This is a genomic window from Pseudomonas sp. AC211 (assembly GCF_979258055.1).
Genome location: NZ_OZ409830.1, coordinates 4405672 through 4462500 on the forward strand (window position 1 = coordinate 4405672; position 56829 = coordinate 4462500).

The 56829-nt window shown below is 61.1% G+C and carries 42 protein-coding genes, 1 tRNA gene, 2 rRNA genes and 4 pseudogenes (2 of these 49 cut by a window edge); 24 read left to right on the plus strand and 25 right to left on the minus strand.

The window, feature by feature from the left end; translation table 11 throughout:
- Positions 1-254, minus strand: the beginning of a protein-coding gene (locus ACZZZP_RS20835) for an OFA family MFS transporter (RefSeq protein ID WP_463536820.1). It extends 1396 nt beyond the left edge of the window; only the first 254 of its 1650 coding nucleotides appear in the window; its start codon is at positions 252-254; its stop codon lies off the left edge, out of view.
- 177 nt (positions 255-431) lie between these two features.
- On the opposite strand from ACZZZP_RS20835, the gene ACZZZP_RS20840 reads away from it, so the two are divergent.
- The 6 genes and pseudogenes from ACZZZP_RS20840 to ACZZZP_RS20865 all read left to right on the plus strand — a co-directional run bounded on the left by ACZZZP_RS20840 (position 432) and on the right by ACZZZP_RS20865 (position 5865).
- Complete coding sequence (locus ACZZZP_RS20840; RefSeq protein ID WP_463383970.1) at positions 432-830, plus strand: acetyl-CoA sensor PanZ family protein; 399 nt, start codon at positions 432-434, stop codon at positions 828-830.
- A gap of 154 nt (positions 831-984) precedes the next feature.
- Positions 985-3208, plus strand: a pseudogene (locus ACZZZP_RS20845) (AsmA family protein).
- Positions 3205-4272: an A/G-specific adenine glycosylase gene (gene mutY / locus ACZZZP_RS20850; RefSeq protein ID WP_463536821.1), complete on the plus strand. Its 1068-nt coding sequence runs from the start codon at positions 3205-3207 to the stop codon at positions 4270-4272. Before ACZZZP_RS20845 ends, mutY begins: the two are co-directional and overlap by 4 nt.
- Positions 4269-4556 (plus strand): oxidative damage protection protein, encoded by a 288-nt coding sequence (locus ACZZZP_RS20855; protein ID WP_108096435.1) that lies wholly within the window; start codon positions 4269-4271, stop codon positions 4554-4556. Before mutY ends, ACZZZP_RS20855 begins: the two co-directional genes overlap by 4 nt.
- 77 nt (positions 4557-4633) lie before the next feature.
- Positions 4634-4709: transfer RNA gene (locus ACZZZP_RS20860), tRNA-Phe, on the plus strand.
- A 154-nt stretch (positions 4710-4863) separates the two neighbouring features.
- Entirely contained in the window at positions 4864-5865 is a 1002-nt protein-coding gene (locus tag ACZZZP_RS20865; RefSeq protein ID WP_463383971.1) for a Fic family protein, read from the plus strand.
- Positions 5866-5951: 86 nt separating this feature from the next.
- On the opposite strand, the gene ACZZZP_RS20870 is transcribed toward ACZZZP_RS20865, so the two are convergent.
- From ACZZZP_RS20870 to ACZZZP_RS20890, 5 genes and pseudogenes are all read right to left on the minus strand, one after another.
- Entirely contained in the window at positions 5952-6860 is a 909-nt protein-coding gene (locus tag ACZZZP_RS20870) for a restriction endonuclease (RefSeq protein ID WP_463383972.1), read from the minus strand.
- Between the two features lie 18 nt (positions 6861-6878).
- Positions 6879-8216 (minus strand): annotated as a pseudogene (locus tag ACZZZP_RS20875) (type I restriction enzyme subunit R domain-containing protein); the annotation flags it as partial.
- A gap of 263 nt (positions 8217-8479) precedes the next feature.
- A pseudogene (locus ACZZZP_RS20880) lies at positions 8480-10904 on the minus strand (TonB-dependent siderophore receptor).
- A gap of 121 nt (positions 10905-11025) precedes the next feature.
- On the minus strand, positions 11026-12024 hold the full coding sequence (locus ACZZZP_RS20885; RefSeq protein WP_463383974.1) for a FecR family protein: 999 nt from the start codon (positions 12022-12024) through the stop codon (positions 11026-11028).
- Positions 12021-12578, minus strand: a complete 558-nt coding sequence (locus ACZZZP_RS20890) for an RNA polymerase sigma factor (protein WP_463383975.1) — start codon at positions 12576-12578, stop codon at positions 12021-12023. The genes ACZZZP_RS20885 and ACZZZP_RS20890 overlap by 4 nt, the downstream gene beginning before the upstream one ends.
- Positions 12579-12704: 126 nt before the next feature.
- On the opposite strand from ACZZZP_RS20890, the gene ACZZZP_RS20895 reads away from it, so the two are divergent.
- Positions 12705-14033, plus strand: a complete 1329-nt coding sequence (locus ACZZZP_RS20895; protein ID WP_463536822.1) for a glycosyltransferase — start codon at positions 12705-12707, stop codon at positions 14031-14033.
- A 132-nt stretch (positions 14034-14165) separates the two neighbouring features.
- Here the strand turns inward: ACZZZP_RS20895 and ACZZZP_RS20900 are convergent, their stop codons facing one another.
- Positions 14166-15410 carry a CaiB/BaiF CoA transferase family protein gene (locus tag ACZZZP_RS20900; protein WP_463383977.1) on the minus strand — a complete coding sequence of 415 codons (1245 nt, stop codon included), beginning with the start codon at positions 15408-15410 and terminating at the stop codon, positions 14166-14168.
- A gap of 107 nt (positions 15411-15517) precedes the next feature.
- Complete coding sequence (locus ACZZZP_RS20905) at positions 15518-16699, minus strand: acyl-CoA dehydrogenase (RefSeq protein ID WP_463383978.1); 1182 nt, start codon at positions 16697-16699, stop codon at positions 15518-15520.
- Between the two features lie 185 nt (positions 16700-16884).
- On the opposite strand from ACZZZP_RS20905, the gene ACZZZP_RS20910 reads away from it, so the two are divergent.
- The 4 genes from ACZZZP_RS20910 (at position 16885) to ACZZZP_RS20925 (ending at position 21449) form a co-directional block, all read left to right on the plus strand.
- Positions 16885-17793 carry a LysR family transcriptional regulator gene (locus ACZZZP_RS20910; protein WP_463383979.1) on the plus strand — a complete coding sequence of 303 codons (909 nt, stop codon included), beginning with the start codon at positions 16885-16887 and terminating at the stop codon, positions 17791-17793.
- Positions 17794-18559: 766 nt separating this feature from the next.
- Positions 18560-19681, plus strand: coding sequence for a Re/Si-specific NAD(P)(+) transhydrogenase subunit alpha (locus ACZZZP_RS20915; protein ID WP_122449484.1), 1122 nt, complete (start codon positions 18560-18562; stop codon positions 19679-19681).
- Positions 19682-19692: 11 nt separating this feature from the next.
- Positions 19693-20013, plus strand: a complete 321-nt coding sequence (locus ACZZZP_RS20920; protein ID WP_108099125.1) for an NAD(P) transhydrogenase subunit alpha part 2 — start codon at positions 19693-19695, stop codon at positions 20011-20013.
- On the plus strand, positions 20013-21449 hold the full coding sequence (locus ACZZZP_RS20925) for an NAD(P)(+) transhydrogenase (Re/Si-specific) subunit beta (protein ID WP_463383980.1): 1437 nt from the start codon (positions 20013-20015) through the stop codon (positions 21447-21449). Before ACZZZP_RS20920 ends, ACZZZP_RS20925 begins: the two co-directional genes overlap by 1 nt.
- A 72-nt stretch (positions 21450-21521) precedes the next feature.
- On the opposite strand, the gene ACZZZP_RS20930 is transcribed toward ACZZZP_RS20925, so the two are convergent.
- Positions 21522-21761 (minus strand): hypothetical protein, encoded by a 240-nt coding sequence (locus ACZZZP_RS20930; protein ID WP_463383981.1) that lies wholly within the window; start codon positions 21759-21761, stop codon positions 21522-21524.
- A gap of 190 nt (positions 21762-21951) precedes the next feature.
- Between ACZZZP_RS20930 and ACZZZP_RS20935 the strand changes: the two genes are divergently transcribed.
- Together ACZZZP_RS20935 and ACZZZP_RS20940 are read left to right on the plus strand one after the other, a co-directional pair.
- Positions 21952-22518, plus strand: coding sequence for a LemA family protein (locus tag ACZZZP_RS20935; protein ID WP_463383982.1), 567 nt, complete (start codon positions 21952-21954; stop codon positions 22516-22518).
- Between the two features lie 77 nt (positions 22519-22595).
- Entirely contained in the window at positions 22596-24533 is a 1938-nt protein-coding gene (locus tag ACZZZP_RS20940) for a DUF2207 domain-containing protein (RefSeq protein WP_463536823.1), read from the plus strand.
- Between the two features lie 154 nt (positions 24534-24687).
- On the opposite strand, the gene ACZZZP_RS20945 is transcribed toward ACZZZP_RS20940, so the two are convergent.
- Entirely contained in the window at positions 24688-26628 is a 1941-nt protein-coding gene (locus ACZZZP_RS20945) for a methyl-accepting chemotaxis protein (protein WP_463383984.1), read from the minus strand.
- Between the two features lie 265 nt (positions 26629-26893).
- On the opposite strand from ACZZZP_RS20945, the gene aroQ reads away from it, so the two are divergent.
- From aroQ to ACZZZP_RS20970, 5 genes are all read left to right on the plus strand, one after another.
- Entirely contained in the window at positions 26894-27334 is a 441-nt protein-coding gene (gene aroQ / locus ACZZZP_RS20950) for a type II 3-dehydroquinate dehydratase (protein WP_463383985.1), read from the plus strand.
- Between the two features lie 2 nt (positions 27335-27336).
- A complete protein-coding gene (locus ACZZZP_RS20955) occupies positions 27337-28191 on the plus strand; it encodes a shikimate dehydrogenase (RefSeq protein WP_463383986.1) in 855 nt (284 codons plus the stop codon).
- A 63-nt stretch (positions 28192-28254) separates the two neighbouring features.
- Positions 28255-28779, plus strand: a complete 525-nt coding sequence (locus ACZZZP_RS20960; protein WP_463383987.1) for a TRAP transporter small permease — start codon at positions 28255-28257, stop codon at positions 28777-28779.
- Complete coding sequence (locus ACZZZP_RS20965) at positions 28779-30059, plus strand: TRAP transporter large permease subunit (RefSeq protein ID WP_463383988.1); 1281 nt, start codon at positions 28779-28781, stop codon at positions 30057-30059. The genes ACZZZP_RS20960 and ACZZZP_RS20965 overlap by 1 nt, the downstream gene beginning before the upstream one ends.
- 54 nt (positions 30060-30113) lie before the next feature.
- The gene (locus tag ACZZZP_RS20970; RefSeq protein ID WP_463383989.1) at positions 30114-31130 is read left to right on the plus strand and encodes a TRAP transporter substrate-binding protein; all 1017 of its coding nucleotides are present in this window, start codon (positions 30114-30116) and stop codon (positions 31128-31130) included.
- Between the two features lie 133 nt (positions 31131-31263).
- Here the strand turns inward: ACZZZP_RS20970 and ACZZZP_RS20975 are convergent, their stop codons facing one another.
- Positions 31264-31932: a TetR/AcrR family transcriptional regulator gene (locus tag ACZZZP_RS20975; RefSeq protein ID WP_122449474.1), complete on the minus strand. Its 669-nt coding sequence runs from the start codon at positions 31930-31932 to the stop codon at positions 31264-31266.
- 116 nt (positions 31933-32048) lie between these two features.
- Positions 32049-33980, minus strand: coding sequence for a 3-dehydroshikimate dehydratase QuiC (quiC, locus tag ACZZZP_RS20980; protein WP_463383990.1), 1932 nt, complete (start codon positions 33978-33980; stop codon positions 32049-32051).
- Positions 33981-34601: 621 nt separating this feature from the next.
- Here quiC and ACZZZP_RS20985 point away from each other — a divergent pair.
- Positions 34602-35860: pseudogene (locus ACZZZP_RS20985) on the plus strand (MFS transporter).
- Positions 35861-35912: 52 nt separating this feature from the next.
- Here ACZZZP_RS20985 and ACZZZP_RS20990 read toward each other — a convergent pair.
- A complete protein-coding gene (locus ACZZZP_RS20990; protein WP_122493372.1) occupies positions 35913-36794 on the minus strand; it encodes a DMT family transporter in 882 nt (293 codons plus the stop codon).
- A gap of 242 nt (positions 36795-37036) precedes the next feature.
- Here ACZZZP_RS20990 and ACZZZP_RS20995 point away from each other — a divergent pair, with 242 nt between their 5' ends.
- Together ACZZZP_RS20995 and ACZZZP_RS21000 are read left to right on the plus strand one after the other, a co-directional pair.
- A complete protein-coding gene (locus ACZZZP_RS20995; protein WP_463383992.1) occupies positions 37037-38305 on the plus strand; it encodes an OprD family porin in 1269 nt (422 codons plus the stop codon).
- A 203-nt stretch (positions 38306-38508) separates the two neighbouring features.
- The gene (locus tag ACZZZP_RS21000; RefSeq protein ID WP_463383993.1) at positions 38509-39339 is read left to right on the plus strand and encodes an aldo/keto reductase; all 831 of its coding nucleotides are present in this window, start codon (positions 38509-38511) and stop codon (positions 39337-39339) included.
- 275 nt (positions 39340-39614) lie between these two features.
- Here the strand turns inward: ACZZZP_RS21000 and pcaC are convergent, their stop codons facing one another.
- From pcaC to ACZZZP_RS21035, 7 genes are all read right to left on the minus strand, one after another.
- Positions 39615-40007 carry a 4-carboxymuconolactone decarboxylase gene (gene pcaC, locus ACZZZP_RS21005; protein ID WP_463383994.1) on the minus strand — a complete coding sequence of 131 codons (393 nt, stop codon included), beginning with the start codon at positions 40005-40007 and terminating at the stop codon, positions 39615-39617.
- 17 nt (positions 40008-40024) lie between these two features.
- Positions 40025-40813: a 3-oxoadipate enol-lactonase gene (pcaD, locus tag ACZZZP_RS21010; RefSeq protein WP_463383995.1), complete on the minus strand. Its 789-nt coding sequence runs from the start codon at positions 40811-40813 to the stop codon at positions 40025-40027.
- Positions 40814-40822: 9 nt separating this feature from the next.
- Positions 40823-42175, minus strand: a complete 1353-nt coding sequence (locus tag ACZZZP_RS21015) for a 3-carboxy-cis,cis-muconate cycloisomerase (RefSeq protein ID WP_463383996.1) — start codon at positions 42173-42175, stop codon at positions 40823-40825.
- A gap of 141 nt (positions 42176-42316) precedes the next feature.
- Positions 42317-43606, minus strand: coding sequence for an MFS family transporter (locus ACZZZP_RS21020; protein ID WP_122493378.1), 1290 nt, complete (start codon positions 43604-43606; stop codon positions 42317-42319).
- A 164-nt stretch (positions 43607-43770) separates the two neighbouring features.
- Positions 43771-44976, minus strand: coding sequence for a 3-oxoadipyl-CoA thiolase (gene pcaF, locus ACZZZP_RS21025; RefSeq protein WP_463383997.1), 1206 nt, complete (start codon positions 44974-44976; stop codon positions 43771-43773).
- Positions 44973-45755 carry a CoA-transferase subunit beta gene (locus ACZZZP_RS21030; RefSeq protein WP_463383998.1) on the minus strand — a complete coding sequence of 261 codons (783 nt, stop codon included), beginning with the start codon at positions 45753-45755 and terminating at the stop codon, positions 44973-44975. The genes pcaF and ACZZZP_RS21030 overlap by 4 nt, the downstream gene beginning before the upstream one ends.
- Complete coding sequence (locus ACZZZP_RS21035) at positions 45755-46618, minus strand: CoA transferase subunit A (RefSeq protein WP_463383999.1); 864 nt, start codon at positions 46616-46618, stop codon at positions 45755-45757. Before ACZZZP_RS21035 ends, ACZZZP_RS21030 begins: the two co-directional genes overlap by 1 nt.
- 261 nt (positions 46619-46879) lie before the next feature.
- On the opposite strand from ACZZZP_RS21035, the gene mksB reads away from it, so the two are divergent.
- From mksB to mksF, 3 genes are read left to right on the plus strand one after another with little or no spacing between them, the layout of a single operon-like run.
- The gene (gene mksB / locus ACZZZP_RS21040) at positions 46880-48121 is read left to right on the plus strand and encodes an Mks condensin complex protein MksB (RefSeq protein WP_463384000.1); all 1242 of its coding nucleotides are present in this window, start codon (positions 46880-46882) and stop codon (positions 48119-48121) included.
- 33 nt (positions 48122-48154) lie between these two features.
- Entirely contained in the window at positions 48155-48925 is a 771-nt protein-coding gene (gene mksE / locus ACZZZP_RS21045) for an Mks condensin complex protein MksE (protein ID WP_463384001.1), read from the plus strand.
- A complete protein-coding gene (gene mksF, locus ACZZZP_RS21050) occupies positions 48922-51744 on the plus strand; it encodes an Mks condensin complex protein MksF (RefSeq protein WP_463384002.1) in 2823 nt (940 codons plus the stop codon). The genes mksE and mksF overlap by 4 nt, the downstream gene beginning before the upstream one ends.
- A 271-nt stretch (positions 51745-52015) precedes the next feature.
- On the opposite strand, the gene ACZZZP_RS21055 is transcribed toward mksF, so the two are convergent.
- The 5 genes from ACZZZP_RS21055 to ACZZZP_RS21075 all read right to left on the minus strand — a co-directional run.
- Positions 52016-54316, minus strand: a complete 2301-nt coding sequence (locus ACZZZP_RS21055) for a PqiB family protein (protein WP_463384764.1) — start codon at positions 54314-54316, stop codon at positions 52016-52018.
- Positions 54309-54935, minus strand: a complete 627-nt coding sequence (locus ACZZZP_RS21060) for a paraquat-inducible protein A (protein ID WP_463384003.1) — start codon at positions 54933-54935, stop codon at positions 54309-54311. Before ACZZZP_RS21060 ends, ACZZZP_RS21055 begins: the two co-directional genes overlap by 8 nt.
- Entirely contained in the window at positions 54922-55581 is a 660-nt protein-coding gene (locus tag ACZZZP_RS21065) for a paraquat-inducible protein A (RefSeq protein WP_463384004.1), read from the minus strand. The genes ACZZZP_RS21060 and ACZZZP_RS21065 overlap by 14 nt, the downstream gene beginning before the upstream one ends.
- A gap of 293 nt (positions 55582-55874) precedes the next feature.
- A 5S ribosomal RNA gene (gene rrf, locus ACZZZP_RS21070) occupies positions 55875-55990 on the minus strand.
- A 142-nt stretch (positions 55991-56132) separates the two neighbouring features.
- Positions 56133-56829, minus strand: a 23S ribosomal RNA gene (locus tag ACZZZP_RS21075); it runs 2193 nt beyond the window's last position.

Sequence of the window (56829 nt, forward strand, 5' to 3'; positions counted from 1 at the left end):
GAAATCGGCCAGTCGCAATCGCTGGCGAACACTTGTTGGAGGAAGCCCAGATCGGCGCCACACGCCACTGGCGCGGTAATGCCAATGGCCTTGGACAGCGGCAGCCAGAATACGGAGAAGCCGTACGCCATGCCGATACACAGGTGAATAGCCAGAGCCGCAGGCGGCACTAGCCAACGGTTGAAGCCAGGAGCAGCGATGATGCGCTCCTTGGACAGAAACGCAGACTTAGCTCGCGCCGCTGGCCACTGCAAGGGCGTCAGTCATTTCGAGGATCTCTCTATGTTTTTTAGTATGGGCAGATAGGTGAAGCGGTAGAACGCAAGAGGATATCGCCTACAGACGTACGACGACTAGGTTTGCGCGTACCATTTGTTGAACAACGCACATTTGACCCACATCAATCTTTCCCGCGAGGCTCTAGCCCAGGCATGCCGGTACTTGTAGAAGAAATAAATGAACCCTCAAGTCAGGATTTAACCGACCTGAACAAGGTGTATCAGGACGCACCCGACTGGCTGCTGGCGCCATTCGCCAGCCGCGAGCAGCTCATCGAAACTGCCCTCAGCCGGCGACAACTAATCGCCGGGCGCTTCAACGACCGACTGTTGGGCGCGGCCCTGCTGGAAAAAGGCGAAAACGCCTGGCGCTTGTCGCACCTGTGCGTGCGTGCCGTCACCCGCAAGCGTGGGGTGGCGCGGCGTTTGTTGGCTGAAGTGCAACGCTTGGCAGACGCAGCGGGCAAAACGCTGCACCTGGCCGCACCCCGCGACCACCTGGAAAGCCAAGCGTTGGCCGCCAAAACCGGCCTGGTTCTGCACCCGCTGTAACGCCCCGCCACCAGCCCGGGCACAGCAGCGGAACCACCGCCGCGCGTGCCCATCCAATCCTCCAGCCACTGCCACCGCTGGTCGGCGTTATACTCCGGCATCGTTTTTCCCGTCTTCGCGCTGCTTTTCAGCGCTCACCAACAAGGAATCGTCCATGAAATCGTTTGGCAAAATCCTGGGTTTGTTCTTCCTCGGAGTCTTGCTGATCCTCGTGGCGCTGGGCTTCGCCCTCACCCACCTGTTCGATCCCAACGACTACAAAGACGAAATCCGTCAGATCGCCCGCGACAAGGCCAACCTCGAGCTGACCCTTAACGGCGACATCGGCTGGAGCCTGTTCCCCTGGCTAGGCCTGGAACTGCACGACGCCACCCTCGCCAGCGCAACCACGCCGAATCAGCCATTTGCCGACCTGCGCATGATCGGCCTGTCGGTGCGCGTACTGCCGCTGCTGCGCCGCGAAGTGCAAATGAGCGACATCAAAGTCGACGGCCTCAACCTGACTCTCGCCCGCGACGAACAAGGCCGTGGCAACTGGCAAGACATCGGCCGTCCGGCGAAACCGGCCGCACCCGCCGACGCGGGCCAAGCGTCGCAAACAACGCCGCCAGCCAATGAAGGCACGCCAGACACCAAGCCGTCGCAACCGATGAAACTGGACATCGACAGCCTGACCCTGGCCAACACCCGCATCGACTACAAAGACGCCAAGACTGGCCGCCAATTCAGCGCCGAAGGCATCGAACTCACCACCGGCGCTATCCGCGAAGGCGCGAACATTCCGCTGAAACTCACCGCCTTCCTCGGCACCAACCAACCGGTACTGCGCGCCAAAACCGAACTGGCCGGCGAACTGCGTTTCGACCGCGCCCTCAAGCGCTACCAGTTCGAAGACCTGAAACTCTCAGGCGAAGCGTCGGGCGAGCCGTTGAACGGCAAAACCGTCACCTTTGCCGCCCAAGGCCAACTGCTGCTCGACCAAGGCGCCCAAGTCGCCGAATGGAACGGCCTGAAATTCTCGGCCAACCAACTGCGCGCCCTCGGCGAGCTGAACGTACGCGAGCTGGACAAAGAGCCGCAACTCACCGGCGGCCTGTCCATTGCCGAATTCAACCTGCGTGAATTCCTCGACGGCATCGGCCACCCGGCGCCAGCAAGCGCGGATGCCAACGCCCTGAGCAAAGTCGAGCTGGTCGCGCGCCTGCAAGGCAATGCCAACAGCCTGGCCTTCAACGAGCTAAAAATGAAAGTCGACGAAAGCGCCTTCACCGGCAGCCTGGCCGTCACCGACATCGCCAAGCAGGCCCTGAGCGTTCAGCTCAAAGGCGACAAGCTCAACCTCGACAACTACCTGCCAGCGAAAAAGAAAGAAGACGAGCCGCGCAGCAACCGCCAGAACGAAGTCAGTGGCACCCTCGCCAGCGCTGGCCGCGACGGCAACAGCGACCTGCCCAACCCGCCGAGCCAGCAAGCCTGGAGCGAAGAGCCGGTGCTGCCCATCGACCAACTGCGCAAAGTGACCGCCGACCTCAACGTGGCCCTGGGCCTGCTCACCGTCGACAAGCTGCCAATCGAAAACGCCAGCATCAAAGCCAACGCCAAAGACGGCCTGCTGACCGTGGAAAACGTGCGCGGCGATCTCTACAACGGCAACTTCAACGCCACCGCCAGCCTCGATGTGCGCCCGGCTGTGCCGCTGCTGAAAGTGCAAAAACGCATCACCCGCGTGCCGGTGGAAAAACTCCTCGCCACGCAAAAGAAAACCGCCCGTGCGCGGCCTGCTCGACCTCAACGCCGACTTCAGCACCAGCGGCAACAGCGAAAAAACCTGGATCGAAGCCCTCAACGGCAACGCCAGCTTTGCCCTTAGCGATGGTGCGCTGATCGACGCCAACCTCGAACAGCAACTGTGCAAAGGCATCGCCACCCTCAACCGCAAGTCCTTGAGCAGCGAGCCACGCAGCAAAGACACCCCGTTCGAGCAACTGGACGGCACCCTCAGCGTGCGCAACGGCGTGGCCAACAACCCCGACCTGAAAGTGCGCATTCCGGGTCTGCGCGTAAACGGCAACGGCGACATCGACCTGCGCGTGCTGGGCATGGACTACCGCGTGGGCATCATCATCGATGGCGACAAGAGCGACATGCCCGACCCGGCCTGCGAAGTGAACAAACGCTACGTCGACGTCGAGTGGCCACTGCGCTGCCGTGGTCCGCTGGAACTGGGCGCCAAAGCGTGCCGCCTGGACAAAGACGGCATGGGCAAAGTCGCCGCCAAACTGGCCGGCGACAAACTCAATGAAAAACTCGAAGAGAAGCTCGGCGACAAAGTCAGCCCGGAACTCAAAGATGCACTCAAGGGCCTGTTCAAACGATGAACCCCGAGCAATTCAGTAACGCGGTACTCGACTGGTACGACCGCCACGGCCGCAAAGACCTGCCCTGGCAGCACAACATCAGCCCGTACCGCGTATGGGTGTCGGAAATCATGCTGCAGCAAACCCAGGTGAGCACCGTGCTGGGCTACTTCGACCGCTTTATGGCCGCCCTGCCGACCGTAAAAGCCCTGGCCGAAGCCCCCGAAGACGAAGTGCTGCACCTGTGGACCGGCCTGGGCTACTACACCCGCGCCCGCAACCTGCAAAAGACCGCGCAAATCGTCATGACCGAGCATGGCGGTGAGTTTCCCCGCAGCGTCGAACAACTCACCGAACTGCCCGGCATCGGCCGCTCGACCGCAGGCGCAATTGCCAGCCTATCCATGGGCGTGCGCGCGCCGATTCTCGATGGCAACGTCAAACGCGTACTGGCCCGCTACGTCGCCCAAGAGGGCTACCCCGGCGAGCCAAAAGTGGCCAAACAACTGTGGGACGTCGCCGAACGCTTCACCCCGCATGAGCGCGTCAACAACTACACCCAAGCGATGATGGACCTGGGCGCCACACTCTGCACCCGCAGCAAACCCAGCTGCCTGCTGTGCCCGCTACAAAGCGGCTGCCAAGCGCACATGCTCGGCCTGGAAATTCGCTACCCCATCGCCAAGCCGCGCAAAACCCTGCCGCAGAAACACACCCTGATGCCAATACTCGCCAACCGCGACGGCGACATTCTGCTCTACCGTCGCCCCTCCACCGGCCTGTGGGGCGGCCTTTGGAGCCTGCCCGAACTGAGCGAGCCCGCCGCCCTGGAAACCTTCGCCCTCCAACGCGGCCTGACCCTCGGCAGCCGCCGCGAACTGGCCGGCATCACCCACACCTTCAGCCACTTCCAACTGGCCATCGAACCGTGGCTGATCCACGTCGAGAGCAATACCCCCAGCGTGGCCGAGGCCGACTGGCTCTGGTATAACCTCGCCACCCCGCCCCGCCTGGGGCTTGCCGCGCCAGTAAAAAAACTACTGAAACGCGCCGCAGACGAATTGAACGCTGGAGAACCGACATGACCCGCACCGTACATTGCCGCAAACACAAACAAGACCTGCCGGGTCTGCCCCGCCCGCCGTACCCCGGCGCCAAAGGCGAAGACATCTACAACAACGTCTCCCAGCAAGCCTGGGACGAATGGCAAAAACACCAGACCCTGCTCATCAACGAGCGCCGCCTGAACATGATGAATGCCGAAGACCGCAAATTCCTCCAAGCCGAGATGGACAAATTCCTCTCCGGCGAGGAATACGCCCAAGCCGAAGGCTACGTCGCGCCTAGCGATTCCGAGAAAAAATCGTAAGCGCCCGGATTAATTAAATATTTTTAAAAAAGCGTGTTGACAGAGGTGCTTCAAATCCGTCTAATAGCGCCCCGTTGGCCCAGGTAGCTCAGTCGGTAGAGCAGGGGATTGAAAATCCCCGTGTCGGCGGTTCGATTCCGTCCCTGGGCACCATCTTCAAGTTTCCAAACGCTGTGAAAGGCAGATTGGAAACGACAAAAAACCCGCCTAGTGCGGGTTTTTTATTGGGCGGGATTTGGTGTGCCCGCGCCTTCTTCTTGATGCTATGTTTCCTGCCGGAAGCTGTCTCTCAAGGATCTCCTGCTACATGGCCTCTTACGCCCCGCCAGTTACCCTTACGCCAACGATGCTAGCGCTGGTCGCTGACATCAGCGAGCAGGTAGGACGCCTCAGCGCCATGCACGAAAGGCAGCTGACGCCGCAACTTCGCCGAGGCAATCGCATACGGACCATCCAGGCCTCGCTGGCTATCGAAAACAACACACTCAGCGTCGAGCAAGTTACCGCTGTGCTCGAAGGCAAACGCGTTCTGGGCCTGCCGCGAGAGATCCAGGAAGTGCGCAACGCCTTCGCCACCTACGAAGCGATGACAGACTGGCTCGCTGACTCCCGCGAGCACCTATTAAAAGCGCATGCACTGCTGATGCATGGCCTTATCGACGACGCCGGTCACTTGCGCCAAGGCGGCGTAGGCATCTATCGCGGCGACCGCTTACTCCACATGGCCCCACCCGCGAGCCGCGTTGGCGAGTTGATCGACCAACTGCTCGGGTGGCTGGGAAAAACGGATCTGCACCCGCTAATCGCAAGCTGTGTTTTCCACTACGAATTTGAATTCGTCCATCCCTTCGCCGATGGCAACGGGAGGATGGGGCGACTGTGGCAGACGCTAGTACTCAGCCAATGGCGGCCAGTGCTTGCCTACCTGCCTGTCGAGACGGTTATCCGTGATCAGCAAGACGCGTACTACTCAGCGTTGTCTGCCTCAGACCAAGCTGCAGAAGCGACGTTGTTTGTTGAATTTATGCTGGGAGCCATCAAAAAGGCACTGACCCAAACCGAGCCCACCGACCCAGTAAGCGAACCAGTAACCGACCCAGTACGACGCCTACTCGATTTGCTAAAAGAGCACGGCGCGCTCAAGCCTGTGGAGCTGAGAGTGCACTTGGGCCTCACCCACAGACAAACTTTCAGGAGTAACTACCTGGATCCCGCCCTGGCTGCAGGCCTGGTTGAAATGACGAATCCTTCGTCACCCAATAGTCCAACTCAGCGGTATCAACTAACGGCTCGCGGGCGAGCGATTTGAAGGTCTACACATTAGATCCGCGCTTTTAAGCGCATGAAAAGACGATGGCGCAGCGGGCCGTGTCGCCCTTACAGCAGGTCCGCCAATTACTCTTCCGAAAAGTAATCGCTGTCGATCTGCTTCACTTCGTAGACCTCTTTAACGCTCACGCCCAGATTGTTTTCGATCATCAGGCGGGCGAGCTCGATTCCGTCGATTAACACGACTTTGATATCCAGCCCCAATGCCGCTTCACGCGCCCCGGTTGAAAAGTCCGAAGTAGTGATGAAAACGCCCTTGCGCGCCCGCTGACGAGTTAGGGCACCGATGAATTTATCGATCTCTGGACGATGCACCGTGATGTTCCAGCGCTTGGCCTGCAGATAAATTACATCCAGCCCTAACTTATCCTCCTTGATGATTCCGTCGATGCCGTCGTCGTTCGTTGCTCGGGTCGCCTTGCCGGCTTCTTTGCGGGAACCGCCATAGCCCATGGCGATCATCAGGTCGACGACCAACTGCTCAAAGAACGTCGGCGTGCCTGCTTTCACCTGCACCAGTAGGTCATCCGCCAGCGTTCTCACAAGCGCTTGATGAGCATCCGCTAGCTGTTCATCGGGCGTGGCGTCGGCCGAGTCACGTACCAGCGGAGTCGGCACTTCAACGCTCTGAGATTTCGCAGCATGAAACTCTAGAAACTCGGGAAACTGTTTTAACCAGGAAATCGTGATGCGCTCAGGGCCGTTGGCAAGAGCCTCCACTCCGCGAGTCGTAATCTGTGTCATGCCTTTGGAAGGGATCGTGAGCAACCCAGCTTTATGCAGATAGGTTCGAGCCCAGCCGATTCGATTGTTGATAAAGGTTTGCCCTGACGGAACGCGCTCTTTTCGTTCTGCCTCGGTGAGCGAAAACACCGTTGCAATGTGCTCGCGCAACTCGCTAAGCGGCTGCGGCAGCCCGCTCTGAAGACTGGCCAGAAGCGGCCTCATCACACTTTGGAAATCTGGAATCGCCATCGTCACTCCTTAACGTGCTCAGGCGCCGCGCTGCGCATTCTCGTTTATGCCGGCTGCGGCCTTGAGCATCTTCAAAATCACTAACGCAAAAGCCCTGCTTTTGGTTTCGTTATCCAACACTTCCAGCGACATTTTTTCGTGATCGGTCATGGCATCTAGCACGGTGTCGATAACCCGCTTGGGGAATAGGCCATGCATAACTTGGTCAACGGAGTGGTTGTTTACTTGCGCCATCACATCTTCCTGACGGCTGATGCGTTGCGCGATGTCGGTAAGGAATTGCAGCTGGTCGTCGTCGCTTACTTCGGCACCGAAGATATCGTTCAACGCTTCGATAACTTCCGATAGACGCTTTTTCTCGGGGTCATGAGGCTTTCCGCTGCCGACATCGCTGCCGGGCTCCAGCTTGTACTCACCGTGATCTTCGTTTAAACGAAGCTGATGCTCCGCGCGTTTGCTCAAGCGGTAATGGGTTAACTGCAGCTCGCCAACATCAACCTCCGGCTCCTGCAGACGGTCCACCCGAAGCAGCGGATGTAAATGCTTGGCGTATACGCACAATTGCTCCAACTCTCGATCTTCGTAAGGAACAATCTGCGAAAGAAATTCGTATAAGCGCACAAAGCTCTGCAGGTTTTTCTTGAACAGGTCCAGCTGATCCACCTGCTCACCTGCCTCCTTGAGTGCGTGCTCCGCCTTTTTAAGCCCCGCGCTGTCGCCGTTAGCTTCGGCAGTGCGTTTGTAATCCAATGCGTGTAGCCGCGCTTCCTGGCTGAACGCGTAACGCTTGGCAAAGCGCTCTTTGGCTGGCTGGCAGTAATAACTCAGCTTGCTGGCAGCCGCTTTGGGGTCGAAGAATGCCATGGCAAACGCCTCGACTTCCTGCCAGTGATAAATGCCCTCAGCATCCAATTTCTTTTGCAGGTCGTAGATGATCTGCGGGTCGGTGACATCGGCCAGCTCAGCCTTCGTGTAATACGGCAGGAAGGCGTCAAGGATGTCTTGCGGCTCGTTGAAGAAGTCGAGAATGAAGGTTTGCTTGGCCGGGAACGTTCGGTTGAGCCTCGACAGGGTCTGCACGCAATCCACGCCTTGCAGCTTCTTGTCCACGTACATAGCGCACAGCTTGGGCTGATCGAAGCCGGTCTGGTACTTGTTGGCCGCAATCATCACGTTGAAATCCTGCGTGTCGAAAGCGTCCGCCAAGTCGCGGCCGTTGAGGCCGGCGTTAAGCAGGCTACTGCTTTCCGTCACCTCCTCGGGAATCACCTGGTCCGGCAACACGCTTCCGGAGAACGCCACCAGCGGGTGCACATCTCCATAGCCCATCTGCTGCACATACGCTTTTACCGCCAATTAAATAAATTCCGGGCGTTATCAGACGCACTTCAGGCGATCATCGTAAAGCAGCGCTCGCTGCGACGAAACGAATAACAGCCTACCGCTCTCAAGTATCCGTGGTCAGCTTCTCGCGCCCGCTACAGGTTTTCGTGGGTGCCGAAGCCCAAACCTCACAACGCACGCCATAAGGTGCAAAGCGCTGCCTCGTTAACCAGAAGCGTCGCACTCACCTTAGCGCCATGTCTCTAAGTGCCACACCCCGAACGACGCCTCCCCCTTCAAAACTCCACCGTCCCCGCCACCTCAACCTGCCTCGCATCCCCAATCGAAATCAAAAACGCATTGGTCGACGACGAGTAGTAGGTCTTATCAAACATGTTCTTCACGTTGAGTTGCAGCTTCACGTTTTTGCCGCCGAGTTTGGTGTCGTAGCTGGCGAAGGCGTCGGCGACGGTGTAGTCGGGGAGTGTGAAGGTGTTTTCGGCGTCGCCGGCGCGTTCGCCTACGTAGCGGGCGCCGGTGCCGAGGCGTAGGCGGTCGCCGCCGAGGATTTGGCCAAGGTCGTAGACGGCGAATAACGAGCCGGTGTGGCGGGCCACGTTGGCCAGGTCGTTGCCTTGCAATGCCGGGTCTTTGGTGACCCAGGCGTCGAGGTAGGCGTAGGTGCCGATCAGGCTGAGTTGGTCGGTGAGCTGGCCGGTGATGTCCAGTTCCAGGCCGCGTGAGGTGACGGCGCCGGCGGCGCTGGCGAAGGTGTCGGTGGCGCCAGAGGGCGTTCGGTAGGTCTGCGTGACCATGACGTTTTCTTTGTCGATGGTGAACAGCGCGAGCGTGCCGGTCAGGCGGCCGGGCATGTCGAGTTTGGCGCCCACTTCCCAGGCTTTGCCTTCTTCAGGGTCCAGGCCGTTGATGCTGGCGGTGCCGCTCAGGGCGGCGATGGTGGAGTTGGGTTTGAAGGATTCGCTGTAGCCGCCGTACAGGGAAAATTCGTCGTTCCATTGGTACACGACGCCCACGCGCGGCAGCCATTTCTGACCGTTGATGTCGGTGTTTTTTACGAACGGTCGGCCCTTGCCGGCGAGTTGGTCGTAGAGCTGGTAGCGCGCGCCGCCGAGCGAGAATCCATTGGTCGTTGAGGTGGATGGAGTCTTGCAGGAACGCGGACTGGCTGTAGACCTTGTCGGTCTGGTCGCTGTCGCTGGCCGACACGGTGGTGGGTTCGGGCACCTGGCCGTACACCGGGTTCTGGGTGTCGAAGCGCACGGTGGTGGTTTGGCGCAGCAGGTCGGAGCGGAAGATTTTTCGATATTCGTGGTCGACACCGGTGAGTACTTCGTGGCGCAGGCCGCCCAGTTCCACGTCGCCGGAAAGGTCGAGGGTGCCGAAGTGTTCGGTGCTGACGGCGCCGCGTGTGCCGTCCAGGCGCCGCACCAGGCGTGTCGAACTGCCGGCTGCATAGCCGGTCACGCGCGCTTGGTAGTCGTCGTAGCGGTCGCGGTTGTAGCTGTAGGCGAAGTGCGTTTTCCAGTCGTCGTTCAGGCGGTGTTCCACGTCGAAAATCGCCAGGTCGGAGCGGCCTTCGGTTTTGTTGTAGGGCTCGTCCAGGCGCTGTTTGCGCGAGACGTCCAGCGGTTTGGTGCTGCCTTTGGCGAGGATGGTGCCGCGGTCGAACGGGGTGACGTAGTCGCGGTGTTCCCACGACAGGTTCACGGTGGTGTCGTCGCCAAACCAGGCGAGCGACGGGGCGATGGTTTTCTCGCGGCTGTTGCCGAAGTTGCGCCAGTAGTCGGCGTCGTCGTAGTCGGCGACCAGGCGGTAGGCCAGGTTGGTGTCGCCAATGGCGCCGGTGCTGTCGAGCTGGCCGCCGCTGCCGTTTTTGCCGTCGCCGTAGGTGGAGCTGCGCGCGGTGATGGCGTTGTACGCCTGCAGTTGCGGTTTTTTGCTGACGAGGTTGATCACGCCGCCCGGGTCGAGAATGCCGTAGAGCATCGAGGCCGGGCCTTTGAGTACTTCCACGCGCTCGACGTTGGCGGTGAAGTTGCGGCCCTGCACGGTGCGCATGCCGTCGCGCAGAATCGAGCCGTCGCGGTTGTCGCCGAAGCCGCGTTTCATCACGGCGTCCATGGTGCTGCCGAGCGTGTTGGCCTGGGTGATGCCGCTGACGTTGATCAATGCGTCGTCGAGGTTGCGCGGTTGCTGGTCTTGCAGCACCTGGCGCGGCACCACGGCGATGGCTTGCGGAATTTCCAGTAGCGGCGCTTCGCTGCGCATGATTTTGCTGCTGGGCGGCGGTTGGTAGCTGGTCGCTTGCTGCGAGCTGGCGTCGATGTTGACGGCGTCTAGGTTCATGGCGCCGTCGCTGCTGCGCACCCGCTGCAGGGTGATGGTGCGCGCGTCGCTGTGGCGGAAGGTGTAGCCGGAACCTTGCAGCAGTTGGCTCAGTGCCTGCTCGGCGCTGAGTTGGCCATTCACGGCGGGCGCTTGCATGCTGTAGGGCGCGTCGTCGCTGTAGACCAGGCTCAAGCCGGTGACGCGGCTGAAGGCGCTCAGGGCTTGCGGCAAGGGCTGGGCGCTGATGGCGAAGCTGTAGCGCGTTTGCGTGGCGGCGGGTGGCGCGTCGGCTGCCTGCACCAGCACAGGCGCGCTGGCTGCCAGAAGCAGGGAAAGACCGAGGCCGTGTTTGCCTACCGTTACGTACGTCATGAGCACCTAATCCGTGAAAGTGACCCGACACCGGGCTTGCTGCGATCAATTCGCAATTACATGCACTACACGGATGCCGACGGGGATTACCTCACCCGTCGGCTGAAATTATTTTTCCCTCTTACCGGAACAGCGTCAGCCCCAGCACAGTTTGACGCTGGAAGCCGACCACGCTGGCGAGCGAGTCGAGCACTTTTTCCGGGTCTTGGCTGGGGAAGCTGCCGCTGATGCGTTGCTGCCCGAGCGCCGGGTTGAGCAGCACGATGCGGTTGGGGCTGTAACGCTGCACGTGGTCGAGCACGTCGCTGAGCGGGGTTTGGTAGTAGGTCAGCCAGCCCTGGCGCCAGGCCAGGTTGGCGTCGCTGTCGACGCCGTGTACGTCGCCGGCCTGCCCGTGCTGGTAGCTCACTTGCTGATTGGCGCTGAGCACTTGGGCGGTGTCGCCGGGGTGCGCGGTAACGCCGACACGGCCGGACTGCACCGTCACCTGGGCGCCCTGCTCTTGCAGGCGCACTTCGAATTGCGTGCCGAGCACCTGCGCTTCGCCATCGGCCGCGCTGACGACGAAGGGCTGGCCGGTGTGGCTGACATGGAAATACGCCGCGCCACGCAGCAGCTCGATACGCCGTTGCTGGTCGGTAAAACGCACCTGCACGGCGCTGTCGGCGTCCAGCAAAACCACGGTCTGATCGGCCAGGGTGATTTGCCGCAATTGCCCCGGCGCCGAAACGTAGTCGGCACGCACCGAGTCCAGCCACCGTTGCGGTTGCCAGCCCAGCAGGCCGAGCATCAGCAACACGCTGGCGGCGGTGGCCAGCGAGCCCAACCACCAACGGCTTGCCCGGGCACGCGGCGGTGCGTCCATGGCGCGCAAGTAGTGCGCCAGCGCCGCCGCTTCTTCGGCGGCTATGCGCTGCGCCGGTTGCTCGGTGGCGGCCCATAGCGCTTGCACATTGGCGTAGGCCTGCACGTGGGCGGGCTCGGCGTAAAGCCACCGGTCAAAGGCGGCACGCTCGGCTGCACTGGGTTGCGCAAGCAGGCGCTGGTGCCAGCTCAGGGCTACTTGATCGGGGGATGGCGCGTCGTCGGCAACAACGCGCAGCGGGTGTGAACGGCTCATGGGGCGGGCGACTCCAGGCTCGCCTTGCAGGCGTCGAGGGCGCGCATCATATGTTTTTCCACGGCACTCTGGGACACCTGCATGGCTTTGGCGATTTCGCCATAGGTGCGCCCGTGCACGCGGTTAAGCAGGAAAATATGCCGCGTGCGCTCAGGCAAGGCACGCAACGCGAGGTCGACCTGGCGCAGGTCGTAGCTGGCGTCCAGGGCGGTTTCCGGCGGGCTGGGTTCGGCCAGTTGCTCGGCCAGCAGGCCGGTTTCGTTGCGGGTGCGCGAGGTTTCGCTGCGCAGGTGGTCGATGGCCATGTTGCGCGCCGAGCGCAGCAGGTAGGTGCTGAGTTCCTCCACCTGAACGTGCGGACGCCGCCAAAAGCGCAAGAACAAGTCCTGCACCAGGTCGGCCGCCGTGGCGCGGCAACCGACGCGGCGGCTGACCAATGCTTCCATCCGCGAGCGTTCGGACAAAAACACCCTTAGAAAATCCGCACGCAGCGCCGGCTCAGCCGTATGCGGCGCAGCAGGGTGCGGATCATGCTGGGAAATGGGGTCGGCCATGCGGGCGGGAATATCGCGCGATCAGAATAATGTGCAAATGATAATGCCTTGCATTAAAGCCCGATAGTGGGGCCGGTCGGATACCATCGCCAGGGCCAATAGAGCGCCCCGTTGCGATGCCGCATAATGGCCGCCGTTTTCGCCCGCCCAGGAATCGCACCGTGCCCTGCCCGCCGTCCCCCCAAACATTTGTTGGTCATCGGTTACGTGTGGCCGGAGCCCCGTTCCTCGGCAGCCGGCGGGCACATGATGCAGCTGCTCGAGCTGTTCGTTGAGCGTGGCTGGCACGTCACCTTTGCCAGCCCGGCCAACGAGGGCGAGCACAAAGCCGATTTGCAGGCGCTGGGCATTGCCGAGCAAGTGATCGAACTCAACAGCGAAAGCTTCGATGTGTTTGTGCGCGCTTTGAATCCGCAAGTGGTGATGTTCGACCGCTTCATGATGGAAGAACAGTTCGGCTGGCGGGTGGAACAACAGTGCCCGCAGGCGTTACGCGTGCTCGAAACGTCGGACTTGCAGTCACTGCGCGATGCGCGCCAACAACTGTTAAAAGCGCATCTCGCTGCCGGAAACGGTGACGCGTGCGACGCGCTGTTCACCCTGAATGCCGACGACATTTATCGGCACATGGCAGCCAGCGATACCGCGCAACGGGAGATTGCCGCGTTGTATCGCTGCGACCTCAACCTGATGATTTCCGATGCCGAAATCGCCCTGCTGTGCGAGCAGTTCCAGCTGCCCGCCGTGCTGTTGGTGCATTGCCCGTTGCTGCTGGATGCAACACCGCGCCGGGTGCTGCCGTTCACTGAGCGGGCGCATTTCATCAGCATCGGCAACTTTCGCCATGCGCCGAACTGGGACGCCGTGCTCTGGTTGAAACAGAGCATCTGGCCGCTGATTCGCCAGCAATTGCCGCAGGCCCAGCTGCGTGTTTACGGCTCGTACACACCGCCCAAGGCCACCGCCTTGCACAACCCGGCGCAGGGTTTCCACGTGATGAATTGGGCGCCGGATGCGTTGGCCGTGATGGAAGCGGCGCGTGTGTGCGTGGCGCCACTTCGTTTCGGCGCCGGCATCAAAGGCAAAATCGCCGACGCCATGCTCTGCGGTACGCCGAACGTCACCACGCCGATTGGCGCGGAAGGCATGCACGGCGAGTGGCCATGGCCGGGTGAAATCACCACCAGCGCCGCCACCTTTGCCGATGCGGCGGTGCGTCTGTACCGCGACGAAACACACTGGCAGCAAGCGCAGGACCACGGCTGGACGCTGCTTGCCGCGCGCTATGAGCGCGACCGTTTTGGCGAGTTGCTGATGCAGCGCATCGAAGCGTGTCAGGCTAATTTGCCCGAGCACCGTTTGCGCAATTTCACCGGCGCGATGCTGCGCCACCATCAGCACAAGAGCACCAAGTACATGGCGCAGTGGATTGAAGCGAAAAACCGCCGCGACTAACCGTTAGCGAGCGGGTGTTCAGGCGATGCGTTCGCGCCAGCGCCGCTCTTGCGGGCTTTCCTGCTGCAGACTCGGCAGGTCCGCCCAGCGCAACTCGCCGAGACCTAGCAAACGCAGATCGCGCAGGACGTTTCAGACCACGCTGGCTTTGCGCAACGCGTCGATGTCTGCGCTATTCAAGCCCAGCAACCGCTGCAACACCGCCTCGGTGTGCTCGCCCAGCAATGGCGGCGCCTGACGATATTCCACGGGTGTTTCGGACAAGCGAATCGGGCTGGCCACTTGCGGCAGCGTGCCGCCCAGGCTGTGCGGCACTTCCACGCGCAACCCGCGCGCCAGCACCTGCGGGTCGGCGAACACCTGAGCCAGATCGTTGATCGGGCCGCAGGGCACGCCGGCCTGCTCCAGGGCGCTTACCCATTCGGCCGTGGTTTTGAAAACGGTGGCCTGGCGGATCAATGGAATCAGCACCGCGCGGTTAGCGACGCGTTGTTTGTTGTTGGTGAAGCGCGGGTCGTCGGCCCATTCGGCATGGCCCGCCACCTCACAGAATTTGCGGAACTGGCCATCGTTGCCGACGGTGAGAATGAAGTCGCCATCGGCCGTGGGGAAATCCTGATACGGCACGATATTGGGGTGGGCATTGCCCAAACGTTTCGGCGCGTTGCCCGTGGTGAGGTAGTTCATCGCCTGGTTCGCCAGGCAGGCGACCTGAACGTCGAGCAAGGCCATGTCGATATGCTGGCCGAGGCCGCTGCCGCTGCTTTCTCTGTCAACGCTGTCGCGGTGGGCGAGTGCGGCGAGCACTGCCACGGTGGAATACAAGCCCGTGAGGATGTCAGTCAGCGCCACGCCGACTTTCACCGGCCCGCCGCCCGCTTCGTCATCCGGCTTGCCGGTCAGGCTCATCAGGCCGCCGAGGCCCTGAATCATAAAGTCGTAGCCGGCGCGTTTGGCGTAAGGACCGTTCTGGCCGAAACCGGTGATGGAGCAATAAATCAGTCGCGGGTTGATGGCTTTTAGCGACGCGTAATCCAGGCCATAGGCGGCCAGGCCGCCGACCTTGAAGTTCTCCAGCAGAATGTCCGACTGCGCCGCCAACTCACGCACCAGGCGCTGGCCCTCAGGCTGGGTGAAGTCCACCGTCACCGACTGTTTGTTGCGGTTGGCCGACAGGTAATAGGCGGCCTCGCTGGTGTTCTCACCCGCTGCGTCTTTCAAAAATGGCGGGCCCCATTGGCGGGTGTCGTCGCCCACACCGGGGCGCTCGATTTTGATCACCTCGGCGCCAAGGTCCGCCAAAATCTGCCCGGCCCACGGGCCAGCCAGTACGCGGGATAAATCCAGAACACGCAGATGAGACAGAGCGCCGGGCATGGGAATCTCGCAGCAGGATATTAAGTACCGTAGGAGCGGCTTTAGCCGCGATGCTCTTGAAGATCACAAGCATCGCGGCTGAAGCCGCTCCTACAGGTTTACGGCAATCAGAAGAAGGCTTGGATACCGGTCTGCGCGCGGCCGAGGATCAGGGCGTGCACGTCGTGCGTGCCTTCGTAGGTGTTCACCACTTCCAGATTCACCAGATGCCGCGCCACGCCGAACTCGTCGGAGATGCCGTTGCCGCCCAACATGTCGCGCGCCAGGCGGGCGATATCCAGGGCTTTGCCGCAGCTGTTGCGCTTCATGATCGAGGTGATTTCCACCGCCGCAGTGCCTTCGTCTTTCATGCGGCCCAGGCGCAGGCAGCCTTGCAAGGCCATGGTGATTTCGGTCTGCATGTCGGCGAGTTTTTTCTGAATCAGCTGATTGGCTGCCAATGGCCGGCCGAATTGTTTGCGGTCCAGCGTGTACTGGCGGGCGGTGTGCCAGCAGAACTCGGCGGCACCCAGCGCACCCCAGCTGATGCCATAGCGGGCGGAGTTCAAACAGGTAAACGGGCCTTTCAAGCCGCGCACATCGGGGAAGGCGTTTTCTTCCGGGCAGAACACGTTGTCCATCACGATTTCGCCAGTGATCGAAGCACGCAGGCCGACCTTGCCGTGAATCGCCGGGGTGCTCAGCCCTTGCCAGCCTTTCTCCAGCACGAAGCCGCGAATCGCGCCCTCGTCGTCCTTTGCCCAGACCACAAACACGTCGGCGATCGGGCTGTTGGTGATCCACATTTTCGCGCCGCTGATGCGGTAGCCGCCGTCGACTTTCTTGGCGCGGGTAATCATCGAACCCGGGTCGGAACCGTGGTCCGGCTCGGTCAAACCGAAGCAGCCAATCCATTCGCCGCTGGCCAGCTTTGGCAGGTATTTCTGCTTGGTGGCTTCGTTGCCGAACTCGTTGATCGGCACCATCACCAGCGACGACTGCACGCTCATCATCGAGCGGTAGCCGGAATCCACACGCTCAACCTCACGGGCGATCAGACCGTAGCTCACGTAATTCAAACCGCTGCCACCGTACTGCTCGGGGATGGTGGCGCCGAGCAGGCCGACGTCGCCCATTTCACGGAAGATTTTCGGATCGGTCTGCTCATGGCGGAACGCTTCGATAACGCGCGGCGCCAACTTCTGCTGAGCGAACTGCTGGGCGCTGTCGCGCACCATTCGCTCCTCTTCCGTCAGTTGCTGGTCGAGCATCAGCGGGTCTTCCCAGTTGAAGCGAGCGTTGGCAGCCATGTGCGAAATCCTCAAGAGTTGGGTGCGGTCCAGCGCGAGGCTGGCGATGGGTTAACTCTAGACAGCCGGGCGCACATGGCGCAAACGAGGTTTTTGCACAGACCTGTGCTAATTTATCACTCCGAACAGGCAATAACGGCTTTTTCAACCGTTTCATCGTGCACATAACGCATACGAGCCCGCCAATGCGCCGCAAAATTCCCAGCACCGCCGCCCTCGTCGCCTTCGACGCCGCCGCTCGTCATCAGAGCTTTACCAAAGCAGCGGAAGAACTCTCGCTGACGCAAAGCGCCATCTGCCGACAGATCGCCAGCCTCGAGGACTTCCTCGGCATCGCCCTCTTCCGCCGCTCCCGACGCGGCGTTCAGCTCACCGAAGCAGGGCTCAGCTACGGCCGCCGAGTCGCCGCGCAGCTGGATGCTGTGGAACGCGACACCCTGTCGGTAATGGGCCAGCACGGCACCAACAGCCTGGAACTGGCCATCGTGCCGACCTTCGGCACGCAATGGCTGCTGCCGCGCCTGAAACATTTCCAGGCCTTGCACCCGGAAGTGACCGTGAACCTCACCAATCGCACGCGCCCATTCCTGTTTGCCGACACCGAATTCGACGCCGCCGTGTACTTCGGCGATGCGGTGTGGTCCGGCACCGAAGCGCATTTTCTGATGCCGGAAAATTCCCTTCCCGTGTGCAGCCCGGCCCTGTTGCCGAGCGACGGCACGCTCACCGCCGAGCGCATCGCCACCTTGCCGCTGCTGCAACAAACCACCCGGCCATACGCCTGGCGCCACTGGTTCGGCTCCCTTGGCATGAGCGTGCCGCGCGACATGACTGGGCCGCGTTATGAACTGTTTTCGATGCTGGCGCAGGCGGCGCAGCACGAAATGGGCATCGCGCTGATACCGCCGTTTTTGATTCAACGGGAGCTGGCTGAAGGCAGCTTGGTGGTGGCGATGCAGCACGCCTGCGTGAGTGATAAGGCGTATCACCTGATGATTCCTGAACGCAAAACCGAGACGGCTGCGTTACGGGCGTTTAGGGATTGGTTGGTGGGGCAGGCGAAGGAATATCGGGAGGCGAGTTCGGGCGTTTAGCCGGCCACCCCTGCGTTGGGCAGCAGCGCAGGGATTTCAAAATCTCGCAGCTAAAGCTGCTCCCACACGAAATGGGGCAGTTCGAACCCACCGCACTACCAAAACCTCTTATTGGCTACGATTCAGCCAGGTAATTAACCCGGTAATAAAGCCAAAAATCAGCCGTTTTGGCCCTCCAACCTTCACGTAGCGATAAAAAAAGTCGAAAAAGCGACATAAGCCTGATAAAAAGCATGCGCGACGTTGCGTGGGAAATTGGCGGCAGACCAATAACTGCGTGGCTTTCAGCGATTTATGCAGTAAACCGTAAACATTTGCTGACCCCGTAGTCAACAAACCCAATAGCTACAGTTTTGCCGCCGCTTACCCGCCGACAAAACAGATAATTACGATAATAAACAGATAGTTAGGAATACAAAGCAAGCTACGTAACGGATTCGCCATTAACCCGTCTTGACCTGATGAACGGTTATTCACGTCAGGGATGCCAATGCCGCCGCAAACGGCCTGGCGACAAGCTGCAAGCCGCATTACCCGCTGCTTTCGGCGAGATAGACGGAATGATGGGTCACGACGTGACTTGTAGTTATCTCCAGGGTGGCCTTCAGAACTCCTTGATGGCCTTACGGTTCACCTGCAAAATGCCGCGCCCCGCTACCGCAAGGCTGCCCGAAGAGGTGCCAAGTAGGGATTGTGCTGATCCACCCCAGTGCGCCACCCGCAGTGCTCTGGTTTTTTTGAAAAACGATCACGCAGGAGATTTGAAGTGCACATTGGTGTTCCTCTCGAGACCTTTACTGGCGAAACGCGGGTTGCCGCAACGCCGGAAACCATTAAAAAGCTGATCGCCCAAGGCCATCAGGTGACTGTACAAAGCGGTGCCGGCGTTAGCGCCAGCGTGCCCGACAGTGCCTATCAAGCCGTTGGCGCCAGCATTGGCGACGCCGCCGCAGCCCTGGGCGCCGACCTGGTGCTCAAGGTCGTGGCACCCAATGCCGCCGAGCTGGCTCAGCTCAAGTCCGGCGCGGTGCTGGTCGGCATGCTCAATCCCTTCAACAGCGAAAACATCGCGCAGATGGCTGAACGCGGCGTCACCGCTTTCGCCCTCGAAGCCGCGCCGCGCACTTCCCGCGCGCAAAGCCTCGACGTGCTGAGTTCGCAAGCCAACATTGCCGGCTACAAGGCGGTGTTGCTCGCGGCTCATCACTACCCGCGTTTTATGCCGATGCTGATGACCGCTGCCGGTACCGTGAAGGCCGCTCGCGTGCTGATTCTCGGCGCCGGCGTTGCAGGCTTGCAGGCCATCGCTACGGCCAAGCGCCTGGGTGCGGTGATCGAGGCCTCGGACGTGCGTCCGGCGGTGAAGGAGCAAATTGAGTCGCTCGGCGCCAAGTTCGTTGACGTGCCGTACGAAACCGACGAAGAGCGCGAATGCGCCGAAGGCGTTGGCGGTTATGCCCGTCCGATGCCAGCGTCGTGGATGCAGCGTCAGGCCGTGGCCGTGCATGAGCGCGCCAAGCAGGCCGACATCGTCATCACCACCGCACTGATTCCAGGCCGCAAGGCGCCGGTGCTGTTGAGTGCCGAGACCGTCGAGCAGATGAAGCCCGGCTCCGTGGTGATCGACCTCGCGGCGGCCCAAGGCGGCAACTGCCCGCTGACTGAAGCGGATCAGGTGGTGGTCAAGCACGGCGTGACCATCGTTGGCCACACCAACCTGGCGGCCCTGGTCGCGGCAGACGCTTCGGCGCTGTACGCCCGTAACTTGCTGGACTTCCTCAAGCTGGTCATCGACAGCGAAGGCAAGTTCCACGTCAACCTCGAAGACGACATCGTCGCCGCGTGCCTGATGTGCCGCGACGGCCAAGTCGTCCGTAAGAACGGCTGAGGACAAGAAAAATGGAAGAGCTGATCTCCCCCGGTATCTACAACCTGATCATCTTCGTGCTGGCCATTTATGTGGGCTACCACGTGGTCTGGAACGTGACGCCTGCGCTGCACACCCCGCTAATGGCCGTGACCAACGCCATCTCGGCCATCGTGATCGTCGGTGCCATGTTGGCCGCCGCCCTCACCGTGACGCCGCTGGGTAAAACCATGGGCACCCTTGCGGTGGCCCTGGCTGCCGTGAACGTGTTCGGTGGTTTTCTGGTAACTCGCCGCATGCTGGAAATGTTCAAGAAAAAAGCGCCCAAGGCCAAAGCAGAGGGTGACAAGTAATGAGCATGAATCTGGTAACGACCCTGTATCTGATCGCTTCGATCTGCTTTATCCAAGCGCTCAAGGGCCTGTCGCACCCGACCACGTCGCGTCGCGGTAACTTATTCGGCATGCTCGGTATGGCCCTGGCCGTACTGACCACCGTGGGCTTGATCTACAAGCTCGGTGCCGACATCGCTACCCAAGGCATCGGTTACGTCATCGTTGGTTTGTTGGTCGGCGGCACCGCCGGTTCGATCATGGCCAAGCGCGTTGAAATGACCAAAATGCCGGAGCTGGTTGCCTTCATGCACAGCATGATCGGCCTGGCGGCGGTGTTCATTGCCATTGCTGCTGTGGTTGAGCCGCAGTCGCTGGGTATCGTCAAGCAACTGGGCGACGCCATTCCGGCCGGTAACCGTCTGGAGCTGTTCCTTGGCGCGGCGATTGGTGCGATTACCTTCTCCGGTTCCGTCATCGCGTTCGGCAAGCTCTCGGGCAAATACAAGTTCCGTCTGTTCCAGGGCGCGCCGGTCGTGTTTGCCGGTCAGCACAAACTCAACCTGATTCTGGGTCTGAGCACACTGGGGCTGGGTCTGTTCTTTATGTTCACCGGCAACCTCACAGCCTTCGCGGTGATGCTGGTGCTGGCGTTCATTCTCGGTGTGCTGATCATCATCCCGATTGGCGGCGCGGATATGCCGGTAGTCGTTTCGATGCTCAACAGCTACTCGGGCTGGGCGGCTGCCGGTATCGGTTTCTCGCTGAACAACTCGATGCTGATCATTGCCGGTTCGCTGGTGGGTTCGAGCGGCGCGATCCTCTCGTACATCATGTGCAAGGCGATGAACCGTTCGTTCTTCAACGTGATTGGCGGCGGCTTCGGCGGCGCGACCGACGCGGCAGCAAGCGGTGGTTCGAAAGAAGCGCGTCCGGTGAAATCCGGTTCGGCTGATGACGCCACCTTCCTGCTCACCAACGCCGACACCGTGATCATCGTTCCCGGCTACGGCCTGGCGGTGGCCCGTGCCCAGCACGCGCTGAAAGAGCTGACCGAGAAGCTGACGCACCGTGGCGTAACCGTGAAGTACGCGATTCACCCGGTTGCCGGTCGTATGCCTGGCCACATGAACGTACTGCTGGCCGAGGCTGAAGTGCCGTACGACCAGGTGTTCGAGATGGAAGACATCAACTCCGAGTTCGGCCAGGCCGACGTGGTGCTGGTGTTGGGCGCCAACGACGTGGTCAACCCGGCGGCGAAGAACGATCCGAATTCGCCGATTGCCGGCATGCCAATTCTGGAAGCGTTCAAAGCCAAAACTATCATCGTCAACAAGCGTTCGATGGCCAGCGGCTATGCCGGTCTGGACAACGAACTGTTCTACTTGGACAAGACCATGATGGTGTTCGGCGACGCGAAGAAAGTAATCGAAGATATGGTTAAAGCGGTCGAATAAGAACCGCGCAGTGAAACCCTTAAGCCCCGGCCCACGCGCCGGGGTTTTTTCATTTCCGGTGCCGGTTAAAGACTAGCGCCGAGGGCCTTCGGAATGACGAAGCAGCCCCAGCAACGCGGCGATCAGAAAAACTGAAAAGGCCAGCAGCAGCGCCAGCTTGCCGCCGCCCTGATAAACGAACGCGGCGTCGTGGCAATGCTGAGTGGCCACATCGACACAATCGGCCGTGCGCCGATGCACCACCAGCAACGCTGCCGCCAAGGCCATCAGCAGCACGCCCGCCACCACCAACACCACTTCAACTTTGCTCATCGTAGTTGCTCTCCTGTGTCCGCTCGACGCGTGAAATTTCAGGAGCAAGACCGTACGGACAAGGCCGAGACGAGGCGTTACGACGCGGAGCGCCATGGCGTAGGTCGATTCGTAAATCCAGCGACTGCGCTCGTTTTTGCAGTAGGATCGCCAGCCAGATACGCGCCAGCGCGCAACGAGGAATGAGGCAATGCAGGGAACGATGATGTGGGCCGTAATCGCGGCGCTGGGGGTGTTGGCCGCAGGCGTGATCTACGGCTACAACCGCCTGGTATTCAACCGGGCTCGGGTGGCCGCCGCGTGGAGCGACATTGACGTGCAACTCAAACGCCGCTCCAGCCTGATTCCGCAATTGGTCGACTGCGTAAAACGCTTTATGGCCTACGAAAGCGGCACCCTCGCCGCGCTCACCGAGCAGCGCAGCCAGGCGCAACGCGCCGAGACCGCTGGCGCCCCGGAGCGTGGCGCGGCGGAGAGCCAGGTGTCGGCCACGCTCAAGCAGGTGTTTGCCCGCGCCGAGGCGTATCCCGATCTCAAGGCCGACGCCGTATTTTTGGATTTGCAGCGCAGCCTCAGCGAAGTGGAAGAGCACATTCAAATGGCCCGCCGCTACTACAACGGCGCGGTGCGCGAATTGAATGTGTTGGTGGAGTCGGTGCCCAGCAATGTGATCGCCAAGGCATTCGGTTTTGCCGGCGCCGCGTATTTTTCGTTGGACGACGCCAGCCAGGCCCAGCCGCCAAAAATGGAGTTTTGATATGCCTGCCCGCCTGTTGCGCGCACTCGCACTGAGTTGCTGCGTGCTGCCCTTGAGCCCGTTGTTCGCCGCTGACGATGAGGTCGACACGATTGTTGTCGACGCCGAGCAAGAGGTATCAGCGCAAAACCTTTTTCGACAGCAGCTCGCGCGTCGACAAAGAGCGCATTGATCACTTCGACATCACCGTCAAGGTCGAGCCCAGCGGCAACCTGCTGATCACCGAGCGCATCCAAGTCACCGCCACGGGCGACGAAATTCGCCACGGCATTTACCGCGACATTCCCACCACCTACAGCTTGCCAATGGAGCTGGTGCGCAAAACGCCCGTGGACCTGCTGAGCGTGACGCGCGACGGCGTCAGCGAGCCGTTTAAAAAAGAGCGCCAGCGCTGGGGCGTGCGTTATTACCTGGGTTCGCCGGAGGAATATGTCGAGCCCGGCCAGCACGTGTACGAGCTGCAATACCGCATGGATGGCCAGTTGCATTTCACCGCCGAGAAGGACGAGCTGTATTGGAACCTCACCGGCAATCAGTGGAAGTTTCCGATCATGCGGGCCACCGCCACGGTCGAACTGCCTGAAGGCGCGCGTATCGATCAGTTGACGGGTTACACCGGCTACACCGGCAACCGCTCCGGCCGCGCTTATGAAGTGGTGAGCCAGCGCGACAACGTGGTCAAGTTGGCGACCACCCAGCCGCTCGCGGCTGAAGAGGGGTTTACCGTCGCGCTGGATTGGCAAGCGGGCCTGGTGAAGCGCCCCAATGCGTTCATGCGCGCGGCCAGATTGGTGTGGGACAACCTCAACGTACTCATCGCCGTGCTCGCTGCGCTGGGGTTGTTTGCCTACTACTACCGCTGGTGGAACAAGGTCGGTCGCGACCCCGCCAAGGGCATCATCGTGCCCCGCTACGACGCGCCGAAAGGCCTCAGCCCGGCCGCTGCCGGTTACGTCTGGAACAAAGGCTTCAGCACAGACTTCAGCAACCTCGAAGCCATGACCATTACTGTGACGGACCTGGCGCGGCGCAAGGTGCTGAGCATTGCCGACTCGCCCACCGGGCGCGCGTTTATTGTCAGCAAAGGAGAGCTGGATGCGCAGGCGCAGCCCCACGAGCAGGCGCTGTTCGACAAGCTGTTTGACGGCGGCGCGAAGAAGATTCGTGTCGGTGAGAAGTACGTCAGAGCCTTGAGCAATGCGCTGGATGCCCACAGCGAAAAGCTCCGCGAATGGGGCGACACGCTGTTCAGCAAAAACCGCAAACCCTGGTGGCTCGGCTTGTTGGGCGCCCTGCTAGCGTTTGTGGCGATGGGGCTGCTCGGCGACCCGGTGGTGCTGTTCAGTATTTTTCCGATCGTGCTGATTTCCGTCGGTGTCGGCTTGAGCGTTTGGGGTTGGCGCATGCTGACGGGCACGCCGCGCCAATTCATAGGCGTGGTGCCGCTGCTGTTCGGTTTGCCATTTGGCTTTGGCGGTTTGAGCCTGCTGGTGCTGATGTTCAACACCACCTCGCCCATCGCCACGGTCAGCGTGGTGACGATGCTGGTGTTGATCGTACTGTTCCGAGGTTGGCTGGAAGCGCCGACCCTAGAAGGGCGCGCCACACTCGATGCATTGGAAGGCTACCGCGACTACCTGCAACTGGCCGAAAGCGACAGCCTGGCCCGCGCCGCCGATGCGCCAGCCATGAGCATCGCCTTGTACGAGCGGCACCTGCCGTACGCCATGGCGCTGGGCGTGGAAGAGCAATGGACCGCCCGACTGAGTGAAGCCATAGAAAGCGGCGCCGTGCAGTGGAGCGAGCCGACCTACAGACCCTCGTGGTACCGCGACAGCAGCCGCTTTACCACGCCGGCCGCCATGAGCGGCGCCCTGCTCGCCGCCGCCAGCAGCGCCTCGACACCGCCGCCGAGCCCGTCTTCTGGTTCGAGCTCAAGCTCGGGCAGCAGCAGTTCTTCCGGCGGCGGTTCGTCAGGTGGCGGCGGTGGGGGTGGCGGTGGCGGTGGGTGGTAAATAGCGGGCGGCTAACCTGTAGGAGCGGCTTTAGCCGCGAGCTTTTAATCTCAGCCCAGGTATCGCCATTTCCAGGCCCGGCCATCGCGGCTAAAGCCGCTCCTACAGAATTCCGAAGTTCTGTAGGAGCGAGCTTGCTCGCGAAGCTTCTGCTTTAAACCCGGAAGCGCTGCACCAGACTTTGCAGATGCCCACCCAGGCGCGCCAGTTCAACACTCGAGGCGGCGGTTTCTTCGCTGGCGGCGGCGGTTTGTTCGGAGACGTCGCGCACGTTCAATACGCTGCGGTTGATCTCTTCGGCCACGGCGGTTTGCTCTTCGGCAGCGGTGGCAATTTGCAGGTTCATGGCCTGAATCGCCGATACCGTGCGGGTGATGCTGCCCAAGGCATCGCCGGCGCTGCGGGTCAGTTGCACGCTGCTGTCGGTGAGCTCGCGGCTGCTTTCCAAGGTGCTCGCTACTTGCTGCGTGCCGCTTTGCAGGCCGCTGATCAGGTCTTCAATTTCTTCGGTGGACTGCTGTGTGCGCTGCGCCAGGCTGCGCACTTCATCGGCGACCACGGCGAAGCCTCGGCCGGCTTCACCGGCACGGGCGGCCTCGATGGCGGCGTTCAGCGCCAGCAGGTTGGTTTGTTGGGCCACGGATTTGATCACGTCGAGCACGCTGCCGATTTTGTCGCTTTCGCGCTTGAGCTCGTTCATGGCATCGGTGGAGTCGCCCACGGCCACAGCAAGGCGCTCGATCTGCGCCACGGCTTCGCCGACAACCCGGTCGCCGTCACGGGCCTGCAAGTCCGCTGCTTTGGCCGCTTCGGAGGCTTCCTCTGCGTTACGCGCCACTTCCTGCACGGTGGCGGTCATTTCGTGCATGGCGGTGGCGACCTGGTCGGTCTCGATCTTCTGATTGTTTACGCCGGCGCTGGTCTGTTCAGTCACGGCAGATAGCTGCTCTGCCGCGCTGGCGATTTGCGTAACGCCATCGCGAATGCCGCCAATCAATTCACGCAGGCCCAGCGTCATGTTTTGCATGCTGGTTTGCAGCTGACCCAGCTCGTCACCGCGACGGGTTTCGATGTCGTGGCTAAGGTCGCCCGACGCGATGCGTTCCACACGGCGCAGCACGGTTTGCAACGGGCCGACAATTTGCCGGGTGATAAACAACGCAGCGATCAGGCCCAGCACTACTGCGATCAACGAGGCCACCAGCAGCACAATTTTCGCCTCGGCTTCTTCCTTGTCGCGCTTGGTGTTCTGACTCACGGTGAGCTGCGCGCAGGCGTCGAAAATCTGTTTGATCTGGACATCCAGAATGGTTTGCGCCGCCGCGATATTGGCCAGCGCCGTAGCGAACTGACCGACCGTAGCGCGGTAACCGTTCAGTGCGTCGGCGGCTTTTTGCAAGCCGGCGGCCTGCTCGCTGGATACTTTGTCCGAGAGCGTTTTGAGATTACCAAGTGCCTGATCAATCGCGGCGAGCGCCGGCTGTTGCAGCTCAACCCGGCCGCTATAAGTGAAGCCGCGCAGCTCGAAACGTGCGGTTTGAATCAGGCTGTTCTGCGCGATCAGGGCGTCGAGCACTTGTTGATGCTGCTCAGCATTTTCTTCGCCGACGGTCTCGGCACGAACCGCCGTCGAAACGTTGCCCACTTCCGCGACTGCCGCGTCGGCGAACTTGCCGAATTGGCCGCGCAAGGCTTCGCGGGTAGCGACAGCCTGGGTCATCTGGTTGAACGCCTGGCGGTACTGGCTGCTGGCATCGCCCGCCTGCTTCAACAGAACCAGGTCGTTCGGCGATTTCATGATTTGGGTGCCGCTCTGAACGCCGGCGTCGAATTTGTCGAGATTGTCGACCACGGCGGCGTTATGGGCGGCGTCGCTGTTTTGCGCGTAGGTCAGGCGAGCAATACGCACGTCGCGGGCAATGGCACCCAGTTTAGAAATGGCCGCCAGCTTGTCGCCGCGCTCGAGCACCGAGCTCAACCCCAGCCAACCGGCCAGCGTGATTAACAGCGTCAGCAGCAGCACCGATGCAAAACCAAGGGCCAGTTTTGCGCCGACACTGATATTGCTCAGCGCCTGAGTAAGCCATCCAAACATGGGAGTCTCCAGAAAAACGAGGCAGAGGCGGCCAGCTCTATCGGCTGGCTCCTGCGCAATATATCGACTTATCCGACACAACCTTAAGGAACATTTGGCGCCCTGATACCGCGTCGGCGGCGGATGCACGTTCGGAGCAAAACTGGTCGATTATCGAACGTCCTACAAACAGCCCATTGACCGAATTAACCAGTTAGTACATTTTCTCCTACACGCTTTTGGCCGCTCGCCTGCCAGAACAACAATAAGAAATGGAGAACGCTTTATGCCCCGTACCGTGCTGGTGCTTAACGGCCCCAATCTCAATATGCTCGGCACCCGCGAACCGGCTACCTACGGCCACGAAACCCTCGCTGATATCGCTGAACTGTGCCGCCGTACCGGCAGCGCCCTGGACCTCAGCGTCGAGTTCGAACAAACCAATCACGAAGGCCGGTTGATCGACTGGATCCACCAGGCTCGCGGCCGCTGCGCCGCCATCGTGATTAACCCGGGCGCCTGGACGCATACCTCGGTCGCCATTCGCGACGCTTTGGTCGCCAGCGAATTGCCGGTGATCGAAGTACACCTTTCCAACGTGCACAAGCGCGAAGAATTCCGTCACCACTCATACGTGTCCGGCATCGCCGTGGCCGTGCTCGCCGGGTTCGGCAGCAACGGCTATCGCATGGCTGTTGAACACGTTGCTCATCTGCTCAAGGCCTGACCATGTCCCGCACCCGCAGCATTCTGGCCGGCCTGATTGGCGCCGGCATTCAGGCCTCGCGCACGCCGGCCTTGCACGAGCATGAAGGCGACGCTCAGGGCATTCGCTACCTGTATCGCCTGATCGACATCGACGCCCTGAAGATGGACCTCGACGACCTGCCCGCCCTGCTCGACGCCGCCCAGCACACCGGCTTCACCGGCCTGAACATCACCTTCCCGTGCAAGCAGGCGGTGATCCCGCTGCTCGATGAGTTGTCGCCGGAAGCGCGCGGTATCGGCGCGGTGAATACGGTGGTGTTCGAGAATGGCAAGCGCATCGGCCACAACACCGATTGCTTGGGTTTCGCCGAAGGCTTCCGGCGTGGGCTGAGCGATGTAGCCCGCGCGCAGGTGGTGCAAATGGGCGCAGGCGGTGCCGGCGCAGCGGTGGCCCATGCTTTGTTGATTGAAGGTGTTGAACAGTTAACTATTTTTGACGTGGACGCCGGCCGCGCCAGCGACCTGGCGGCGAACCTCAACGCGCATTTCCCAGGCAACCGCGCGAGCGCTGGCGCCGACCTGGCAGCCGCCATGGCGAGCGCCGACGGCCTGGTGAACACCACGCCGATGGGCATGGCCAAACTGCCCGGTATGCCGGTGCCCAAAGCCCTGCTGCGTGCACCGATGTGGGTGGCGGAAATTGTGTATTTCCCCTTGGAAACCGAACTGCTTCGCGAAGCCCGCGCCTTGGGTTGCCGCACGCTCGACGGCGGCACCATGGCGGTGTTCCAAGCAGTAAAAGCTTTTGAATTGTTCAGCGGCGCGGCGGCAGATGCCTCGCGCATGCAGGCGCATTTTTCGGCGATGGGCGCTTAACGATCACGACCAAACGACACCCCTAACATGGCGCCCAGCGTTGGCGCTTACGAGATCACAACAATGACAAAAATGATCGATCTGTATTTCCGCTTTCTGAAGCTGATCGTCGTGCTGTGCATGCTGGGCATGGTGCTCATGGTGTTCGGCAACGTGGTCATGCGCTACGCCTTCAACTCGGGCATCACCGTGTCGGAAGAACTGTCGCGCTGGCTGTTTGTGCTGATGGTGTTCCTCGGCTCGCTGATCGCCTTGCGCGAGCGCAGCCACCTGGGCCTCGACCTGCTGATCAAAAAGCTGCCGCCGTTCGGGCGCAATCTGTGCCTGGCTGTCGGCCATTTGCTGATGCTGTTTATCGCCTGGCTGGTGCTCAGCGGCAGTTGGCAGCAGGCGCGCATTAACCTGGATGTGGTCGCCCCCGCCTCGGGCCTGTCGATGGCCTGGTTCTATGGCATCGGCGTGCTGTTCGGCCTCACTGCGATTCCGGTGATTGCTGGCGAATTGGTGCTGGCCCTGCGCGGTCGGTTGCCGCAAGGCAAAGCCGGCGTCGAATCGGTGCACCTGCCAAGCACTGAGGGGAACCGCTAATGACGCTGATCCTCTTCCTCGGCACCCTGCTGGGCACCATGGCCCTGGGTATTCCGATTGCCTTTGCGCTGCTGCTGGTGAGTGTGGTGCTGATGTGGCAACTCGACCTGTTCGATGCGCAGATCATTGCCCAGAACCTGCTTAACGGCGCTGACAGTTTCCCCCTGCTGGCGGTGCCGTTCTTCATGCTGGCCGGTGAGGTCATGAATGCCGGCGGCTTGTCGCGGCGCATCGTCAACATTGCCATGGCCATGGTCGGCCACAAGCGCGGTGGTTTGGGTTACGTGGCGATTATTGCCTCGTGCCTGCTGGCCTCGTTGTCCGGCTCGGCGGTGGCAGATGCAGCCGCTTTGGCTGCCCTGCTGATTCCGATGATGGTGCAGGCCGGCCACAACCGTGAACGCGCGGCGGGCCTGATCGCCTCGGGTGGCATCCTGGCGCCGATCATTCCGCCGAGCATCGGTTTTATCGTGTTTGGCGTGGCCTCCGGCGTGTCGATTTCCAAGCTGTTTCTGGCCGGCATCGTGCCGGGCATCATGCTCGGCGCGGCGCTGGCGGTGGCTTGGTGGTTCGTCTCGCGTAGCGAAAACGTGGCCACGCCGCCCAAGGCCAGCCGTGCGGAAATTCTCAAAACCCTGCTGGACGGCAGCTGGGCGCTGGGCCTGCCGCTGATCATCATTTTTGGTTTGAAGTTCGGCATTTTCACGCCCACCGAAGCAGCTGTGGTGGCGGCGGTTTACGCCTTGTTCGTGTCGCTGTTTATCTACCGCGAACTGAAGTTCAGCCAGCTCTATGAAGTGGTGCTGTCGGCGGCGAAAACCACCTCGGTGGTGATGCTGCTGGTGGCCGCCGCCATGGTGTCGTCGTGGCTGGTGACCATCGCCGATCTGCCCGGCCAGCTCACCGATGTGCTGCAACCGTTCCTCGACTCCCCGACCACGCTGCTGCTGATGATTATGGTGTTGATCATTCTGGTCGGCATGGTCATGGATATGACGCCGTCCATCCTGATTCTTACCCCGGTGCTGATGCCGGTGGTGAAGCAGGCTGGCATTGATCCGGTGTATTTCGGCGTGCTGTTTCTGGTGAATACCTCCATCGGCCTGATCACCCCGCCAGTGGGCACGGTGCTCAACGTGGTGTGCGGCGTGGCCAAGTTACGGCTGGATGAAATCACCCGGGGCATATGGCCCTTCTTGCTGGCACAGTTGTTGGTGCTGGCGCTGCTGGTCATATTCCCGGAACTGGTTCTGGTACCCCTGAAGTTCTTCGCCGGGTAACCGGCTGCTGTAAACCGATGTCTCGCAAACAACAACAAAATGGAGCGCCCTGAAATGAACAAATGGCTGAAACCTTTACTGACCTCCGCCTGCGCCGCAGGCCTGCTGCTCAACGGCCTGACGGCCCAAGCGGAAATTGGCGAACACACCTTGCGGTTCGCTTTTCAGAACGTAAAAGAACACCCGCAGGGCCAGGGCGCGCAGAAGTTTGCTGACCTGGTGAAAGAGAAAAGCGGCGGCAAAATGACCGTGCGTTTGTTCCCCGGTGGCGTGCTGGGCGGAGATCTGCAAACCGTGTCGGCGCTGCAAGGCGCTACCCTTGATCTGACCGTTCTCAACTCCGGCATCCTCGCCGCCCAAGTGCCTGAGTTCGCCCTGCTCGACTTCCCCTTCCTGTTCAACAACACCCAGGAAGCGCAAGCGGTGATCGACGGTGAAGTGGGCCAGGAACTGGCCAAGCGTTTGGACAGCAAAGGCCTGCGTAGCCTCGGTTACTGGGACCTGGGTTTCCGCAACCTGACCAACAGCAAAACGCCCGTAACCAAATGGGAAGACATGTCGGGCCTGAAAGTGCGGGTGATCCAGTCGCCGATCTACCTCGAAACCTTTAAAGCACTCGGCGCCAACCCGGTGCCAATGCCATTCCCTGAGGTGTACACCGCCCTGGAGCAAAAGACTGTCGACGGCCAGGAAAACCCCTTCACCGTTATCAAGGGCAGCAAGTTCAACGAAGTGCAGAAATACCTGAGCGTGACCCAGCACATCTACAACCCACAGTCGTTTGTGATGGGGGCGAAAAGCTGGGGCAAGTTGAACGCAGAAGAACAAGCTGTGATCACCGACGCCGCCAAGGAAGCGACTGTGTATCAGCGTGAAATTACCGCGACTGCTCAGAAAGAGGCGTACACCGAACTGTCCAAAGACATGCAAGCCAACGCCATCAGCCCCGCTGAAATGGAGCGCTTTCGCGAGAAGGTAAAACCGGTGATTGCGCAGTTCTCCAAAGACATGGACCCGGCATTGGTCAAGGCCATGTATGACGCTGTGGAGAAGGTACGCGGCAGTAACTGATTGCGTGGCGTGGTCCGTTGGGCTTCGTTGCGCTCAACCCTACCTACGACCATCGTAGGTTGGGTTGAGCATCGCGAAGCCCAACAGACCCGATACCCAACCCAAAAAAAACGCCTCTGACCGAGGCGTTTTTTTATTGCCGCAAATAGGCGATTACCGATTCACAAATCATCGCCTTGTGCCGCTGCTTCACCTGCTCATCCGGCAAATCAATCTGGAAAATCTCGCCAAAGGTGTTGCGGTTAGACACGCGATAAAAGCAGAACGAGCTGATCAGCAAATGCAGGTCGATGGCTTGTAGTCCGCTGCGAAACACGCCCGCCGCTTCGCCACGGCGCAAGGTTTCGTCGAGCAGATTGAGCACCGTGTGGCTCAGCGAGCGGATGGTCGGCGACTGTTTGACGTTGGCGCCGTTGAGGATGTTTTCGATGCACACGATGCGCACGAAATCGACGTTGCGGTCGTGGTGGTCGAAGGTGAATTCCACCAGCCGCCGAATCGCCGCCACCGGCTCCAGTTCCGCCAGGTGCAGTTGGGCCTCGGTGCGGCGGATGTCGCCGTAGAGTTTTTCCAGCACTTCAACGTAGAGCTGCTCTTTGCTGTTGAAGTAGTAATAAATCATGCGCTTGGAGGTGTGCGTGCGCTCGGCGATGGCGTCCACCCGGGCGCCGGTAAGCCCCTGCTGCACAAACTCGATGATGGCCGCCTGCAGAATGTTTTCGCGGGTTTTTTCCGGGTTGTTCTTACGACTTTTGCGGGGCGCTTCTGCGGGCGCCTCGGGAAGTTCTTGGGTAATGGTCATACAAGGCTCACAGCCGGGAGTCGGCAACGGTAGCGGCGATTATGGTCTTGGCCGCAGGCCGAAGAAAGCCCGGCCCCGAGAAGATTTCGGCCGGGCTTGTTGAGGGTGACGCCAGGTTACAGCCGCGTCTGCCGACCCGAGCCGCTGCGTACTTTGGCCATGGCGGCCAGACGCACCGCCACGTTCGCCGCACCGTAACCGACGTAGCCGTTTTTGCGTTGCAGCAGTTCGAAGAAAAAACGCCCCTCGAACGGTTCGGTGTACACGTGGAACAGCTCGCCGCCTTGCGCGTCGCGGTCGTACAGCACGTTGTAGTACGCCAGCTCGCTGAGAAATTCATCGTCGAAATCAAAGCGCGCGGCGAGGTCGTCGTAGTAGTTCAGCGGAATATCCAGCAACGGCACGCCGGCATCCTTGGCGCGGTTTATTTCCGCAAACAGGTCGTCGCAGGCGAAGGCGATGTGGTGCACGCCCGAGCCGCGATAGCTGGACAACGCATGGGAAATCGCAGTGTTGCGGTTCTCGGAAATATTCAGCGGCAAGCGCACCGAACTGCAGCGACTGCGCAGCGCTCGGCTCTTCACCAGACCGTAGGGGTCGGGCAGCACCACTTCGTCGTCGGCCTCGAAATCGAACAGCGCTTTGTAAAACAGCACCCAGCTGTCGAGGCTCTCGGCCGGTAGCGCCATGGCCATGTGGTCGATGCGTTGCAAGTTGCCGCTGGGCTGGACGTTGGCGTTGAGGATGAAGTCGCTGTCGTAAATGGTTTGGCCACTTTCAGCTTCGTCGATCAGGTAAATCAGGCTGCCATCCGGTGCGCGCACCGAGGGGATTTCCCGCTCGTTGGGGCCGACCAAGCCACGGTACGGCTGGCCTTTGAATTCGCGGGCGCGCTCGAAGGCGCTGTGACTGTCTTTGACCCGCAACGCGGTGGCGCACAGCGACGGGCCGTGGGCCTCGAAAAAGCTGTGTGCAAACGAATAGGGTTCGGCGTTGAGCACGATGTTGATATCGCCCTGGCGCAGCAGGCTGACGTCTTTGGAGCGGTGCTGCCCAGCGCGGGCGAAGCCCAGGCGTTCCAGCCAACCACCGAGCTTGACGCCCTGCTCGCCATCGACGGCGAACTCGATAAATTCGACGCCGTCCAGGCGACTGGCAGCGGGCGGCGAGAACAGCCTATCCAGACTGGTCTGCGGCACAGCCGGCGCAGCGCCATCGGAGGCCTGGCGTTCGAGCAGGTTGCGGGTTTTCTCTTCGAGATACAGCAACGAGCGCAAACCATCGGCGGCGTTGGCGCGAGGCGGCGCGGCGCGGAAACCGTCGTTGAAAATTTCCAGCGACAGCGGGCCGGTGTAGCCGCTGCGAATGATCGGCGCGAGAAAGCCGGCCAAATCGAATTCGCCCTGACCGGGGAAGCAGCGGAAATGGCGGCTCCACTCCAGCACGTCCATGGCCAGAATCGGCGCGTCGGCCATCTGCACGAAGAAAATCTTGTCGCCAGGAATCTCGGCAATGGCGCTCGGGTCGCCTTTGAGCGACAGCGTATGGAAGCTGTCGAGCAGCACGCCGACGGCGCTGTGGTCGGCCTGACGCACGATGTTCCACACCTGCTGATAGGTGTTCACATGGCGGCCCCAAGCCAACGCTTCGTAACCAATGCGCAGGCCACGGGCGCCGGCTCGCTCACCGAGCAGACGCAGGTCGTCGACCAGAATTTGCGTGTCGCCCAGGGAGTCGGCGGCCACGTTGCTGCACACCAGCACCAGGTCGGTGCCCAGTTCCTGCATCAAATCGAATTTGCGTTCGGCGCGGTCGAGGTTACGTGCCAGGCGATCGCGGCGGCAGCCTTCGAAGTCGCGGAACGGTTGGAAAAGGGTGATGGCGATGCCGAGGTCGGCGCACATCTGGCGAATTTCGCGCGGGCTGCCGGCGTAGTAGAGCAAGTCGTTTTCGAAGATTTCCACGCCGTTGAAACCGGCGGCGGCGATGGCTTCAAGTTTTTCCGGCAGGGTGCCGCTCAAGGACACGGTGGCAATCGAACGCTGCATGCAGGTGCTCCTGTTTTTATTGGCGCGCGCCGCGAGCGTATGAACACCGCCGCGCGACACGGATCAGGGTGTTTTCGAGTATTCGCCATCACCTGCCGGGCGCAAAGCGACTTTGTACCAACCGGTTAGTTTTGTGTTCGATTATCGACCAGTTGGCCGTTTATCGAATTGACGGCTTTTTCGCCCATGGCCCACCATCGGTCCCACCTTGCATGTCCTAGCTGGCCGCCTCGCCTTTCAACGCAGTTTCCCGGTGGCCGTTTCCGTGCAACGTGGCGCTGAAAAATCAGCGCGCGAAACCCTGACAACTTCAAGAAAACGGGTACTCCTCATGCTCACCGCAACCGCTCCCCTCACCTCGCCACCGTTATCAGGCTGACCGGCTTAACCCGGCAAACGTCCTTAACCGCAGACACCGCCGCGCCTTTGAACCGCCTCGCCCTTGCGATGAGCCGGTGCGCAACGCACGCTGCCTGCCTTGAGTCGAAGTCTCGACTGCACGCGCAGTCTTTGAACGGATGGCACCTCATGAGTCAGTCACACAGCACACCCGTCGCCGCGACCCCCTCCACCGCGCCGACCACCCCTCACGCCGGTATCGGCGACAAAATTCGCGGCGCCATGGCCGTCGGCAAAACCCGCTGGGGCATGCTCGCCCTGGTGTTTTTCGCCACCACGCTGAACTACATCGACCGCGCCGCGCTCGGGGTCATGCAGCCGGTGCTGGCAGAGAAAATGAGCTGGACGGCGATGGACTACGCCAACATCAACTTCTGGTTCCAGGTCGGTTACGCCGTCGGCTTTTTGCTGCAAGGGCGCTTTATCGACCGCGTGGGCGTGAAACGCGCGTTCTTCTTTGCCGTGCTGCTCTGGAGCCTGGCGACTGGCGGCCACGGCCTGGCGACCTCGGCGGTCGGCTTTATGGTCTGCCGCTTTATTCTTGGCCTCACCGAAGCGGCGAATTACCCGGCGTGCGTGAAGACCGCACGCATCTGGTTTCCGCTGGCGAGCGCGCTGTTGCCACCGGTATTTTCAACGCCGGCACCAACGTCGGCGCCATGCTCACGCCCGCCCTGCTGCCGCTGATTCTGGTGGCCTGGGGCTGGCAAGCGGTGTTCCTGTGCATGGCTGCGCTGGGCGCGATCTGGCTGGTGTTCTGGGGGCTGAAATACTTCAACCCGGAAGACCACCCGAGCGTGAAACAGAGCGAGCTTGATTACATCCAGCACACCGACGAGCCAGCCCAGGCGCGCGTACCGCTGCGTGACATTCTGCGCATGCGCGGCACCTGGGCATTCGCCCTGGCCTTCTCGATGACCGCGCCGGTGTTCTGGTTTTACCTGTACTGGCTGCCGCCGTTTCTCAATCAGCAATACAACCTGGGCATCAGCGTGTCGCAGATGGGCATTCTGCTGATCCTCATCTGGCTGACCGCCGACTTCGGCAGCATCGGTGGCGGCATCCTGTCGTCGTGGTTGATCGGCCGAGGCATGAACGCGATCAAGGCGCGGCTGTTGTCGATGCTGATCTGCGCGTGCGCCATCGTCGCGGTGATCTTCGCGGCCCACGCCAGCGGTTTGTGGATCGCGGTGCTGGCCATCGCCCTCGGCGTCGGTGCGCATCAGGCCTGGACCGCCAATATCTGGAGCCTGGTCATGGACTTCACGCCCAAGCACATGATGAGCACCGTGTTCGGCTTTGGCGGCATGTGCGCGGCGGTCGGCGGTATGTTTATGACGCAGTTGGTGGGTTACGTGCTGACGGTGACGAACAACAACTACGCCGTGTTGTTCACCATGATTCCGACCATGTATTTCCTGGCCTTACTGTGGCTGTACTTCATGGCGCCGAGAAAGGTGCCGGACGTGAAGCCGGCCTAACCGGCGCGCAATAAAAAAGGCCCTACGGGGCCTTTTGTTTTTCGCGCTTGATTTACCGCCGCTTCTGCAACCACGCCGCCGCCAGCCCGCTCAGGCAAATAATGGCGATACCCAGCAAGGCGCTGAATGAAGGCGTATGGCTGAACACCACAAACCCCAGCAGCCCGGCGAACACGATCTGACAGTAGCCAAACGGCGCCAGCAAGGCCGGTGCGGCGTAGCGGAAGGCTTGGGTGAGCATCAGGTGCGCCGTCATACCGCAGGTGCCGAGGGCAATCATTAAAAGCGCGTGGCCCCAGGTCGGCACTTGCCAGAAGAACGGCACCAGCAAGCTGACCAGCACGGTGTTGCACAGGCCGGCGAAGAAGTTACTCGTGGTCGGGCTGTCGTAATTGGCGAGAATGCGCGTGAGGATCTGGTACACGCCAAAACACAGCGCCGAGCCGAACGGCAGCAGCACGGCGGGGGTGAACAGCTCGCCGCCCGGATGGACGATCACCAACACCCCGGAAAACCCCACCAACACCGCCGCCCATTGGCCGCGCGTCACCCGCTCGCCCAGCAGCGGCACCGATAAAGCGGTCACCAGCAACGGCGCCAGAAAGTTCACCGCCGTGGCTTCGGCGAGCGGGATGTATCGGATGCCGGTGGTGAATAACAAGCTCGTGCCGAGCAGACACAACGCCCGAATAATCTGCAAACCGGGGCGTTTACTGCGCAGCACGCGCAGGCCCGATTGCGGCAGGAAGATGCCCGCCATCAACAGCGTGTGCACCACATAACGCGCCCACACCACCATCACCACGGGGTAAAACCCGGACAGGTATTTGGACAATGCGTCGTGGCTGGCAAACAGAAACGTGGCCAGAAGAATCAGGGCAATGCCGCGAAAGGGCTGCTGGGCGGTAGTCAGCGGGGAGCTGGGCAAACTCATGGGGCTCCAAAAATAACGAGCGTTAAGACCTTGAAAATAGCTTACAGGCCACGGGGGATCTGGAACCTTTTGCGCCGCCCAGGAATGTACTACCTGGTTAATTACCGTTCGATAATCGCCCAAAATGGCCTTTACCGAATTGAACCCTCCGCAGGCTCCTTCCACTATGCCTGCACATTGAACGCCACCGCCAAGCGGACCGGCGCTGCGATGACCGATAAATACAAAAAAGGTCTACTTCGATGCTGCACATCTCGTCCAAGGGCGCGCTGCGCTCTGTTCACGCTCCTGCTCTGATCGCACTGGCTGTCGCCGGGTTCACTCAAGTGAGCCAGGCCGAAGGGTTTCTCGACGACACCAAGGCCACGCTGAATTTTCGCAACGCCTACTTCAACCGCAACTTCACCAACCCTGACAACGCGCAGGCGAAGGCTGAAGAGTGGACGCAAAACTTCATTCTCGACGTGAAATCCGGCTACACCCCAGGCCCGGTTGGCTTTGGCGTGGATGTGCTGGGCCTGTACTCGCTGAAACTTGATGGCGGCCGGGGCACCGCCAACACCCAGCTGCTGCCGGTACACAGTGACGGTCGCCCGGCCGACGATTTCGGCCGCCTGGGCGTGGCGGCAAAAGCCAAGCTGTCGAAGACCGAATTGAAGGTCGGTGAGTGGATGCCGGTATTGCCAATTCTGCGCTCCGACGATGGCCGCTCGCTGCCGCAAACCTTCCGTGGCGGTCAGGTGACCTCGCAGGAAATTGACGGCCTGACGTTGTACGGCGGCCAGTTCCGGCAGAACAGCCCGCGTAACGACGCGAGCATGGAAGACATGTCCATGAACGGGCGCGGCGCTTTCCTTTCGGACCGCTTCAACTTTGCCGGCGGCGAATATTCCTTCAACGAAAAACGCACCACCGTCGGCGTCTGGTACGCCGAGTTGGAAGACATCTACCAGCAGCAATATTTCAACGTGCTGCATAGCCAACCGGTAGGCGACGTTACCCTCGGCGCTAACCTCGGCTACTTCATCGGCAAGGAAGACGGCAGCCAACTGGCCGGCGACCTCGACAACAAAACCGCCTTCGCCCTGCTCTCGGCCAAATACGGCGGCAGCACGTTTTATGTTGGCCTGCAAAAGGTCAGCGGCGATGACTTGTGGATGCGCGTCAACGGCACCAGCGGCGGCACCCTGGCGAACGACAGCTACAACTCCAGCTACGACAACGCCAAGGAAAAATCCTGGCAGCTGCGCCATGACTTCAACTTCACCGCAGTCGGTGTGCCCGGCCTGACCCTGATGAACCGCTACATCAGCGGCGACAACGTGCACGTCGGCACGGTCACCGATGGCAAGGAATGGGGTCGCGAATCCGAGCTGGCGTACACCGTGCAGAGCGGCACGTTCAAGAACCTCAACTTCAAATGGCGCAACTCTTCCATGCGCCGCGACTTCAACGCCAACGAGTTTGACGAGAACCGTATTTTCGTTAGCTACCCGTTGTCGTTGCTGTAAGCCGAGCCCAACGCGCTACTGACTTCTCGTGTGAAAACACGTTAGCCCGTCCCTGTGACGGGCTTTTTTATGCCGGTACGCGGCGCGGGTGACATCGCCGTCTACTGAACGAGCCTGGATCCCCGCGTTCGCGAGGATGACGGCGGCGAACGCGCGATCAGCTCGACAGTCCAACCCCGACACACAGCGAAAAGGGGCCTTCTATGGAAGCCATTACCACTGGCCACGGCCTGCACCTGCCAAAGCTCGGCCTTGGCACCTGGCGAATGCTCGGCGATGAATGCACGCGCACCGTGGAGCAGGCGCTGGAGCTGGGCTACCGCCACCTCGACACCGCCACCGCGTATGACAATGAAGCCGCCATTGGCAAAGCCCTGGCGCGCACTGCTGTTCCCCGCGAGCAGCTTCACGTCACCACCAAGGTCTGGTGGAACAAACTCGAACCACAGGCCATGCGCCAATCCCTGGACGCCAGCCGCAAAGCCCTCGGGGATGATTGCCTCGACCTGTTTTTGATTCACTGGCCTGGCGATGCAAACGCCGGGTGGAACCTTGAGCGCAGCATCGAAACGCTGGTGGCGCTGCGTGATGAAGGCAAGACCAAACAGATTGGCGTGGCCAACTTCAACGTCGCCTTGCTCAAACGCGCCGTGGTGGAAATGGGCGCGCCGTTGTCGGTGGTGCAGGTGGAATACCACGTGCTGCTCAACCAGCAACCGGTACTCGACTTCGCCCGCCAGCACGGCATGGCGCTCACCGCCTATACGCCGCTGGCACGCGGCCAAGGCGCCGACACCGAGACGGTGCAACGCATTGCTGAGAAGCATGGCGTGCTGCCGAGTCAGATCGCCTTGGGCTGGGTGCTGGAACAGGACGGCGTGGCGGCGATTCCCAAGTCCAACAGCCTGGAAAACCAGCGCGCGAACCTGGAGGCGTTGAACGTCAGGCTGGACGACGACGATCGGGCAGCGATTGCCGCGTTGCCCAAGGATGTGCGGATTGTGAACCCGGCGTTTGCGCCGGTTTGGGATTGAGGGCGCTGCGTTGGCCGCTGCCCTCTCCCCCAGCCCCTCTCCCGTAAACGGGCGAGGGGGAGCCTTACCGAGTGAGCCGAAACAACCCCGACCTGCCCGCTTGCGGGAGAGGGCTGGGGAGAGGGTTTTGCTCTACGGCCTCCCACAACCCGAGTTTTCCGGGGCTAAGGCCAGGCAAGGCGCCCCGCAGCTTTAAAGCGCAGCGTACTCAAGTACGTGAGCATTTAAAGCGAGGACGCAACGCAGCCTGGCCGACGACCCGGAGACCGCCCTGCCTACTTCAGCGACTCAACCCCCATCTCATCCCACACTTCTTCGGCTAGATGGAAGGTCGCGTTCGCCGCTGGAATCCCGCAGTAAATCGCGCTCTGCATCAGCACTTCCTTGATCTCTTCGCGCGTCACGCCGTTGTTCTTGGCGGCTTTAAGGTGCAGCTTCAGTTCGCCTTCGCGGTTCATGCCGATAAGCATGGCGATGGTGATCAGGCTGCGGGTGTGGCGCGGCAGGCCAGGACGGGTCCAGATGTCGCCCCAGGCGTGGCGGGTGATCATTTCCTGGAATTCTTCGTTGAACGGGGTGAGGTTTTTCAGGCTGCGGTCGACGTGTGCGTCGCCCAATACGTCGCGGCGCACTTGCATGCCGGCGTCGTAGCGTTGTTTTTCGTCCATTGGATAGGTCGCCAAATTCAGTGGGTGAGGAAGTCGAGTACGGCCTGGCTGAAGGCATCGCCGGCTTCAACGTTGGACAGGTGCGCGGCGTGGAATTCGACCAGCTGCGCGCCAGCGACGCGCTCGACGATCAAGCGTCCGTCAGCCGGTGTGGTCACGGCATCTTCGGTGCCGCAGACCATCAGCAGCGGCAACGTGATGCTGCCCAGTTGCTCGCGGAAATCGGCGTCGCGCACGGCCGCGCAGTTAGCCGCGTACCCTTGCGGCGAGGTGGCGGCGAGCATGCCAACCACCGCTTCAACTTTGGCGGTTTCAGCCTTGGCGAATTCAGGCGTGAACCAGCGGGCGATGGAGGCATTGCGCAGCGCCAGCATCGCGGCCGGGCCGTCGCGCAGGACCATTTCGATGCGCGGATTCCACACATCCGGGCTGCCAATTTTCGCGGCGGTGTTGCACAGCACCACGCGTTTGAGGCGCTCGGGGGCGTTGATCGCCAGCCACTGACCAATCAAGCCGCCCATGGACAGCCCGCAGAAGTACGCCTGCTCAATGCCCAGCGCATCGAGCAAGGCCAGCACGTCGCGGCCGTTCTGTTCGATGCTGTAAATGCCTTCGGTGACCAGCGATTTGCCGTGGCCACGGGTGTCGTAACGCAGCACCTGAAAGTGCTGGCTGAACGCATCGACCTGCGCGTCCCACATGTGCAGGTCGGTGCCTAGCGAGTTGGACAGCACCAGCACCGGCAACGCGGCGTCGCCATCCAGGCGGTAGTGGAGTTCGCCATCGGCGAGGGTTACGGCAGGCATGAAACGCTCCTAAACACTGAGGACTTGATGGTCGGCAATGGCGCGCTGCACCCACAAACGCGCCTGGCCAAGGTAATGGGCGGGGTCGAGCAAATGGTCGAGTTCGTCGCTGCTGAGCTGGGCGCTGACTTCGGCGTTTTCACCGAGTACCTGGCGCAAGTGCACGCCCTGCTCCACCGCCAGGCGGCAGCATTGTTCGAGCAGATGATGGGCCGCATCACGACCGATGCGCTGGGCCAGGGTGATGCTCACGGCTTCGGCCAGCACCAGCCCTCGGGTGAGGTCCAGATTCTGGCGCATGCGCTCGGCATTCACTTCCAGGCCCGGCACCACCACCAGGGCTTGTTGCAGCGCGCCGGAGACCAGGCAGCACAATTCCGGCAGGGTTTCCCATTCGGCATGCCAAAGGCCCAGGCTGCGCTCGTGTTCCTGCGGCATGGCCGACAACATGGTCGCCACCAGCCCCGGCGCGCGAGTGGCGGCGCCGATTAGCACGGCGCAGCTCACCGGGTTGCGTTTGTGCGGCATGGTCGAGGAGCCGCCCTTGCCCGGCGCCGACGGCTCGAACACTTCGCCGGCTTCGGTTTGCATCAACAGGCTCAGGTCGCGGCCGAGTTTGCCCAGGGTGCCAGCGAGCATGCCTAACCAACTGGCGAACTCCACCAGGCGGTCACGCTGGGTGTGCCAGGGCTGTTCCGGCAGGCGCAGGTTCAACTCGGCGGCGAGTGCTTCGGCCGCTGGCATGGCCTGGTCGCCAAGCGCCGCGAGGCTGCCCGAGGCGCCGCCGAATTGCAGCACCAACAGGCGCGGCTTCAGTTCGGCCAAGCGCTGGCGTTGGCGAGTGATTGCGCCCAGGGTGCTGGCGATTTTCATGCCCAAGGTAACGGGCGTGGCATGTTGCAGCCAGGTGCGTCCGGCCATTGGCGTGGCGCAATGCAGGCTGGCCTGACTGGCGAGGGCGTTGCCCAGGTGCGCGAGGTCAGCTTCCAACAGCTCGATGGCGCTGCGCAGTTGCAGCACCAAGCCGCTGTCCATCACATCCTGGCTAGTGGCGCCGAGGTGAACGTAGCGCTCGGCTTCCTGGCTGACGCTGGCGATCTGTTTGCCGAGGGCCTTGACCAGCGGAATGGCGGAATTGCCAGCGGTGGCGATGGCGGTGGCTAGGCTGTCCACGTCGAATAACTCGGCGCGACAGGCGCCCTCGATGGGCGCGACGGCTTCAGCGGGAATCAGGCCGATGCTGCTTTGCGCGCGGGCCAGCGCCGCTTCGAAATCGAGCATGCCCTGCAGCCGCCCGGCGTCGGAGAAAACCGCGCGCATGGCGGGCTGGGTGAAATAGGTGTCGAACAACTTGTTGCTCATACATCGTCCTTAAAAGATCACCGTCGGGGGCAAGAAAGGGAAGCGCGCAGGCTAACTGTGGGAGAGGCTTGAGCCTCGATGCTGTTGATTGAAAAGCATCGAGGCTAAAGCCTCTCCTACATAACAAGTGCCCAATCTTACCTAGTGATCGTGATGCAAATACGCCGCCTGCTTAGGCAACCGCAGGCTGAACAGGAAGGCCACGGCCATCATGGCGGTGACGTACCAGTAGAAGGTGTTTTCCATGCCGATGCTTTTCAGCCCCAGCGCCACGTATTCCGCCGAGCCGCCGAACATGGCATTCGCCACGGCATAGGCCAGGCCCACGCCCAGGGCGCGCACTTGCGGCGGGAACATTTCGGCTTTCACCAGGCCGCTGATTGAGGTGTAGAAACTGACGATGGCCAAGGCCAGGGTGATCAGCACAAACGCCAGGAACGGACTGCTGACGGTTTTCAGCGTGAGCAGAATCGGCACGGTGAACAGCGTGCCCAACGCGCCGAACCAGAGCATGGAAGTGCGGCGGCCGATCTTGTCGGAAAGCATGCCGAACAGCGGCTGCATGCACATGTACAGGAACAGCGCGCCGGTCATGATGTAGCTCGCGGTTTTCGCGTGCATGCCGGCGGTGTTCACCAGGTACTTCTGCATATAGGTGGTGAAAGTGTAGAAAATCAGCGAGCCGCCAGCGGTGTAGCCGAGCACGGTGATAAACGCGGCTTTGTGGTGTTTGAACAGCGCGGCCATGCTGCCGGCGTCTTTGTCGGCGCGCTGCTCGGCGGTGGTGGTTTCTTCGAGGCTACGACGCAGCAACAGGGAAATCACCGCCGCCACGGCACCGACCACGAACGGAATACGCCAGCCCCAGGCACGCAGTTCTTCTTCAGTCAGCAACTGCTGAAGAATCACCACCAGCGACACCGCCAGCAGTTGTCCGCCGATCAGGGTCACGTACTGGAACGAGGCGAAGAAGCCGCGCTGACCGCGTAGCGCCACTTCGCTCATATAGGTGGCGGTGGTGCCGTACTCGCCGCCCACCGACAACCCCTGGAACAGGCGCGCCATCAACAACAGCGCCGGTGCCCAGGCGCCGATGCTGGCGTAGGTCGGCAGAAAGGCGATGACCAGTGAGCCGGCGCACATCATCAGCACCGAAATCATCATCGAGTTCTTGCGCCCGTGCTTGTCGGCAACCCGGCCGAACAGCCAGCCGCCAATCGGCCGCATCAAAAACCCAGCCGCGAAGACGCCGGCCGTGTTGAGCAGTTGAACCGTGGGGTCGTCCGAGGGGAAAAACGCAGGGGCAAAGTAGATGGCGCAGAAGGCATAGACATAGAAGTCGAACCATTCCACCAGGTTGCCCGAGGAGGCACCGACAATGGCGAAGATCCGTTTGCGACGTTCTTCGCCGGTGTAATGCATGGTGGTCATATCTTGTTACTCGTTTGGGTGTATGCGTGAGTCTAGACCCACGTAACAGCGCCCCGTTCAAACCTAAGCGCAGCGGTGGTTGTGCAATGGCCATCGCGGCTAAAGCCGCTCCCACAAGAACCGCATCCCTGTGGGAGCGGCTTTAGCCGCGATATTTGCAGCCGTTACACCGCTTCAACAGCAATCGCCAACCCCTGCCCCACGCCTACACACATGGTCGCCAAACCCAGCTTGCCGCCGGTCTTCTGCAACTGGTGCACTGTCGTCAGCACCAAGCGATTGCCGCTCATGCCCAGTGGATGGCCCAGGGCGATAGCGCCGCCATTTGGATTCACCTTGGCGCTGTCGTCAGCCAACCCCAGCTCGCGAACCACCGCCAACCCTTGCGCGGCAAACGCTTCGTTGAGTTCGATAACGTCGAAAGCGTCGATGGACAGGTTCAGGCGTTCGAGCAATTTGCGCACGGCGGGAACCGGACCAATGCCCATCACCCGTGGTGCCACGCCGCCGCTGGCCATGCCCAGCACTTTGGCGCGCGGCGTAAGGCCGAACTTTTTCACCGCGTCGGCCGAGGCAAGAATCATCGCCGAGGCGCCATCGTTGAGGCCGGAGGCGTTGCCGGCGGTCACGGTTTTATCTGCGCCGTTAACCGGTTTCAGTTTGGCCAGGGCTTCGGCCGAGGTGTCGGCACGTGGGTGTTCATCCACGCTGAACGTGGTGTCGCCCTTTTTGCCCTTGATGACCACCGGCACGATTTCTTCGGCGAAGAAGCCGGCCTCTTGTGCGGCGGCGGCGCGCTGCTGGCTGCGCAGGGCGAAGGCGTCCTGGTCGGCGCGGCTGACGTTGTAGTCTTCGGCGACGTTATCGCCAGTGACTGGCATGGGGTCGACGCCGTACTGCTCTTTCATCAGCGGGTTGATAAAGCGCCAGCCGAGGGTGGTGTCCTCCAGTTTCTGGCCACGGCCAAAGGCGCCGTCGGCTTTGCCCATTACGTAGGGCGCGCGAGTCATCGACTCCACGCCCGCTGCGATGGCCAGCTCCATTTCACCCGTGGCGATGGCGCGAAACGCGGCGCCTACCGCTTCCATGCCCGAGGCACAGAGGCGGTTTAGCGTTACGCCCGGCACGCTTTCTGGCAGGCCAGCCAACAACGCGGCCATGCGCGCGACGTTGCGGTTGTCCTCGCCCGATTGGTTGGCGCAGCCCATGAATACTTCGTCCACGGCGTTCCAGTCGACCTGCGGATTGCGCTCGATCAGCGACTTCAGCGGAATCGCCGCCAAGTCATCGGCACGCACCGGCGACAGGCCGCCGTTGAGGCGACCAATCGGTGTGCGCACGGCATCGCAAATAAAAACCTCGCGTGTCATTCCTCACCTCCGGCCTGGCCATGAGCCGCGGCGGTGCGCGCTTCGAGGGCGCGCAGGGCTTCCAACTCGTGAGCTTGCGGCGCTTGCGTTACGCCAACTTGGTCGGCGAAACGGATCGCCCAGCCCGTGGCTTCCACCACCTGCTCGCGGGTGACGCCTGGGTGCAGCGAGGTGACGATGAACTCGTTGCTGCCGGCTTCCGGCTCCATGATGCACAGGTCGGTGATGATGCCCACCGGGCCTTTGCCCGGCAGGCCGAGGCGCTGGCGATGGTCGCCGCCTTCGCCGAAACCGACCGATGTCACGAAGGCCAGCTTGTCGACAAAGGTGCGGTGCGATTGCTTGAGAATGATCAGCACCGATTTGGCCGAGCCGGCAATTTCCGGCGCGCCACCGGCACCGGGCAAGCGCACTTTGGGCTTGTGGTAATCGCCGATCACGGTGGTGTTGATGTTGCCGAACTTGTCGACCTGGGCGGCGCCGAGGAAGCCGACGTCAATGCGCCCGCCTTGCAGCCAGTAGCGGAAAATCTCGCCGGTAGGCACCACGGTGTCAGCGGTTTCGGCTAGCTCGCCGTCGCCAATCGACAACGGCAATACGGTGGGCTTGGCGCCGATGGGGCCGGATTCGTAAATCAGAACCACGTCGGGCGATGACGTCAGGCGCGCAAGGTTAGCGGCCTTGGAAGGCAGACCGATGCCGACAAAACACACCGAGCCATTTTTCAGGCGGCGGGCGGCGGCGACGGTCATCATTTCGTTAGTGCTGTAGTCGCTCATTATTTGGCCTCCGCGTGGTGCTTGCTGGCGAGCTTGTGCTGGAACGCGGCGAAGTCTTCGGTGCCTCGGATGTATTCGTCGATCCACGCGGTGAAGGCTTCGCGGTCGCGGGCGATGGGGTCCCAGGCTTGGTAGAAACGGTTGTCGCGCTCGTAGTAGCCGTGGGCGTACGACGGGTGTGCGCCGCCCGGCACCAGGCACACGGCGGTCAGCGCCCAGGTCGGCAGCACGCAGGCGTTCATTGGCGCTTGCAGGTCGTCGACAATTTCTTCAACGGTGACGATGCAGCGCTTGGCCGCCAGCGCTGCTTCTTTCTGCACGCCAAGAATGCCCCACAGCAGCACGTTGCCTTTGCGGTCGGCTTTTTGCGCGTGGATCACGGTTACGTCCGGACGCACCGACGGCACCGCCGCCAGCACTTCGCCGGTGAACGGGCAGGTAACGGATTTGATCAGCGGGTTGACCTTCGGCAGGTCGGAGCCGGCGTAAGCGCGCAGCACCGCGAACGGCAAACCGGACGCGCCGGCCACATAGGAGTTGGCCAGGTCGGCGTGGCTGTGTTCTTCAATTTCCAGGGCGTGCGGCCACTCTTTCTCTACGGCGTCACGCAGGCGGTGCAGCGAACCCACGCCGGGGTTGCCGCCCCAGGAGAAAACCAGGCGCTTGGCGCAGCCGGCGCCGATCAGCAGGTCGTAGACCAGGTCGGGGGTCATGCGCACCAGGGTCAGGTCTTTCTTGCCCTGGCGAATCAATTCATGGGACGCGGCAGTCGGAATCAGGTGGGTAAAACCTTCGAGGGCGACGGTGTCACCATCATGGACAAAGCGCTCGACCGCTTCGCGTAGAGACAGGAGTTCAGCCATGTTCGATCTCGTCTTGTTATCCGGGGCGCCTCGGAAAGGGGGTAGGCGCCGGGTGAGAAAACAGTACGCCGCGAGGGGTGGCGGAACAATCCGATAATCGACTATCCGTTCGATTATCGAACATTCGATTCGCCGTGGTTTCGCTCGAAAACCGTGGCCTGCCTTTGATCAGCCGAGAATGAAACGCGCCGCTGTGCATGCAGTACAATCGCGACCTTTGCCCGGCGCCTGACTGCCTAAACCTGATTTGACTGAGCCCACATGATCGAGCCCAAGCGCGTACTGCGCGCCCTCGCTGAACACTGGACGTTACTCGAGCCGCTCTGCGAACGGTTCGACCAAGGCACCATGAGCCTGATCGAATTGCGCGCGCAGTTGGCGGTGCAACTGGTGCAAAGCACCCCCGCCGACATCACCGGCCTGCTGGACACCTGGATCCGCCTGGACATTCTGGTGCCAGTGGCCAAGAGCCCGAACCGCTTCGAGCTCAACGCGCAAATTCACGACTTCCTCGCCTACCTGCGCCGCGAACACCGCCTGGGCTTGTGCCTGGAAATTGAAGCGTACCTGCGCCACCTCGAACGCCTGGCTGGCTACATTCAGGACGCCTTCGAGATTCGCGACGCCAACGACCTGGCCCGCCAGCTGCGCTTGCTCGACATGCGTGTACGCGACGTGCTGAAAAAACTCGCCAACGACGAGCAGGCACTGGTGGGCGTGGCCGACCGCGCCAAGACCAGCGACCGACAAATTCCGCTGCGTCAGCGCTATGCCGAAGTGCTGGCGACCTGGGACGAATACGTTGAGCCGATGATTCAACTGGTGAACGCCGACGGCGCCTTCGAACAAGGCGTGCGCCGCGTTGAGCAAGTGCTGTTGCGGTTGCTGAGCGAACAGCATCGCCTTGGCCAATTGGTGGACGACGACCTGCTGCTGCGCACCCACGCGCGCATTCTGGAAATGCAAACCACTGCCCAGCTAACGCTGCGCCGCGCCCGCGAACTGCTGCTGCCGCTGCGTGAAGAAGCGCGCCGGCATAACGCCGTGACCCGTGGCGCCGCGCTGGCGTTATCGGCTATTCGCCGTAAGGGGCTGGACGCCGTGCCGCAGGCGGCGCTGCCGCTGTTCACTAGGCCGCAGAGCACCTTTCTCGGCAGCACCAGTCAGGTGGAGTCGTACGTTTACGCCCTGGCCCGCTTCGAGCCCAAACCCACGCAGTTCCCCAAGGCCAGCGGTATGCGCAAAGGCGAAGCGCCAAAAGCGCCCCGCACCGCGCGGGAAATGCTCGAGCGCTGCCAGAGCGCCTTGCCGATGCCCGACCTGATGGTGTGGCTGCTGGAGCAGGAGCCCGAAGGCGCCACCGATGAATTGCTGTACTGGTTTTCGCGCTTGTCGCGCGACGGCCGTTTTCAGCGTGAGCGCCTGGAGCGCCGCGACTATTACACCGCCGAGCACCAGGTCAGCCTGTGCTCCTTTGCGTTGGTGGCCAGCAACCATGCTTGAGCCCGTCGCCACTCTTTTTGAAGAATTTTGCGTATGAATATCGACCTGTCCGAACTCAGCCACTTGGCGCCGATTTTCCGCGAGCTGTTCAAGGGTTATCACGTCAGCCACCGCGACGCCGAGCTGTATAGCCAACTCTCCAACCAGCAGGACGCCTACCGCGCTTTGTTCCGCGCGCTGGGTTTCGAGCTGGTGTGCGACACCCGTGGTTTCTACTATTTCGTGCCCGAGCAAATGGGCGCGCAAGTAAACAAAACCGCTCAGCGCCTGGCGCTGTTCACCTTCATTCTGGTGGAGCACCTGGCCGACCAGGGCCGTGACCCGCTGGCCGTCCTCGACGGCGGCAGCCTGGGCCGCGATGAGTTGCCACCGCTGCTGGAGAAATACCGCGACCTGTTTGTGCAGGCCGAAGTCACCACCCAGGAAGAGCTGGAAGAAAAGGTGATGCGCCGCATGACGCAGTTGGGTTTTGCCAACGAGGAAAACGGCGTGTACCGCTTCCTGCCGCCGATGCATCGCTTCCTCGACGTGTGCCTCTCGGTGCAACAAGACCGCGACCTGGCCGCCAGCCTGCACAGCGTGCTGCCGTTGCCGACGCCGGCCTTGGTGGATGACGACAGCGGCGACGACATTCTGCTGATCGATGGCGAGCAGGACGATGACATTCCGCCGCTGCCCGCCATCGCCGCTGCACCTGCACCTGCACCTGCACCTGCACATGCGGCCATTGAAGAAGAAAGCGAAGAACAAGCCCTGGCCCGCGCCTTGGCTGAAGAGCGTGCCAATCAGGAGATCGATGCATGAGCCAGGAACGCTACGGTATCCGCCGCTTTGCCCTGCTAAACACCGCCGGTTACAGCCTGGGTTTGTTCCCGCTGGAACAACCATTGTCGGTGTACGGCGCCAACAACCTGGGCAAAAGCGCCTCGATCAACGCCCTGCAATTTCCGATTCTGGCGCGCATGTCAGACATGAGCTTCGGCAAGTACAGCCTCGAAGCCTCGCGCAAGTTCTACTTCGCCAGCGACACCAGTTACATCCTCGTTGAAGTGGCTCTGCCCCACGGCCCGCACGTAATCGGCGTTGCCGGGCGCGGTCCGGGTGGCGGCTTCGGCCACCAGTTCTTCGCCTATGCCGGCGAGTTGCACCTAGAGCATTACCAGAAGAACGGCACCTGCCTGCGCCAGCGCGAGCTGTTTGCCAATCTGGAGCGGGAGAACATCAAGGCTTATGAACTGAAGCCGGAAGAACTGCGCCGGTTGCTCGTAGGCGGCCACACCTCGATTCCGCTGGACCTGACCCTGATCCCGCTGCGCTCCACCAGCGAGCAGAGTTTGAAGACCTTCCGCGCGCTTTTTATCAACCTGCTGCACATGCGCGAAATCACCGCGGCCAAGCTCAAGCAATTGTTCCTTGATGCGTTCGAACACAGCCTGCGTTCGGGTAGCGTCGATTACATTGCCGCGTGCGAAGAAGCCTTCCGCGACGTGCGCCGCATGGAAGCCGATTACCAATCACTGGTCGCGGCCGGGCCGCTGGTGGAAGCGCTGAGCGCTGGCGTGGCGCAACGTGAAGTGCTGCGCGGCAAGCTGCACCGCATTTCGCCGTTGCTCGATTCGCTGCTCGGCACCTGGCAAGACTATGCCGGCGCCCGCCGCGAAGAGCTGGTGATTCAGGCCGAGCATTACCGTGGCGAGCAAGACGGCTTGCAACACGAACAGCGCGGCGGCACACAAGAGCTGATGCGCCTGGAACGTGAGATTAGCGAAATTCAGCGCTGGCTCGGCGAGTTCGGCGTACTGAAACATCGCTTCGCGCTGGTGGAAAACGCTCAGGTGTTGGAGCAGCAACTGCTCGCCGCCAAAGACGCCCACGATGAACTGGCCGGTGCGCTGGCACAGTCGCGGCAGTTCTCCAGCGAAGACCTCGACGAGCGTCTGCGCGACTTGGAAAAACGCCTGAAGTCGGTGCGCCAACAACTGGAACATGCCGACAACAACAGCTACGCGCGCTTGCGTGAAGAGTTCAGCCAGCAAGACGTCGAGCGCCTGATGCGCCTGTTCAACGGCGCGCTGTTCAGCTTGCCGCTGGGCGAGCATGGCATCGGCCTGGATGAAGACGGCCAGTGGGTGAAGTCGCTGGAAGTGATCCTCGACGGCTTCAAAGCCGAGCGTTTTGAAGTGCCCGGCTTGAGCATCGACCTCAGCCATATCGAACCGCCTGCGCTGCAAGCCTTGGCCGACCGCGCCGCGTTACGCGATCAGAAAGAGCGCCTGGAGAAAGAGCTGAAACAGCTTAAGACCCAGCAAAGCGTGGCCTCCGACCGCGCCGCCAGCAAAGCCCAGGCGGAGACCCTGTACAACCAGGTGCTGGACGCCCAGAAGGCACTGGAAGACTTCCGCCGCAGCCAGACCCTGGCCGTGGAAGAACCCGCCAAGCTCGAACAACTGGCCCAGGCCGAAGCCGCGCAGGACGACCTCAAGCGTGCCAGCGATGCGTTTACCGAACGCGTGCAACAGCTGTCGGCCAAGCTGCAATTGGTCGGCCGCCAGTTGGCCGATCTGGAAGCCAAAGAACGCACCCTGGAAGACGCCCTGCGTCGTCGCCAGTTGCTGCCAGCCAACCTGCCCTTCGGCACGCCGTTTATGGAGCCGGTGGACGACTCGCTCGACAACTTGCTGCCGCTGCTTAACGACTATCAGGATGCGTGGCAGAGCCTGCAGCGCATCGACGGGCAGATTGACGCGCTGTACGCGCAGATTCGCCTCAAGGGCGTGGCCAAGTTCGACAGCGAAGATGACGTGGAGCGGCGCCTGCACTTGCTGATCAATGCCTACGCGCACCGTCAGGATGAAGCGCTGACCCTGGCCAAGGCCCGCCGCGCAGCCGTCACCGATATCGCCCGCACTCTGCGCAATATCCGCAGCGACTACGACAACCTCGAACACCAGTTGGCCCTGTTCAACCGCGAGATCAACCGCCGTCAGGTCTCCAACCTCGAAAGCTTCCGCATCGTGCTGGCGCCAAACAAAGACGCGCTCAAACACATCGACCAGATCATCCACAGCGCCGGCCAGTACGAAGAAGGCGAAACCCTGTCGGTGTTCGACCTCAACCAGTCGGCCGATCAGGACGTGCGCAACGAGGAAGCCAAGGAATACCTGGCACGCCTGGTAGCCGCGAACCACAACCAGCTGGGGCTCAAAGACTTGTTCGAGCTGGCGTTCGAAATCACCAAAGTCGGCGGCCAGCCGATTGTGCACACCGACATCGACGGCGCCGCCTCGAACGGCACGACCATGACCATCAAAGCGCTGACCAACATGTACCTGCTGCTGCACCTGATGGACCGCGAACAAGCCGGCAAAGTGCGCCTGCCCTACTACCTCGACGAAGCCGCCGACATCGACGAACGCAACCAGCAAGCCCTGATCGAAACCAGCCTGCAACTGGGCTTTGTGCCGATTCTGGCCAGCGTGAAACCGCAGGTGTGTGCACACGTAGCCATCGACCTGGAAGGCGGCAGCGGGCCGAACGGGATTTACATTGATGAAGCGGACTGGAAATACATCCGTCGGCATGAGCCGGTGGTGAAGGTTGAGGCGGTGGTTGAGCCGGCTTGATAGTGGGAAGTGTGGTTGGCTTGAGGGCCAATCGCGGCTTAAGCCGCTCCTACAGGTTGCACAGTCCTGTAGGAGCGGCTTAAGCCGCGAAGCTCTTGATCCAAAAAAGGGCCGCATAAGCGGCCCTTTCCATTTCAAACCCAACAAATTTCGAGATCGAGCGAGCTAGAGCAGAGCAAGGCGAAAACGTTCTTTGAAGCGGAGTTGGCTCAAGCCAATGAGCATTCAAATAACGTTTTCAACGCAGCTATGCCGACGCGCAGCCGATCGCTTATTTCCCCAAAGAAATTTTGGGGGCCCATTTTAGCCACTCGTCATTCGCCTCTTCGTTGAGGACAAACGTCTGCTCCGCCTTCGCTGGCGCACCCATCTGATCGCCCTCCGGCGTAGCGAATGCAATGCCGCCCTGCAGCAACGATTCCACCGATTCCGTGCGCACCTTGGCGCCTTTAAACAAGCCCCAATCCACTGAGAACCCACTAACGCTCCAGAAGCGGCTGCCGCCGCGAACCAGGGCGGCATAACGCGGTTCGATCAGGATGCGGATCAACACGCGGTCCGCCGTAGCGCCCAGTTCGATGCCGGTGACTTTGCCCACCTGAACTTCCCGGTAGGTGACGGGCACATCGGCTTTGATCGAGCCACGACGCGGCGCGCTCAGGGTCAGTTTCAATCCGCTTTCCTGGGTCGCCAACATCGGCGGCTCGTTCAACGCGACGAAGTTGGTCTGCGCCGCAGTGGCTTTGGCGGCCGGCTGTACTTGCAGGTATTGGCCGCTGACCAGGGTGTCGAGGTTGGCGGTGCGGATCAGGCCGAGTTCGGGTTTGACGACCCAGAATTGCGAGCCGACGCGAGCGATTTTGTCGGCGCTTTCGGTGATCCGGGCGGTTAACTGAACGGCTTGCAGGTCATCGGTGAGGGCCACGGTTTCGACCTTGCCCAGGTCGATGCCTTTATAGCGGATCGGGGTGCCGGGTTTCAGGCCGTCGCCCGAGTCGACGCGGATGTTGATCACCGTGCCTTTCTGCAGGGCCTCTTCGCGGTCGGGGTGCAGGGTGAAGCGCTGTACCCGTTTGGTCGGCGCGGCTTTGGGGTCTGGCGTTTCAAAGCTGATGCCACCGGCGAGCAGGGTTTGCAGGGATTCGCTTTTTACTGTGACGCCAGAGAGACCGCCGCTCAGGGTGATGCCGCTGGCGTTCCAGAAGCGGGTGGAGTTGTTCACCAGATTGGCGTACTCCGGTTCGATGTGGACGCCAATGGCGACGCGCTTGCGGTCGCGCGCCAGTTGATAGCTCTGCACGGTGCCGACTTTGATTTGTTTGTAGAGCACCGGGCTGCCGACTTCGAGCGAGCCGAGTACGTCGCTGTACAACACCAGATGCAGGCCAGGGGCGCTGAGGTCCAGCGGTGGGGCCTTGGCGCGGGCAACGAATTCACGGGCCGGCGGGTTGCCCTTCTCGCCCGGGCGCACGGCGATGTAGTTGCCTTTGACCAAGGCTTCGATACCGGTGATGCCGGCCAGGGAGATAACCGGTTTGACCACCCAGAATTCGGTGCCCTCCACCAGGTAGTCCTCGCTGCGCGGGTCGAGAGCAAGCTCGGCGGAAGCGGTGGCAAGGTCGTCGTTCATCTTCAGGGTTTTCAGCGTACCGACCTGAATGCCCTTATACATAATCGGTGTGCGACCCGCTTGCAGCCCTTCGAAATCGCTGAGTTTCACATTGACCTTGATGCCGACCTGGGCGGCATCAAAATCTTCATACAGGCGGAAGGGCAGGCTTGGGTCGGTGGGCGGGCTGTCTTTACGGTGTTCCGGTGTAGCGAACGCGATGCCGCCGGCAACGATGCTGGCGAGCGATTCGGTGCGCAGCTTGAAGCCGCCCAGATCCGCATTCACGGTCACGCCACTGGCGTTCCAGAAGCGCGTGTGCTTGCGCACCAATGAAGCGTATTGCGGCTGGATAAACACCTTCACTTCAACGGTGGTCTGGTCGGCGGCCAGGCTGTAGCTCTTCACCACGCCGACTTGGATTTGCTTGTAGAACACCGGGCTGTCGCGATTGAGCGAGCCCAGGCGCTCGGCCTTCAGGGTCAGATGCAGACCGGCCACAGAGTCGGCGATTGGCGGCACTTCGTTCAGTGCCGTGAATTTGCGCTCGGGCTCGCCGTCGCCTGGCGCTGCCGTGATGTAGTTGCCTGACACCAGGGTTTCCAACCCGGTGACGCCGGCCAGACTCACGCTCGGCTTAACTAACCAGAAGCGCGTGTTGGTGCGCAAAAACTGCTCTACGTCTTTGTCCATTTCGACCGTGGCAATAACGCCAAGCCGGGCGCCGGTGTCATCCAGGGTGAGGGTCTTTACCTTGCCGACTGGCATGCCTTTGTAGATGACCTCGGTTTTGCCAGCCTGAATGCCATCGCCGGACGCGAAAATGATCTGAATGTCGATGCCCGCCTGTTCATAGGCGCGCCAGGCCAGCCAGCCGCCGATCAACAGTGCGATCAGGGGCAGCACCCAAATGGCAGACCAATTTGAGGCCGGCCGGATTTTGGCTTTGGGCAGATCATTCATCGTCATTGTCATCCGTTTCCGTGTTGTCCCAGAGCAAGCGCGGGTCGAAGGTGTGGGCGGCCAGCATGGTCAGGATCACCACGCTGGCAAAAGCGGCGGCACCGTAGCCGGGCTCGATGCTGGCCAGGGTGCCAAAGTTAACCAAGGCCACCAGGATGGCGATGACGAACACGTCGAGCATCGACCATCGGCCGATCCATTCAATAAAGCGGTACATCACGATGCGCTGGCGGGGCGTCATCGGCAGGCGGCGCTGCACCGAGTAGAGCAGCAAGCCAATGCCAACCAGCTTGAAGGTGGGCACCAGAATGCTGGCGATAAATACCACGGCGGCGATAGGGATCATGCCGTACTGCACTAGGGAGATCACGCCAGACATGATGGTGTCGGGCTCGCCTTTGCCGAGGGTGCTGACGGTCATGATCGGCAGAAGGTTAGCCGGGATGTACAAGATTGCCGATGTCACCAACAGCGCCCAGGTGCGCTTCAGGCTATTGGGGTTACGGGCGTGAACGCTAGCACCGCAGCGGGTGCAGAACTGAGAGTGGGTGTCGGGCTCTTCTCTATTGAGCTGGTGGCATTCGTGGCACACCACGATGCCGGCATCAATGGCTCGCATGGTCGCTCTCCCCGGACAGTGCTTCCCAGATTTGATGGGGCGTCATGGTGACTTCAAGCCAGACTTGTATCAGCAACAGGGCAACGAAACAGGCAAGACCAAACCCGAGCGTGACATCCGCCAGGCCGATGAGTTTGACCATGGAAACGAGGGTGCCCATCAAGTACACCTCGAGCATGCCCCATTCGCGCATATGGTGATAAATGCGGTAGAGCAGCAGGCCATAGCTGCGGCCGAATTTCAGTTGGATGGAGAGCAGGACTAGAAATTGGCAAAGCAGCTTGAGCAGGGGCACCGCCATGCTGCAGAGGAACACGACCACGGCAACGCCTTGCATGCCGGAATTGTAGAGCGCGAGTACGCCGCTCCAGACCGTGTCGACGCTGCGCTGGCCGAGCAAGCTGAGCTCCATAATCGGCAAGAAATTCGCGGGGAAATACAACAGCAACGCCGCGATCACGAGCGCCATGCTGCGCTTCACCACTTTGGGGCGACTCATGTACAGCTCAAAGCCGCAGCGCGGACAGTGCGCGCTGTCGCCGACGTTGAGCTGGGGTTTGAGCATCAGCAAATCACATTCATGGCAGGCGGTTAACGCCTCCAATGGCATCTCGGGCAACTCGCGAGCATCTGCAGCATCAGACATGAAAGAGCTCTAGTGAACGTGCCAAACAATGGGATATGAACGATTACGAACGGTTGCTGGCAATCGTAGACGCAATAAGGTGAGTGCGGCGACCGTTGCGTTGTGTCTTTGGACCGATAGGGTGGCAGAACTGCTGAGTTCTGCGCAGTTGGGGTCGAAAGCACGACTGGTTCTATTCCTAAGTTCCTTACTGGAAACGAGGCGCCTATCGGGGCCGTCGCCCCCGCTTCACTTTTCCGCGCCCAAAAACAAACCCCCCACCCGTTTTCACGAGTAGGGGGTTTGGAATTTAAGCTTGACGATGACCTACTCTCACATGGGGAGACCCCACACTACCATCGGCGATGCGTCGTTTCACTACTGAGTTCGGGATGGGATCAGGTGGTTCCAACGCTCTATGGTCGTCAAGCAATTCGGGTGGAGCGTCGCGTTAGCGCAGCTCCAAATTGGGTATGTGATGGTGTTGCGGGTAATTTGTGTGTTTGCCGAATTTTCGGTTTGTATCGTCTTCACACCGTCAATTTGCGCTAAGCAAATTGCTTGGGTGTTATATGGTCAAGCCTCACGGGCAATTAGTATGGGTTAGCTCAACGCCTCACAACGCTTACACACCCCACCTATCAACGTCGTAGTCTTCGACGGCCCTTTAGAGGATTCAAGATCCCAGTGAGATCTCATCTTGAGGCTAGTTTCCCGCTTAGATGCTTTCAGCGGTTATCTATTCCGAACATAGCTACCCGGCGATGCCACTGGCGTGACAACCGGAACACCAGAGGTTCGTCCACTCCGGTCCTCTCGTACTAGGAGCAGCCCCTCTCAAATCTCAAACGTCCACGGCAGATAGGGACCGAACTGTCTCACGACGTTCTAAACCCAGCTCGCGTACCACTTTAAATGGCGAACAGCCATACCCTTGGGACCGGCTTCAGCCCCAGGATGTGATGAGCCGACATCGAGGTGCCAAACACCGCCGTCGATATGAACTCTTGGGCGGTATCAGCCTGTTATCCCCGGAGTACCTTTTATCCGTTGAGCGATGGCCCTTCCATACAGAACCACCGGATCACTAAGACCTACTTTCGTACCTGCTCGACGTGTCTGTCTCGCAGTCAAGCGCGCTTTTGCCTTTATACTCTACGACCGATTTCCGACCGGTCTGAGCGCACCTTCGTACTCCTCCGTTACTCTTTAGGAGGAGACCGCCCCAGTCAAACTACCCACCATACACTGTCCTCGATCCGGATAACG

Excerpts from the sequence above, each read along its gene's own strand:
- ACZZZP_RS20970 (WP_463383989.1), top strand. The coding sequence starts at position 30,114 with ATGAACAAATGGCTGAAACCTTTACTGACCTCCGCCTGCGCCGCAGGC.
- ACZZZP_RS20840 (WP_463383970.1), top strand. The coding sequence starts at position 432 with ATGCCGGTACTTGTAGAAGAAATAAATGAACCCTCAAGTCAGGATTTA.
- quiC (WP_463383990.1), bottom strand. The coding sequence starts at position 33,980 with ATGCAGCGTTCGATTGCCACCGTGTCCTTGAGCGGCACCCTGCCGGAA.
- ACZZZP_RS20865 (WP_463383971.1), top strand. The coding sequence starts at position 4,864 with ATGGCCTCTTACGCCCCGCCAGTTACCCTTACGCCAACGATGCTAGCG.
- ACZZZP_RS20870 (WP_463383972.1), bottom strand. The coding sequence starts at position 6,860 with ATGGCGATTCCAGATTTCCAAAGTGTGATGAGGCCGCTTCTGGCCAGT.
- mutY (WP_463536821.1), top strand. The coding sequence starts at position 3,205 with ATGAACCCCGAGCAATTCAGTAACGCGGTACTCGACTGGTACGACCGC.
- mksB (WP_463384000.1), top strand. The coding sequence starts at position 46,880 with ATGATCGAGCCCAAGCGCGTACTGCGCGCCCTCGCTGAACACTGGACG.
- ACZZZP_RS20995 (WP_463383992.1), top strand. The coding sequence starts at position 37,037 with ATGCTGCACATCTCGTCCAAGGGCGCGCTGCGCTCTGTTCACGCTCCT.
- ACZZZP_RS20890 (WP_463383975.1), bottom strand. The coding sequence starts at position 12,578 with ATGGCCGACCCCATTTCCCAGCATGATCCGCACCCTGCTGCGCCGCAT.
- ACZZZP_RS21020 (WP_122493378.1), bottom strand. The coding sequence starts at position 43,606 with ATGACCACCATGCATTACACCGGCGAAGAACGTCGCAAACGGATCTTC.
- ACZZZP_RS20935 (WP_463383982.1), top strand. The coding sequence starts at position 21,952 with ATGCAGGGAACGATGATGTGGGCCGTAATCGCGGCGCTGGGGGTGTTG.
- ACZZZP_RS21055 (WP_463384764.1), bottom strand. The coding sequence starts at position 54,316 with ATGAATGATCTGCCCAAAGCCAAAATCCGGCCGGCCTCAAATTGGTCT.
- pcaC (WP_463383994.1), bottom strand. The coding sequence starts at position 40,007 with ATGGACGAAAAACAACGCTACGACGCCGGCATGCAAGTGCGCCGCGAC.
- ACZZZP_RS20925 (WP_463383980.1), top strand. The coding sequence starts at position 20,013 with ATGAGCATGAATCTGGTAACGACCCTGTATCTGATCGCTTCGATCTGC.
- ACZZZP_RS20945 (WP_463383984.1), bottom strand. The coding sequence starts at position 26,628 with ATGTTTGGATGGCTTACTCAGGCGCTGAGCAATATCAGTGTCGGCGCA.
- ACZZZP_RS21035 (WP_463383999.1), bottom strand. The coding sequence starts at position 46,618 with ATGGCTGAACTCCTGTCTCTACGCGAAGCGGTCGAGCGCTTTGTCCAT.
- ACZZZP_RS21060 (WP_463384003.1), bottom strand. The coding sequence starts at position 54,935 with ATGCGAGCCATTGATGCCGGCATCGTGGTGTGCCACGAATGCCACCAG.
- ACZZZP_RS21065 (WP_463384004.1), bottom strand. The coding sequence starts at position 55,581 with ATGTCTGATGCTGCAGATGCTCGCGAGTTGCCCGAGATGCCATTGGAG.
- mksE (WP_463384001.1), top strand. The coding sequence starts at position 48,155 with ATGAATATCGACCTGTCCGAACTCAGCCACTTGGCGCCGATTTTCCGC.
- ACZZZP_RS20910 (WP_463383979.1), top strand. The coding sequence starts at position 16,885 with ATGCGCCGCAAAATTCCCAGCACCGCCGCCCTCGTCGCCTTCGACGCC.
- ACZZZP_RS20930 (WP_463383981.1), bottom strand. The coding sequence starts at position 21,761 with ATGAGCAAAGTTGAAGTGGTGTTGGTGGTGGCGGGCGTGCTGCTGATG.
- ACZZZP_RS20885 (WP_463383974.1), bottom strand. The coding sequence starts at position 12,024 with ATGAGCCGTTCACACCCGCTGCGCGTTGTTGCCGACGACGCGCCATCC.
- ACZZZP_RS21015 (WP_463383996.1), bottom strand. The coding sequence starts at position 42,175 with ATGAGCAACAAGTTGTTCGACACCTATTTCACCCAGCCCGCCATGCGC.
- ACZZZP_RS20895 (WP_463536822.1), top strand. The coding sequence starts at position 12,705 with ATGGCCGCCGTTTTCGCCCGCCCAGGAATCGCACCGTGCCCTGCCCGC.
- ACZZZP_RS21030 (WP_463383998.1), bottom strand. The coding sequence starts at position 45,755 with ATGAGCGACTACAGCACTAACGAAATGATGACCGTCGCCGCCGCCCGC.
- ACZZZP_RS20900 (WP_463383977.1), bottom strand. The coding sequence starts at position 15,410 with ATGCCCGGCGCTCTGTCTCATCTGCGTGTTCTGGATTTATCCCGCGTA.
- ACZZZP_RS20905 (WP_463383978.1), bottom strand. The coding sequence starts at position 16,699 with ATGGCTGCCAACGCTCGCTTCAACTGGGAAGACCCGCTGATGCTCGAC.
- ACZZZP_RS20955 (WP_463383986.1), top strand. The coding sequence starts at position 27,337 with ATGTCCCGCACCCGCAGCATTCTGGCCGGCCTGATTGGCGCCGGCATT.
- ACZZZP_RS20855 (WP_108096435.1), top strand. The coding sequence starts at position 4,269 with ATGACCCGCACCGTACATTGCCGCAAACACAAACAAGACCTGCCGGGT.
- ACZZZP_RS20960 (WP_463383987.1), top strand. The coding sequence starts at position 28,255 with ATGACAAAAATGATCGATCTGTATTTCCGCTTTCTGAAGCTGATCGTC.
- pcaF (WP_463383997.1), bottom strand. The coding sequence starts at position 44,976 with ATGACACGCGAGGTTTTTATTTGCGATGCCGTGCGCACACCGATTGGT.
- ACZZZP_RS20920 (WP_108099125.1), top strand. The coding sequence starts at position 19,693 with ATGGAAGAGCTGATCTCCCCCGGTATCTACAACCTGATCATCTTCGTG.
- pcaD (WP_463383995.1), bottom strand. The coding sequence starts at position 40,813 with ATGCCTGCCGTAACCCTCGCCGATGGCGAACTCCACTACCGCCTGGAT.
- aroQ (WP_463383985.1), top strand. The coding sequence starts at position 26,894 with ATGCCCCGTACCGTGCTGGTGCTTAACGGCCCCAATCTCAATATGCTC.
- ACZZZP_RS21000 (WP_463383993.1), top strand. The coding sequence starts at position 38,509 with ATGGAAGCCATTACCACTGGCCACGGCCTGCACCTGCCAAAGCTCGGC.
- ACZZZP_RS20990 (WP_122493372.1), bottom strand. The coding sequence starts at position 36,794 with ATGAGTTTGCCCAGCTCCCCGCTGACTACCGCCCAGCAGCCCTTTCGC.
- mksF (WP_463384002.1), top strand. The coding sequence starts at position 48,922 with ATGAGCCAGGAACGCTACGGTATCCGCCGCTTTGCCCTGCTAAACACC.
- ACZZZP_RS20975 (WP_122449474.1), bottom strand. The coding sequence starts at position 31,932 with ATGACCATTACCCAAGAACTTCCCGAGGCGCCCGCAGAAGCGCCCCGC.
- ACZZZP_RS20940 (WP_463536823.1), top strand. The coding sequence starts at position 22,596 with ATGAGGTCGACACGATTGTTGTCGACGCCGAGCAAGAGGTATCAGCGC.
- ACZZZP_RS20965 (WP_463383988.1), top strand. The coding sequence starts at position 28,779 with ATGACGCTGATCCTCTTCCTCGGCACCCTGCTGGGCACCATGGCCCTG.